At 71.3% G+C, this 56,173-nt stretch carries 53 protein-coding genes (1 of these 53 cut by a window edge); 22 read left to right on the forward strand and 31 right to left on the reverse strand.

Annotation, left to right across the window (positions count from 1 at the left end; genetic code table 11):
• Positions 1-572 precede the first annotated feature (572 nt).
• Positions 573-1,529, forward strand: a complete 957-nt coding sequence (gene dapD, locus ACE3O1_RS01415) for a 2,3,4,5-tetrahydropyridine-2,6-dicarboxylate N-succinyltransferase (protein ID WP_374311678.1) — start codon at positions 573-575, stop codon at positions 1,527-1,529.
• A gap of 39 nt (positions 1,530-1,568) precedes the next feature.
• On the opposite strand, the gene ddaH is transcribed toward dapD, so the two are convergent.
• The 15 genes from ddaH to ACE3O1_RS01490 form a co-directional block, all read right to left on the reverse strand.
• Complete coding sequence (gene ddaH, locus ACE3O1_RS01420) at positions 1,569-2,330, reverse strand: dimethylargininase (RefSeq protein WP_374311680.1); 762 nt, start codon at positions 2,328-2,330, stop codon at positions 1,569-1,571.
• Between the two features lie 4 nt (positions 2,331-2,334).
• Positions 2,335-3,630, reverse strand: coding sequence for a citrate synthase (locus ACE3O1_RS01425; protein ID WP_374311682.1), 1,296 nt, complete (start codon positions 3,628-3,630; stop codon positions 2,335-2,337).
• Between the two features lie 185 nt (positions 3,631-3,815).
• Positions 3,816-4,925: a succinyldiaminopimelate transaminase gene (gene dapC / locus ACE3O1_RS01430; RefSeq protein ID WP_374311684.1), complete on the reverse strand. Its 1,110-nt coding sequence runs from the start codon at positions 4,923-4,925 to the stop codon at positions 3,816-3,818.
• 25 nt (positions 4,926-4,950) lie between these two features.
• Complete coding sequence (gene fdxA / locus ACE3O1_RS01435) at positions 4,951-5,271, reverse strand: ferredoxin (RefSeq protein WP_374311686.1); 321 nt, start codon at positions 5,269-5,271, stop codon at positions 4,951-4,953.
• Positions 5,268-6,668, reverse strand: coding sequence for an FAD-dependent oxidoreductase (locus ACE3O1_RS01440; RefSeq protein WP_374311688.1), 1,401 nt, complete (start codon positions 6,666-6,668; stop codon positions 5,268-5,270). The genes fdxA and ACE3O1_RS01440 overlap by 4 nt, the downstream gene beginning before the upstream one ends.
• The gene (gene cobA, locus ACE3O1_RS01445; protein WP_374311690.1) at positions 6,665-7,498 is read right to left on the reverse strand and encodes a uroporphyrinogen-III C-methyltransferase; all 834 of its coding nucleotides are present in this window, start codon (positions 7,496-7,498) and stop codon (positions 6,665-6,667) included. Before cobA ends, ACE3O1_RS01440 begins: the two co-directional genes overlap by 4 nt.
• Positions 7,495-8,412 carry an ABC transporter permease gene (locus tag ACE3O1_RS01450; protein ID WP_374311692.1) on the reverse strand — a complete coding sequence of 306 codons (918 nt, stop codon included), beginning with the start codon at positions 8,410-8,412 and terminating at the stop codon, positions 7,495-7,497. Before ACE3O1_RS01450 ends, cobA begins: the two co-directional genes overlap by 4 nt.
• A complete protein-coding gene (locus ACE3O1_RS01455; protein ID WP_374311798.1) occupies positions 8,402-9,127 on the reverse strand; it encodes an ABC transporter ATP-binding protein in 726 nt (241 codons plus the stop codon). The genes ACE3O1_RS01450 and ACE3O1_RS01455 overlap by 11 nt, the downstream gene beginning before the upstream one ends.
• A 134-nt stretch (positions 9,128-9,261) precedes the next feature.
• Entirely contained in the window at positions 9,262-10,329 is a 1,068-nt protein-coding gene (locus ACE3O1_RS01460) for an ABC transporter substrate-binding protein (protein ID WP_374311694.1), read from the reverse strand.
• Positions 10,330-10,376: 47 nt separating this feature from the next.
• Positions 10,377-11,693 carry a sulfate adenylyltransferase subunit 1 gene (locus ACE3O1_RS01465; protein ID WP_374311696.1) on the reverse strand — a complete coding sequence of 439 codons (1,317 nt, stop codon included), beginning with the start codon at positions 11,691-11,693 and terminating at the stop codon, positions 10,377-10,379.
• Positions 11,693-12,616, reverse strand: a complete 924-nt coding sequence (gene cysD / locus ACE3O1_RS01470; RefSeq protein ID WP_374311698.1) for a sulfate adenylyltransferase subunit CysD — start codon at positions 12,614-12,616, stop codon at positions 11,693-11,695. The genes ACE3O1_RS01465 and cysD overlap by 1 nt, the downstream gene beginning before the upstream one ends.
• A complete protein-coding gene (locus tag ACE3O1_RS01475) occupies positions 12,613-13,356 on the reverse strand; it encodes a phosphoadenylyl-sulfate reductase (RefSeq protein ID WP_374311700.1) in 744 nt (247 codons plus the stop codon). The genes cysD and ACE3O1_RS01475 overlap by 4 nt, the downstream gene beginning before the upstream one ends.
• The gene (locus ACE3O1_RS01480) at positions 13,353-15,089 is read right to left on the reverse strand and encodes a nitrite/sulfite reductase (protein WP_374311702.1); all 1,737 of its coding nucleotides are present in this window, start codon (positions 15,087-15,089) and stop codon (positions 13,353-13,355) included. Before ACE3O1_RS01480 ends, ACE3O1_RS01475 begins: the two co-directional genes overlap by 4 nt.
• A 186-nt stretch (positions 15,090-15,275) precedes the next feature.
• A complete protein-coding gene (locus ACE3O1_RS01485) occupies positions 15,276-15,971 on the reverse strand; it encodes a sirohydrochlorin chelatase (protein ID WP_374311705.1) in 696 nt (231 codons plus the stop codon).
• A gap of 160 nt (positions 15,972-16,131) precedes the next feature.
• Complete coding sequence (locus ACE3O1_RS01490; protein WP_374311707.1) at positions 16,132-16,974, reverse strand: MarR family winged helix-turn-helix transcriptional regulator; 843 nt, start codon at positions 16,972-16,974, stop codon at positions 16,132-16,134.
• Positions 16,975-17,082: 108 nt separating this feature from the next.
• Between ACE3O1_RS01490 and ACE3O1_RS01495 the strand changes: the two genes are divergently transcribed.
• On the forward strand, positions 17,083-17,631 hold the full coding sequence (locus ACE3O1_RS01495) for a MarR family winged helix-turn-helix transcriptional regulator (protein ID WP_374311709.1): 549 nt from the start codon (positions 17,083-17,085) through the stop codon (positions 17,629-17,631).
• A gap of 21 nt (positions 17,632-17,652) precedes the next feature.
• On the opposite strand, the gene ACE3O1_RS01500 is transcribed toward ACE3O1_RS01495, so the two are convergent.
• Positions 17,653-19,125 (reverse strand): MFS transporter, encoded by a 1,473-nt coding sequence (locus ACE3O1_RS01500; RefSeq protein WP_374311711.1) that lies wholly within the window; start codon positions 19,123-19,125, stop codon positions 17,653-17,655.
• 490 nt (positions 19,126-19,615) lie between these two features.
• Between ACE3O1_RS01500 and dnaK the strand changes: the two genes are divergently transcribed.
• From dnaK to ACE3O1_RS01520, 4 genes are read left to right on the forward strand one after another with little or no spacing between them, the layout of a single operon-like run.
• Positions 19,616-21,481, forward strand: coding sequence for a molecular chaperone DnaK (gene dnaK / locus ACE3O1_RS01505; protein WP_374311713.1), 1,866 nt, complete (start codon positions 19,616-19,618; stop codon positions 21,479-21,481).
• Between the two features lie 2 nt (positions 21,482-21,483).
• Positions 21,484-22,089, forward strand: a complete 606-nt coding sequence (locus ACE3O1_RS01510) for a nucleotide exchange factor GrpE (protein ID WP_374311715.1) — start codon at positions 21,484-21,486, stop codon at positions 22,087-22,089.
• A gap of 17 nt (positions 22,090-22,106) precedes the next feature.
• Complete coding sequence (locus ACE3O1_RS01515) at positions 22,107-23,102, forward strand: DnaJ C-terminal domain-containing protein (protein WP_374311717.1); 996 nt, start codon at positions 22,107-22,109, stop codon at positions 23,100-23,102.
• Positions 23,103-23,116: 14 nt separating this feature from the next.
• Entirely contained in the window at positions 23,117-23,593 is a 477-nt protein-coding gene (locus tag ACE3O1_RS01520) for a heat shock protein transcriptional repressor HspR (RefSeq protein ID WP_374311720.1), read from the forward strand.
• A gap of 24 nt (positions 23,594-23,617) precedes the next feature.
• On the opposite strand, the gene ACE3O1_RS01525 is transcribed toward ACE3O1_RS01520, so the two are convergent.
• Positions 23,618-25,228, reverse strand: coding sequence for an amidohydrolase (locus ACE3O1_RS01525; RefSeq protein WP_374311722.1), 1,611 nt, complete (start codon positions 25,226-25,228; stop codon positions 23,618-23,620).
• Positions 25,225-26,496 carry an MFS transporter gene (locus tag ACE3O1_RS01530; protein ID WP_374311724.1) on the reverse strand — a complete coding sequence of 424 codons (1,272 nt, stop codon included), beginning with the start codon at positions 26,494-26,496 and terminating at the stop codon, positions 25,225-25,227. The genes ACE3O1_RS01525 and ACE3O1_RS01530 overlap by 4 nt, the downstream gene beginning before the upstream one ends.
• 163 nt (positions 26,497-26,659) lie before the next feature.
• On the opposite strand from ACE3O1_RS01530, the gene ACE3O1_RS01535 reads away from it, so the two are divergent.
• Positions 26,660-27,274 (forward strand): TetR/AcrR family transcriptional regulator, encoded by a 615-nt coding sequence (locus ACE3O1_RS01535; protein WP_374311726.1) that lies wholly within the window; start codon positions 26,660-26,662, stop codon positions 27,272-27,274.
• 6 nt (positions 27,275-27,280) lie between these two features.
• On the opposite strand, the gene ACE3O1_RS01540 is transcribed toward ACE3O1_RS01535, so the two are convergent.
• The gene (locus ACE3O1_RS01540; RefSeq protein ID WP_374311728.1) at positions 27,281-28,678 is read right to left on the reverse strand and encodes a DUF2252 domain-containing protein; all 1,398 of its coding nucleotides are present in this window, start codon (positions 28,676-28,678) and stop codon (positions 27,281-27,283) included.
• A gap of 91 nt (positions 28,679-28,769) precedes the next feature.
• On the opposite strand from ACE3O1_RS01540, the gene ACE3O1_RS01545 reads away from it, so the two are divergent.
• The 3 genes from ACE3O1_RS01545 to ACE3O1_RS01555 are packed head-to-tail and all read left to right on the forward strand — an operon-like array spanning position 28,770 to position 31,691.
• On the forward strand, positions 28,770-29,864 hold the full coding sequence (locus ACE3O1_RS01545; RefSeq protein ID WP_374311730.1) for an AI-2E family transporter: 1,095 nt from the start codon (positions 28,770-28,772) through the stop codon (positions 29,862-29,864).
• A 1-nt stretch (position 29,865) separates the two neighbouring features.
• Entirely contained in the window at positions 29,866-30,936 is a 1,071-nt protein-coding gene (locus tag ACE3O1_RS01550; RefSeq protein ID WP_374311731.1) for a hypothetical protein, read from the forward strand.
• Positions 30,937-30,971: 35 nt separating this feature from the next.
• The gene (locus tag ACE3O1_RS01555) at positions 30,972-31,691 is read left to right on the forward strand and encodes a potassium channel family protein (RefSeq protein ID WP_374311732.1); all 720 of its coding nucleotides are present in this window, start codon (positions 30,972-30,974) and stop codon (positions 31,689-31,691) included.
• A gap of 59 nt (positions 31,692-31,750) precedes the next feature.
• Here the strand turns inward: ACE3O1_RS01555 and ACE3O1_RS01560 are convergent, their stop codons facing one another.
• The 4 genes from ACE3O1_RS01560 to ACE3O1_RS01575 form a co-directional block, all read right to left on the reverse strand.
• Complete coding sequence (locus ACE3O1_RS01560; protein WP_374311733.1) at positions 31,751-32,095, reverse strand: SHOCT domain-containing protein; 345 nt, start codon at positions 32,093-32,095, stop codon at positions 31,751-31,753.
• Positions 32,096-32,105: 10 nt separating this feature from the next.
• Positions 32,106-32,525 carry a DUF6325 family protein gene (locus ACE3O1_RS01565; RefSeq protein WP_374311735.1) on the reverse strand — a complete coding sequence of 140 codons (420 nt, stop codon included), beginning with the start codon at positions 32,523-32,525 and terminating at the stop codon, positions 32,106-32,108.
• A gap of 24 nt (positions 32,526-32,549) precedes the next feature.
• Complete coding sequence (locus ACE3O1_RS01570; protein ID WP_374311737.1) at positions 32,550-32,930, reverse strand: SHOCT domain-containing protein; 381 nt, start codon at positions 32,928-32,930, stop codon at positions 32,550-32,552.
• Between the two features lie 97 nt (positions 32,931-33,027).
• A complete protein-coding gene (locus tag ACE3O1_RS01575; protein ID WP_374311739.1) occupies positions 33,028-33,252 on the reverse strand; it encodes a hypothetical protein in 225 nt (74 codons plus the stop codon).
• A gap of 178 nt (positions 33,253-33,430) precedes the next feature.
• Here ACE3O1_RS01575 and ACE3O1_RS01580 point away from each other — a divergent pair, with 178 nt between their 5' ends.
• Together ACE3O1_RS01580 and ACE3O1_RS01585 are read left to right on the forward strand one after the other, a co-directional pair.
• Positions 33,431-35,983: a LuxR C-terminal-related transcriptional regulator gene (locus ACE3O1_RS01580; protein WP_374311740.1), complete on the forward strand. Its 2,553-nt coding sequence runs from the start codon at positions 33,431-33,433 to the stop codon at positions 35,981-35,983.
• 34 nt (positions 35,984-36,017) lie between these two features.
• The gene (locus ACE3O1_RS01585) at positions 36,018-37,181 is read left to right on the forward strand and encodes an AI-2E family transporter (protein ID WP_374311742.1); all 1,164 of its coding nucleotides are present in this window, start codon (positions 36,018-36,020) and stop codon (positions 37,179-37,181) included.
• Positions 37,182-37,228: 47 nt separating this feature from the next.
• On the opposite strand, the gene cls is transcribed toward ACE3O1_RS01585, so the two are convergent.
• The 3 genes from cls to ACE3O1_RS01600 form a co-directional block, all read right to left on the reverse strand.
• Entirely contained in the window at positions 37,229-38,704 is a 1,476-nt protein-coding gene (gene cls / locus ACE3O1_RS01590; RefSeq protein ID WP_374311744.1) for a cardiolipin synthase, read from the reverse strand.
• Between the two features lie 12 nt (positions 38,705-38,716).
• Positions 38,717-38,929 (reverse strand): hypothetical protein, encoded by a 213-nt coding sequence (locus ACE3O1_RS01595; RefSeq protein ID WP_374311746.1) that lies wholly within the window; start codon positions 38,927-38,929, stop codon positions 38,717-38,719.
• 131 nt (positions 38,930-39,060) lie between these two features.
• Positions 39,061-39,666 carry a hypothetical protein gene (locus ACE3O1_RS01600; RefSeq protein WP_374311748.1) on the reverse strand — a complete coding sequence of 202 codons (606 nt, stop codon included), beginning with the start codon at positions 39,664-39,666 and terminating at the stop codon, positions 39,061-39,063.
• Positions 39,667-39,772: 106 nt separating this feature from the next.
• On the opposite strand from ACE3O1_RS01600, the gene ACE3O1_RS01605 reads away from it, so the two are divergent.
• The 6 genes from ACE3O1_RS01605 (at position 39,773) to ACE3O1_RS01630 (ending at position 48,335) form a co-directional block, all read left to right on the forward strand.
• The gene (locus tag ACE3O1_RS01605; protein ID WP_374311750.1) at positions 39,773-40,999 is read left to right on the forward strand and encodes a glycosyltransferase; all 1,227 of its coding nucleotides are present in this window, start codon (positions 39,773-39,775) and stop codon (positions 40,997-40,999) included.
• 6 nt (positions 41,000-41,005) lie between these two features.
• Positions 41,006-42,226: a glycosyltransferase gene (locus ACE3O1_RS01610; protein WP_374311752.1), complete on the forward strand. Its 1,221-nt coding sequence runs from the start codon at positions 41,006-41,008 to the stop codon at positions 42,224-42,226.
• A gap of 298 nt (positions 42,227-42,524) precedes the next feature.
• Complete coding sequence (locus tag ACE3O1_RS01615) at positions 42,525-43,547, forward strand: GlxA family transcriptional regulator (protein ID WP_374311754.1); 1,023 nt, start codon at positions 42,525-42,527, stop codon at positions 43,545-43,547.
• A 75-nt stretch (positions 43,548-43,622) separates the two neighbouring features.
• Positions 43,623-45,296: a SulP family inorganic anion transporter gene (locus tag ACE3O1_RS01620; protein WP_374311756.1), complete on the forward strand. Its 1,674-nt coding sequence runs from the start codon at positions 43,623-43,625 to the stop codon at positions 45,294-45,296.
• Positions 45,297-45,345: 49 nt separating this feature from the next.
• Positions 45,346-47,502 carry an ATP-dependent Clp protease ATP-binding subunit gene (locus ACE3O1_RS01625; protein ID WP_374311758.1) on the forward strand — a complete coding sequence of 719 codons (2,157 nt, stop codon included), beginning with the start codon at positions 45,346-45,348 and terminating at the stop codon, positions 47,500-47,502.
• A complete protein-coding gene (locus ACE3O1_RS01630) occupies positions 47,499-48,335 on the forward strand; it encodes a UbiA family prenyltransferase (RefSeq protein WP_374311760.1) in 837 nt (278 codons plus the stop codon). Before ACE3O1_RS01625 ends, ACE3O1_RS01630 begins: the two co-directional genes overlap by 4 nt.
• 19 nt (positions 48,336-48,354) lie before the next feature.
• Here the strand turns inward: ACE3O1_RS01630 and ACE3O1_RS01635 are convergent, their stop codons facing one another.
• Genes ACE3O1_RS01635 through ACE3O1_RS01645 form a run of 3 tightly spaced genes read right to left on the reverse strand, consistent with a single transcriptional unit; the run spans position 48,355 to position 51,321 of the window.
• Positions 48,355-49,473 (reverse strand): FAD-dependent oxidoreductase, encoded by a 1,119-nt coding sequence (locus ACE3O1_RS01635; RefSeq protein WP_374311762.1) that lies wholly within the window; start codon positions 49,471-49,473, stop codon positions 48,355-48,357.
• Positions 49,466-50,158, reverse strand: a complete 693-nt coding sequence (locus ACE3O1_RS01640; protein ID WP_374311764.1) for a methyltransferase domain-containing protein — start codon at positions 50,156-50,158, stop codon at positions 49,466-49,468. The genes ACE3O1_RS01635 and ACE3O1_RS01640 overlap by 8 nt, the downstream gene beginning before the upstream one ends.
• Positions 50,155-51,321, reverse strand: coding sequence for a type III polyketide synthase (locus ACE3O1_RS01645; protein ID WP_374311766.1), 1,167 nt, complete (start codon positions 51,319-51,321; stop codon positions 50,155-50,157). Before ACE3O1_RS01645 ends, ACE3O1_RS01640 begins: the two co-directional genes overlap by 4 nt.
• 86 nt (positions 51,322-51,407) lie before the next feature.
• Here ACE3O1_RS01645 and ACE3O1_RS01650 point away from each other — a divergent pair, with 86 nt between their 5' ends.
• Positions 51,408-51,869, forward strand: a complete 462-nt coding sequence (locus ACE3O1_RS01650) for a hypothetical protein (protein WP_374311768.1) — start codon at positions 51,408-51,410, stop codon at positions 51,867-51,869.
• A gap of 7 nt (positions 51,870-51,876) precedes the next feature.
• Here the strand turns inward: ACE3O1_RS01650 and ACE3O1_RS01655 are convergent, their stop codons facing one another.
• Positions 51,877-53,292, reverse strand: coding sequence for an MFS transporter (locus tag ACE3O1_RS01655; protein ID WP_374311770.1), 1,416 nt, complete (start codon positions 53,290-53,292; stop codon positions 51,877-51,879).
• A gap of 57 nt (positions 53,293-53,349) precedes the next feature.
• On the opposite strand from ACE3O1_RS01655, the gene ACE3O1_RS01660 reads away from it, so the two are divergent.
• The 3 genes from ACE3O1_RS01660 to ACE3O1_RS01670 all read left to right on the forward strand — a co-directional run bounded on the left by ACE3O1_RS01660 (position 53,350) and on the right by ACE3O1_RS01670 (position 55,726).
• Positions 53,350-53,913 (forward strand): ArsR/SmtB family transcription factor, encoded by a 564-nt coding sequence (locus tag ACE3O1_RS01660; protein WP_374311772.1) that lies wholly within the window; start codon positions 53,350-53,352, stop codon positions 53,911-53,913.
• Between the two features lie 129 nt (positions 53,914-54,042).
• Positions 54,043-55,254 carry an acetyl-CoA C-acetyltransferase gene (locus ACE3O1_RS01665; RefSeq protein WP_374311774.1) on the forward strand — a complete coding sequence of 404 codons (1,212 nt, stop codon included), beginning with the start codon at positions 54,043-54,045 and terminating at the stop codon, positions 55,252-55,254.
• Positions 55,255-55,345: 91 nt separating this feature from the next.
• Entirely contained in the window at positions 55,346-55,726 is a 381-nt protein-coding gene (locus ACE3O1_RS01670; RefSeq protein ID WP_374311776.1) for a VOC family protein, read from the forward strand.
• A 90-nt stretch (positions 55,727-55,816) separates the two neighbouring features.
• On the opposite strand, the gene ACE3O1_RS01675 is transcribed toward ACE3O1_RS01670, so the two are convergent.
• Positions 55,817-56,173 carry the final stretch of an ABC transporter permease gene (locus ACE3O1_RS01675; protein ID WP_374311778.1) on the reverse strand. 753 nt of this gene lie beyond the right edge of the window, so only the last 357 of its 1,110 coding nucleotides appear in the window; its start codon lies beyond the right edge, outside the window; the stop codon is at positions 55,817-55,819.

The following is a 56,173-nucleotide window of genomic DNA, read 5'->3' on the forward strand; positions in this document are numbered from 1 at the left end:
GCCGACCCCCAAAAGGGATCGGTCTTTGATCCAAAGGAATCCCAACGATCAGAAAAACTGACCGACGAGGTTATTTGGCATTTGACAAGTGCACGCTGTTGAGTTCTCAAGGATCGGACGCACCCACCAACCAGCCTCACAGCCAGCCCAGCAGGGCAACTTCACAATCTTATCCGCCTCGGCTTCCGTGTCAAACCGACGCGCCGGGACCTGCGAGGGTCCGATGGCGACGGCGGATGGCCCGCGCTCCGAGGGGAAGACTCCCATTCTAGACCCGGAGGTCCACCACCTCAATGAGGTGGTCTGAAGGGGAGGTGGTCCGCCGCTTGAGGGGGGTAAGGCTCTGGGCCTCTCCGCTTCCCTGTGGGGCGAACAACAAGAACATTACGCGACATCGGCGCCACGGGCGAATCGGGCTTGCGCCCCGGGCGTGTCGCGTCGGGGACCGACGGGAGCGGCTCCGCAGAAGTCCTGATCGCCCGCGCATTGCTCCCCGAAACCTCCGGATTCCTGCGGCGGTCACCCTCTGCAACGCCTCGTCGAGGTCACGAGGACGGCGCTAGCGTGGAGACATGAGCGACGAACGATGGGCATGGGGCGTCGGCCTCGCGACGACCGCCGAAGACGGCACGGTGCTGGACACGTGGTATCCCTCCCCCGAAGCCGGCCGGCTTCCGCTGGGCTTCGACCCCGCCATGCCCCCGGATGAGCTCGACCGTCTCGCCGTCCCCGACGCGCGCCGTGCGGTGACCGTCGACGTCGTGACCGTCGAGATCGACGCCGACAGTCCTCCCACCTCGACGTCGGACGCGTACCTGCGGCTGCATGCGCTGTCACACCGGCTCTTCGCGCCGAACGAGGTCAACCTGGACGGGATCTTCGCGCACCTCCCGACGGTGGCCTGGACCAACGCCGGCCCCATGCACCCCGACACGCTCACGCGCCTGCGGCCGTTCCTCGTGCGCGAGGGCATCCAGGTGCAGAGTCTGGACAAGTTCCCACGCCTGCTCGACTACGTCTCGCCCCCCGGCGTGCGGATCGCCGACGCCTCGCGCGTCCGGCTGGGTGCGCACCTCTCCCCCGGCACGACGGTGATGCACGAGGGCTTCGTGAACTTCAACGCCGGCACCCTCGGCCAGAGCATGGTGGAGGGCCGCATCTCGCAGGGCGTGGTCGTCGGCGACGGCAGCGACATCGGCGGCGGCGCCTCCATCATGGGGACGCTGTCGGGCGGCGGCACGCACAAGGTGTCCGTGGGTGCTCGCACGCTCCTCGGCGCGAACGCCGGTATCGGCATCTCGCTGGGCGACGACTGCGTCGTCGAGGCGGGGCTCTACGTCACCGCAGGATCCAAGGTCGTGCTCGTCGACCGGCCGCCCCTCCCCGACGGCACGCCGGTGTCCGTCAAGGGAGCGGAGCTGTCCGGACGCGACGGCATCCTGTTCCGGCGCAACTCCATCACGGGGGCGATCGAAGCCGTCAGCCGCACCGGCGTGGGAGTGACGCTGAACGAGGCGCTGCACGCCTGAGCCCTCGGTCGCCCGCCACGGGCAGGTGGTGCGCGGCGCTCACCCTCTCACGCGGACCGACAGGCAGGTCACGCAGCCCTCGAGCTTCTCGAACTCGGTGACGGGTGTCGTCACCACCTCGAGCCCACGGGAGCGCAGGAGCGCCGCCGTCTCGGGCGCGTCGGCCGACATGAGCACCGTTCGCTCGTCGAGGACGACGACGGCCGTGCCGTGCTCTTCGGGGATCGCCAGGAAGTCGGGGAACGCCGCCGGATCGTCCACGAGCGGCGCGTAGCCGACGACCGTGCCGTCGGGGAGGGCCGTGACAGCGCTCTTGAGATGCAGGACCTTCGTCACGGGAACCGAGACGACGGTCCAGCCGCGGGGCTCGAGCAGCGATCGCAGCTGTGCGATCCCCTCCGCGTTCGTGCGCGACGACTCACCGACGTAGACGGTCGTCCCGATCTTGAGGACATCACCGCCGTCGAGAGTCCCCGGCTCCTCGATCCGTGCGGACGGGAGGCCGGATGCCGCGATCGACGCGGCCACGGAGGGCGCCTCACCGCGGCGGGAGGGGGCGCCGGCGCGGCACAGCACGGCGAGCTCGCCGAAGACCACGACCGCGTCCTCGACGAAGACGCCGTCCGGTTGATCGTCGGCCGCCTCGACCTCGATCACGTCCCAGCCGCGCGCCCGGAACAGGTCGACGTACGACTCCCACTGCGATCGCGCGAGCGCCGGATCGACGGCGACGCGGTCGAGATGCGTCAGCTCGCCGTCGGCGAGCGACGGCGAGGGGCGGCGGACCAGGAGCCGAGGCATCCGCTCAGATCCCGGGGTAGTTCCGCTCCCCCGCGCCGATGTACAGCTGCTGCGGGCGGCCGATCTTCGTCTGCGGGTCGCTCGCCGCCTCACGCCACTGGGCGAGCCAGCCCGGGAGCCGTCCGATCGCGAACAGCACCGTGAACATGCGCGTCGGGAAGCCCATCGCCTTGTAGATCACGCCGGTGTAGAAATCGACGTTCGGGTACAGGCGGCGCTCGCGGAAGTAGTCGTCCTTCAGCGCGATCTCCTCGAGCTGCTTCGCGAGGTCGAGGAGAGGATCGCTCACGCCGAGCGCCTCCAGCACCTCGTCGGCGGACTCCTTGACGAGCTTCGCGCGCGGGTCGTAGTTCTTGTAGACCCGGTGACCGAAGCCCATGAGCTTGACGCCGTCCTCCTTGTTCTTCACGCGCTCGACGAAGCGCTGCACGCTCTCGCCGGAGTCGCGGATGCGCGCGAGCATGTCGAGGACGGCCTCGTTGGCGCCGCCGTGCAGCGGGCCGTACAGGGCGTTGATGCCCGCCGAGATCGACGAGAACTGGTTGGCACCCGTGGAGCCGACGAGCCGCACGGTCGAGGTGGACGCGTTCTGCTCGTGGTCCTCGTGCAGGATCAGCAGACGCTCCAGCGCCCGCGACATGACGGGGTTGACCTCGTAGAGCTCCGACAGCACGCCGAAGTTGAGCTTGAGGAAGTTGTCGACGAAGCCCAGCGAGTTGTCGGGATACAGGAACGCCTGGCCGATGCTCTTCTTGTGCGCATAGGCCGCGATGACCGGGAGCTTCGCGAGCATCCGGATCGTGTTGAGCTCGACGTGCTCGGGATTGTTCGGGTCGGACTCGTTCTCGTAGTACGTCGAGAGCGCCGACACCGCGGACGAGAGCACGGACATCGGGTGCGCGGTGTGGGGAAGCGCCGAGAAGAAGCGCTTGAGGTCCTCGTGGAGGAGCGTGTGGTGACGGATGCGGTCATCGAAGGCCGCGAGCTCGTCGGCGGTGGGCAGCTCGCCGTAGATCAGCAGCCAGGCCACCTCGAGATAGGTGCTGTTCTTCGCGAGCTGCTCGATCGGGTAGCCGCGGTACCGCAGGATCCCCTCGTCGCCGTCGATGTAGGTGATCGCCGACTTCGTGGCCGCCGTGTTGACGAATCCGTAGTCCAGTGCGGTGTGCCCGGTCTGCCGGGTGAACGTCGACAGGTCGATGCTGGGAGTGCCGTCGGTGCCGCGCAGCACCGGGAAATCGGCCGTCGTGTCGCCGATCGAGAGGGTGGCCTTCTCCTGCTGGGTGCCTGCGTCGCTCACGGCGCCTCCTCGCGATTCCTGGTCGTGCCGGGGGGTGTCGTCCGCCTCGCGGACGCACAGGACGCGTTCACTGAGGACGGCAGCGGGGACGGGGATTGCCGCGCCGCCGCGTGCTTACAGCCTAGTGGGCTCGTACGCCTACTGCGGACACGGCCAAAGGGACGCGGCATCCGATGGAGGATTCCTCACGAACCGGCGCGGAGCCGCGCGGCCGCCGCGGCGACCCGCTCGTCGGGCGCGGTGAGCGACAGGCGCACGTGCTGCGGGAAGTGCGTTCCGTAGAAGTGACCGGGACCCGCGAGGATGCCGATCGCGGCGAGGCGGTCGAGGCTCTCCCACGCATCGCGGCCCTCGGTGGCCCACAGGTACAGGCCCGCCTCGCTGCCGTCGATGCGGAAGCCGGCAGCCTCGAGCGCGGGCTTGAGGATCTCACGGCGATGCCGGTAGAGCTCCCGCTGCGCCGCGACGTGCCCGTCGTCGCCGAGCGCGGCGACCATCGCGGCCTGGACGGGTGCGGGGAGCATGAGTCCGAGGTGCTTGCGCGCGGTCAGGAGTCTCGCGACGATCGCCGGGTCCCCCGCGAGGAACGCGGCACGGTACCCCGCGAGGTTGGACTGCTTGCTGAGCGAGTAGACCGACAGCACGCCGTCGAGGTCGGCGCCCGTGACCCGCGCGTCGAGCGCGGACGGGATCGGCTCGGCGTCCCAGGGCGCCTCCCAGCCGAGCTCCGCGTAGCACTCGTCCGAGGCGAGGACCGCGCCGAGCTCACGCGCGCGGGACACCGCACCGCGCAGAGCGTCGACGCCGAGAACCCGGCCGTCGGGGTTGCCGGGCGAGTTGACCCACGCCAGCCGGGTCGCCTCGGGCCACTCGGCGGGGTCGTCGGAGGCGACCGACGTGGCGCCGACGAGTCGCGCGCCTACCTCGTAGGTCGGGTAGGCGGCGCGTGGATGCACCACGACGTCGCCCGGACCCAGTCCGAGCAGGAGCGGCAGCAGCGCGACGAGCTCCTTCGACCCGACGGTGGGCAGCACATGATCGGGGGTGAGGCCGGTCACGCCGCGCCGACGGGCGTACCAGTCGACGATGGCCGCGCGCAGCGCCGCGGTCCCCATCGTCTGCGGGTACGCATGCGCGTCGGTCGCGGTGCGCAGCGCCGCGGCGACGACCTCGGGGGTCTCGTCGACGGGAGAGCCGATCGAGAGGTCGACGATGCCGCCGGCGTGCGCGCGGGCGCGCGCCGCATAGGGTGCGACGGCGTCCCAGGGGTAGTCCGCGAGGTCCGCGACGCCCATCAGCGCCCTCTCCCGGTGACGAGGATCACGGAGCCTGGGGCGGGAGCGCGGCGATGATCGGGTGGTCCTTGTGGATCACGCCGACCTTGGCTGCACCGCCGGGCGAGCCCACATCGTCGAAGAACTCGACGTTGGCCTTGTAGTAGTCCTGCCACTCGTCGGGCAGGTCGTCCTCGTAGTAGATGGCCTCGACGGGGCAGACCGGCTCGCAGGCGCCGCAGTCCACGCACTCGTCGGGGTGGATGTACAGCGATCGCTCGCCCTCGTAGATGCAGTCGACCGGGCACTCGTCGATGCAGGCGCGGTCCTTGACGTCCACGCACGGCAGCGCGATGATGTACGTCACGACCGGATCAGCGCTCCCGCCCGCGAGACCGAGACCTGCTCGTCGCGGGGGACGACCTTGACGCGCTCGCGCGTGTGCACGTGGTTCTCGCCGAGGGCCCGCTCGTGCGCGTCCAGTGCCAGCCAGCCGTCCCACGTCGTGTAGGCCACGTCGCGCTCGTCGAGGAGCGCGAGGACGTCACCGTCGACGGCGGGTGCTGCCAGCACGCCGGCCGCGGCATCCGCCACCAGGTGGGCGATGGTCTCCATCGCGTCGGACTTGGTATGACCGATGAGCCCCACGGGGCCGCGCTTGATCCAGCCCGTCGCATACAGGCCGCGGACCACGCGAGCATCCGTGTCGCCGGTGATCGCGGCATTCACGACCCGTCCCTCGATGTTCGAGATCACGCCCGCGCGCTCGTCGAAGGGCGCGTCGACGACGGGGGTGCCGTAGTAGCCGACGGCGCGATAGACCTGCTGCACGGCGATCTCGCGGAACTCACCCGTGCCGCGGACCGAGCCGTCGCCCACGGGCTCGGTGCGCTCGAAGCGCACACCTTCGACGCGCCCGTCGCCGAGCACCTCGACGGGCGAGTGGTAGAAGTGCAGGTGCAGACGACGCGTGGCGCCGCTCGACTCGCGCGTGCGCCACCCGTTGAGAATGCGCAGCATGACCTTCAGCTGGTTGTTCGGGGCGGCCGCGGGATCGGCGTCCGCGAAGTCCTCGTCGTGAACGACGATGTCGACGTTCGGGACCTCCCCGAGCTCGCGCAGCTCGATGGGGGTGAACTTGATGTCGCCGGGACCTCGGCGGCCGAACACGTGCACGTCCGTGACGGCCGAGGACTCGAGACCGGCGAGCACGTTGTCGGGGATCTCGGTCGGGCGCAGGTCGACGGCGTGCTTCGCGAGCACGCGTGCGACGTCGAGCGCCACGTTCCCGTTGCCGATGACGGCGACCTCCGCCGCGTCCAGCGGCCACTCGGTGGGCACGTCGGGGTGGCCGTCGTACCAGGCGACGAAGTCGGCCGCACCGTACGATCCGGGCAGATCGATGCCCGGGATGTCGAGCGCCGCGTCGCGGATGGCCCCGGTCGCGAGGATCACGGCGTCGTAGCGCTCCTGCAGCTCGTCCAGGGCGATGTCGCGCCCGATCTCGACGTTGCCGATGAAGCGGATGGTGCCGGCGGAGAGCATCTCGTGCAGCGAGGTGACGATCCCCTTGATGCGCGGGTGGTCGGGGGCGACGCCGTAGCGGATGAGGCCGTAGGGCGCCGGAAGCGACTCGAACAGGTCGATCGCGACCGATCCGCCGGCCTCGGCGACGGAGTTCGCGAGGATGTTGCCGGCGTAGATGCCGGCGGGGCCGGCGCCGACGATCGCGACGCGCAGGCGGGAGAGGGTCGAAGAGCTCACGAGAGGTGGGCCTTTCCGGTCGGGCTCGTGGCGGGGGCCGCGAGGGGATCGAAGGTCGAGGTGTCGAGTGTGGCGAGCGCGGCCGGCGCGTACGGGCTGAGGCGCACGACGTCGCCGACGACGACGACGGCGGGGGAGCGGATGCCGCGCGCGGCCGCCTGCTCCGCGATCGAGGCGAGCGTTCCCACGGTCACCCGCTGGCGCGGGCCGAAGCCGTCCTCGACGACCGCCACGGGGCAGTCGGCGCCGCGCTCGCCCCGGGCCAGGATGAGGGCCGAGTGGGCGAGGGTGCCGACGCCCATCAGCAGCACGACCGTGTGGTCGCGTCCGCCGCCGAGGTCGCGGATCTGGTCGTGCCCGGTCGCGTCGGTGAAGGCGGTCGCGACCCCGCGGTGCGTGAGGGGGATGCCGGCGATCGCCGGGACGGAGATCGCGCTGGTGATGCCCGCGACCACCTCCACCTCGACGCCCGCGTCCTGGCACGCGGCGAGCTCCTCGCCGCCGCGGCCGAACACGTACGGGTCGCCGCCCTTGAGCCGCACCACGTTCCTGCCGTCGCGGCCGAGCTGCACGAGCAGTGCGTTGATCGCGTCCTGCGGCACGGCGTGATGCCCGGGCAGCTTGCCGACGTCGATGATCTCGGCGCCGAGCTCGACGCCCTCCGCGGCGAGGCCGTCGAGCACCGCGCGGGCGCCCAGCCGGTCGGCCACGATGACGTCCGCCCGCTCGAGCGCGCGCAGGCCCCGGACGGTGAGGAGCCCGGGGTCGCCGGGACCGGCCCCCACGAGCCACACCTTGCCGCCGCCCTTCTGAGCGTTCCCGAGGGTCATCGCGCACCGCCCGTCACGAGGAGCCCGCGGCGGCGCAGCATCCGCCGTTCCAACGGGCCGAAGAACACGAGCTCGATCAGCACGCCGATGACGAGGATCACGATGATGGTCGCGAGCACGCCGGCGAGGTCGGCGAGGTCGCGCGACTGGTCGAGCATCGAGCCGAGGCCGAACCCGATGGTGCCGCCGGTGGCGATGATCTCCGCTGCCATGAGCGAGCGCCACGCGAAGGCCCAGCCCTGCTTCAGCCCGGCGAAGTAGCCGGGGAGCGCGGCCGGCAGGACGACGACGGTCGCCAGCTGCCAACGCGAGGCTCCGAGCACGGTGCCCACGCGGCGCAGCTGCGGGGGCACCTGGTCGATACCCGAGATGAGTCCGTTCACGATCGAAGGGATGGCGCCCATGAGGATCACGAAGTACGCGGTGGCGTCCGACAGCCCGAACCAGATGATCGCCGCCGGCACCCACGCCACCGAGGGCAGCACCTGCAGGCCGGAGATGAGCGGGCCGACCGCACGGCGGATGAGACGGACCTCCGCCAGGAGCAGGCCGATCGGCGTGCCCACCACGATCGCGATGAGGAAGCCCAGAATGCCCCGCTCGAGGCTGGTGGTGACGGCCTCCTGCAGGCGGCCGGACTCCCACGCGTCGGCGAGGGCGCCCCACACGTCCGCCGGGCTGGGGATGATGTCGGGACGCGGCTGGGCGATGACGACGTAGAGCTGCCACACGACGAGCAGCAGCACGAGGAAGACGATCGGCGGGATCACGCTGGAGGCGAAGGCCTTCCAGCGGGAGGGGCGGGCAGCCACGTCGGACTGCAGGCGATCGAGCCCCGCCTCGAGGCTGCGGAGGTCGTCGGAGTGCGCCTCGGCGGCGCCTGCTCCCTGCCGGAGTGCTGTTTCAGGCGGCATTGCGGCGGATCTCCTTCCGCAGCTGGTCGGTGATCTCCACGGAGAGGGCGGCGACCTCGGGCGATTCGATACGGCGACCGTGGGTCTTGGCGATCGTCCACTCCTGCACCACCCGGCCCGGCCGGCTGCCCATGAGCACCACGCGCTGGCCGAGGCGCGCGGCCTCGCGGACGTTGTGGGTGACGAAGACGATGGTGCGGCCGGTCGCCCGCCACACGCGCTCGAGCTCCTCGTGGAGCAGGTCGCGCGTGATGGCGTCGAGCGCGGCGAACGGCTCGTCCATGAGCAGGACGGGACGGTCCTGCGCGAGTGCGCGAGCGAGTGCCACGCGCTGCCGCATGCCGCCCGAGAGCTCGTGCGGGCGCTTCTCGGCGGCATCCGTCAGGTTCACGGCATCCAGCAGCGACAGCGCCTTCTCGCGGCGCTCGCGGCGGGGGACGCCGCGGAGGCGCAGCGCCAGCTCGACGTTGCGGCGCGCGGTGAGCCAGGGCATGAGCGCCGACTCCTGGAACATGACCGCCGAGCCGGCTGCCGGCGTCGAGATGCGGCCCGACGTGGGACGGTCGAGGCCGGCGATGAGGTTGAGCAGCGTCGACTTGCCGCAGCCGGAGGCCCCGAGCAGGCACACGAACTCGCCCGGGGCGATGTCGAGTGCGACGTCGTCGAGCACGAGCGGCCCGTCGCCGAACCGCTTGGAGACCCCGTCGATGCGCACGGCGGGCTCCGGGGCGGGCGGCGGTGCGAGGACCGGCGCGACGCCGTCGAAGCTCGGCCCGAGGGGGATGCCGCGACCCGGCGCCGCGTCGCCCGAAGGCGACACGACACCGGACGCGCGGCGGGGAACTGATGTCACGGCGAGTCCTCACCCAGGCCGGCTGCCGAGACGGGCTCGGTTCCGGATGCCTCGAGCAGGCCGTTCAGGAGGCGCAGGTCGAACAGGCCGTCGATCGAGCCCTCCTTCTGTGTGCCGGCCTCGAGGCCGTTGGCGACGAGCGTCTCGAACGTGTCGGCGTGAGGGTCGGCCGAGAAGGTCACGTGCTCGAGCGCACGCTCGATCACGGCGTCGGAGAGCGGCTTGCCGGTCTCGGCCTCGATGGCCGCGTTGATCACGCCGGGCGCCTCGCCGGGGTTGTCGGCGATCCACTGCACGGCGGCGACGTGGCCCTCGAGCAGCTGCTCGACCACGTCGGGGTGCTCCTCGAGGAACTCCGCGCGCACGAGCAGCACCGTGGTCGGGAACTCGCCCTCTGGCCACAGCTCCGCCTCGTCGACCAGCACCTCGGCGCCCTCGTCGATCACGAGGCGGGACACCCACGGCTCCGGGAGCCACGCGCCGTCGAGGTCGCCCTGCTGGAAGAGCGTCAGGGTCTGCGCGTTCTCGGTCGGTGTGACCGAGACGTCGCCGCCGCCGGACACGTCGGTCTGGTATCCCTGGTCGGCGAGCCAGACGCGCAGCGCGACATCCTGCGTGTTGCCCAGCTGCGGCGAGGCGAGTGTCGTGCCCGCGAGGTCTTCGGGGCTGTCGATCCCGTCCGCCACGACGAGTGCCGCGCCTCCGGTCGCCGCGCCGGCCACGATGCGCGCCGACGCGCCACCCGACTGGATGAAGGTGTTGATCGACGGGTTGGGCCCGATGTAGGTCGCATCGATGGCGCCGGCGGTCAGCGCCTCGATCGCGCCCGGGCCGGCGTTGAAGACCGACGTGGTCACGTCGATGTCGCCCAGGGCGTCCTCGAACAGCCCCTCCTCGAGCCCGACGAGAGCGGGCGCGTGCGTGACGTTGGCGAAGTAGCCGAGCCGCAGCTCGGTGACCTCTTCGGCCTCGGGGGTGCTCCCGGCGGCGGAGGCGCAGCCGGCCATCATCGCTGCCACGAGTCCCAGGGTTGTGATCGCGGTCGCGGTGCGGATGTTGTTCACGGTGTCGCCTCCTTCAGGCCGGTGTTGCTTCGATGAGTGGGTGCGCGTCAGTCGCGCGCGATGCCGGCGGCGAGGGTGGCGCCGTCGGACGGATGGATGACGAGGAACGAACCGCCGTGGCGGCTCTGCTGGTAGGCCTCGATGGGCAGATCGGACGCGAGGCGCAGGCGCACCCGGCCGATGTCGTTGGTCTGCAGCGTCTGTGCGGGCCCGTGGGTGAGCGTGTCGAGGTCGTAGCGCGACTCGATCTGCGCGACGATCGCCTGCACCGTGGTCGTGCCGTGCTTCACCAGCACACGCACGCCGGGGGTGAGCGGCCGCGCGTCGAGCTGGAAGAGCTCGGCCTCGACCTCCCGGCGGGGGGCCGGGAGGGTGCCGGCGGCCACCACGAGGGCGCCGCGTGCGGCGTCGATGTCGCGGTCGAACTCGAGCGACACCGACAGGGGCGCGACGGCCTCATCGACGGGGGTACCCGCCGAGCGGATGCCGGTCACGGTCGCCGCGATGCCCGCGGGGAAGATCTCGACCCTGTCCCCGACGCGGACGGAGCCCGACGAGATGCGTCCGGCGACGGCGCGGTAGTCGCGCAGGCGCTCGACCTCGGCCGGGTCGGCGGCGACCTCGGGAGCCAGGCCGCCCTGCGGCCGCAGCACCAGCTGCACCGGCAGGCGAAGCGGCTCGAGCTCGCGGTCGGCCTCATCGGCGACGGGGAGCGTCTCCAGCAGCTCGAGCAGGGCGGGGCCGTTGTACCACGGGGTGCGCGCGGACCGGTCGACGATGTTGTCGCCCTCGAGCGCCGACACGGGCAGCACGTGGAGATCGAGGATGCCGAGCTCGGCCGCGACCGCCCGGGCCTGGTCGGCGACGGCGGTGAAGGCATCCGCCGAGAATCCGATCAGGTCGATCTTGTTCACCGCGACGATGACGTGCGGCACGCGCAGCAGCGCGACGACGGCGAGGTGACGCCGGGTCTGCTCGAGCACGCCCTTGCGCCCGTCGACGAGCACGACGACGGCGTCGGCGGTCGTCGCGCCCGTGACCATGTTGCGCGTGTACTGCACGTGCCCCGGGCAGTCCGCGAGCACGAACGAGCGCGTGCCGGTCGAGAAGTAGCGGTAGGCGACGTCGATCGTGATGCCCTGCTCGCGCTCGGCGCGCAGGCCGTCGGTCAGCAGCGCGAAGTCGACCTCGCCGTGGGCGAACCCGCGCTCGGCGGAGGTGCGCTGCACCTGCTCGAGCTGGTCGGCGAGGATCGCCTTGGAGTCGTGGAGGAGCCGGCCAACGAGGGTGGACTTCCCGTCGTCGACCGATCCCGCGGTGGCGAAGCGGAACAGGGTCCCGGTCGAGGTGAGCGTCGCGGTCATCAGAAGTACCCGTCCTTCTTGCGGTCTTCCATGGCCGCCTCGCTGAGGCGGTCGTCGGCGCGGGTCGCGCCGCGCTCGGTGAGGGTGGAGCGGGCCACCTCGGACACGATCGCGGCGAGGTCTGCGGCATCCGATTCCACCGCCCCGGTGCAGCTCATGTCGCCGACGGTGCGGTAGCGCACCGTGCGGAGCTCGACGGTCTCGTCCGCGCGCGGCGGCGAGAACTCGCCGACCGGGCGCCACATGCCGTCCCGGGCATAGACCTCGCGCTCGTGCGCGAAGTACAGCGGCGGGAGGGGGATGCCCTCACGCTCGATGTAGCGCCAGACGTCGAGCTCTGTCCAGTTCGAGATCGGGAACGCGCGCACGTGCTGACCCGGGGTGTGGCGGCCGTTGTACAGGCTCCAGAGCTCCGGGCGCTGGTTGCGCGGGTCCCACTGCCCGAACTCGTCCCGCAGCGAGATGATGCGCTCCTTGGCGCGCGCCTTGTCCTCGTCGCGTCGGGCGCCGCCGAAGACGGCGTCGTGGCGACCGGCGGCGATCGCGTCGAGGAGGGGGAGCGTCTGCAGCGGGTTGCGGGTGCCGTCCGCGCGCTCGGCCAGCCGACCGTCGTCGATGTAGTCCTGCACGCGCGCCACTTCGAGACGGATGCCGAGTCGCTCGACGGTCTCGTCGCGGAAGGCCAGCACCTCGGGGAAGTTGTGGCCGGTGTCCACGTGCAGCACCGGGAACGGCACCCTGCCCGGCGCGAAGGCCTTCGTGGCCAGGTGAAGCACGACGACGGAGTCCTTGCCGCCCGAGAACAGCAGCACCGGCCGCTCGAACTCGGCCACCACCTCGCGGATCACGTGGATGGCCTCGGCCTCGAGCAGGTCGAGCGTCGAGAGGGCGGCGGCGCGCGGAGTCGCGATCGTGTCGGTCATACGTGGAGCCCGCATTCGGTCTTCGAGGTCCCGGCCCAGCGGCCGGACCGGGGGTCTTCGCCGGCGGCGACCGGCTTCGTGCACGGCGCGCAGCCGATCGAGGGGTAGCCGAAGCCGACGAGCAGGTTCACCGGCGCCTTGTGCGCGGCGGCGTAGGAGAGCACGTCGTCGAAGCTCCACGCCGCCACGGGGTTGACCTTGACCAGCCCGTTGCGCTCGTCCCAGGTCACCAGCGGTGTGCCCGTGCGCGTCGGCGCCTCGTCGCGACGCACGCCCGTGAACCACACCTCGTACCCGTCGAGCGCCTCGTGGAGGGGCGCGACCTTTCGGCGCGCGCAGCACAGCGCGGGGTCTCGGTCGTGCAGCTTCGCGCCGAACTCCGCGTCCTGCTCGGCCACGGTCTGGTCGGGGGTGATGTCGACGATCCGCACGTCGAGCGCGCGCTGCACCTCGTCGCGCGTGGCGTACGTCTCGGTGAAGTGATACCCGGTGTCGAGGAACAGCACGTCCACGCCGGGAAGCTGCTCGGCCACGAGGTGCGGAAGAGCCGCATCCGCCATCGAGCAGGCGACCGCCGCCGCCGTCATCGAGAAGTTGCGGGCGACCCACGCCACCACCTCGGCGGCGGATGCCTCGTGGTCGGTGAGGCTGCCGAGTTCGCGGTTCCCCGCCTCGGCGAGGGCGGCGAGCTCCTCGCGGGTGCGTTTGACGGGCACGCGCGCCGGCGCCGAGACGGTCATTGCAGCGCCTCCTCGTCGGCCCGGTGCGCCCATTGCGCGAAGGTCTCGTCGGCAGCGGCATCCCGCTCCGCCAGGAACCTCTTGACCACGCGCTCGGTGTAGTCGGCGATGCCGTCGGCGGCGACCTTGAGGCCGCGGACGGTGCGCCCGAGTCCCGGATTTTCGCGGTCGGCGTTGGCGAGCCCGCCGCCGAGGTGCACCTGGTAGCCCGGCACCTGCTCGCCGTCGATCGTGACGAGCTGGCCCTTGAGGCCGATGTCGGCCGTCTGGATCCGTGCGCACGAGTTGGGGCAGCCGTTGACGTGCAGCGAGATCGGATGCGGCAGGTCGAACTGAGCGAGGCGCTCCTCCAGATCGAGCACGGCCGCCGTGGCATAGGCCTTTGTCTCGACGATCGCGAGCTTGCAGAACTCGATGCCGGTGCAGGCGATCGTGCCGCGGCGGATGAGGCTCGGGCGAGCCGACAGGCCGAGCTCGTCGAGGCCGGCGATGAGCGACTCGACGCGGTCCTCGTCGATGTCGAGGATCACGAGCTTCTGGTGAGGCGTCGTGCGCAGGCGCGTGGAGCCGTGCGCCTCGATGAGGTCGGCGAGCTTCGCGAGTGTCGGTCCGGAGACGCGGCCGACGATCGGGGTGACCCCGAGGTAGAAGCGGCCGTCCTTCTGGCGGTGCACGCCGACGTGGTCGCCCTGCGTGAGCGGCTTCGGCGCGGCGGGCCCGTCGGGGAGGGCGTAGCCGAGGTACTCGTCCTGCAGCACCTGGCGGAACTTCTCGGTGCCCCACTCCGCCAGCAGGAACTTCAGGCGGGCCTTGTTGCGCAGGCGGCGGTAGCCGTAGTCACGGAAGATCTGCGCGACGCCGTGCCAGGCATCCGCCACCTGCTCCGGCGCGACGAAGACGCCCAGGCGCTCCGCCAGGCGGGGAGCGGTGGAGAGTCCGCCGCCGACCCAGAGGTCGTAGCCGACTCCCCGCTCGGGGTGGTCCACGGCGACGAAGGCGACGTCGTTGATCTCGTGCACCACGTCCTGGCTCGGGTGCCCGGTGATCGCGGACTTGAACTTGCGGGGCAGATTGGCGAGGGATTCGTCTCCGATGAACCGCGACGTGATCTCGTCGATCTGCGGCGTCGGGTCGATGAGCTCGTCGGCGGCGATGCCGGCGACCGGCGAGCCGAGGACCACGCGCGGAACGTCGCCGCACGCCTCGGTCGTGCCGAGTCCGACCGCCTCGAGACGGCGCCAGATCTCGGGCATCGCCTCGACCTCGATCCAGTGCAGCTGGATGTTCTGGCGATCGGTGAGGTCGGCGGTGTCACGGCCGAACTCGGTGGAGATGCCGGCGATGACCCGCAGCTGCTCGGTCGTGAGCTGGCCGCCGTCGATGCGCACGCGCAGCATGAAGTAGCGGTCCTCGAGCTCGTGCGGCTCGAGCGTCGCGGTGCGGCCGCCGTCGATGCCGGGCTTGCGCTGCGTGTAGAGCCCCCACCACCGGAATCGCCCGTGCAGGTCGGTCGGATCGATCGAGTCGAACCCGCCGGCCGCGTAGACGTTCTCGATGCGCTCGCGCACGGCGAGGCCGCCGTCCTGCTGCTTCCACTCCTCGTTGCCGTTGAGCGGCGCGGTGCCGTCGATCTTCCACTGCCCGTTGGGCTTGGACGACGGCCGCGGGGGGCGTGCGGCCGCACGCGCATTGTGCGGCGCCGCTGGGCGCGGGTCGGTGTCGCTGATGGTCACGGTGGCCTCCGGGGTGTCCCCGGGCGTCCCCGGGGGCGGACTCTATCGAGCCCCTGCCGCGAGATTAGAAGCGGCGCGGGGCTCGGCCTATCCGAGCGTCAACGGACGTCACCGTGCGTAATCCGGCGTCACACACCTTGCACCCGAGCTTTTCGGACCCGATGCACCAACCGGTGAACCGGGGTGTCAGGAAAGCGCGTGGCGATAGCGGTCGACGACGATGTCGACGAGGGATGCCGGGGGCGGGTCGTCGTCGAGGAGGGGGCGCGCGACGGGGGAGCCGTCGGCCAGACGCACGGCGAGATCGTGGAAGTAGCCCGGCGCGAGCAGGTAGTTCGCGACGATCACGCGCGCCGGGGCGTGGGTCCGCGCGGTCGACACGGCCGCACCGACCCGCGGGTCGGCGGCCGCGAGGAAGCCGACTGCGACATCGCGTCCCAGCCGATCGCCGAGCATCTCGCCGATCCGGCGGCAGTCGTCGTTCGCGCGGTCGTCGCTCGAGCCCGCGACCGCCAGCACGACGGCGTCGTCCGGCGCAACGTCGAGCGGCGCGAGGCGGGCGAGGAGGGCGTCGACGAGCCGCGCGTCCGGGCCGAGCGCGGCTGCGATGGTCACGCCGTCACGGCCGGCGGTCTGCTGTTTCAGGTCCACCCGCACGTGGTACCCGGCCGACAGCAGCAGCGGCACGATCACGACCGGCTGCCCGGCGGGGAGGGCGTCGAGGGACGCCGCGACATCCGGCTGCTGCACGTCGACATGACCGAGCCGCACCGTGACGTCGGGCAGGCGCTCGGCGACGGCCGCGACGAGCGCGGCCACGGCCGCCTGTCCCTCGGGCGAGGCGGTGCCGTGGGAGATCGCGAGAAGCGCGGGGGTGGTCATCGGGTCCATTCTGCTCCGCCCGTGTGACGCCCGTGTGACGAAGACGGCGCCACCCCGGAGGGGCGGCGCCGTGAATCGCAGGGGAGATCTCGTCGCTCGGGCGCGGTCACGGGCGCGGGGAGTGGTATTTCTCCCCGCGCCTCGACGCAGCGTCGCGCCGTCAGGCGGCCGGGTCTGCAGCGGGGGCGCCGGGGACCGTCTGGCCTGCGCCGAAGCCGGCCGCGAAACCGCGCTCGTACGCGCGCTGCGCTTTGCGGGCGGCGTGGCCGTGCCGGTGCTCGCCGTGGCCGTGCTCGCCGTGGCCGTGCTCGCCGTGGCCGTGCTCGTGCCCGGCGTGGCCGTGGTGGCCGTGCCGGTGCTCGTGCCCGGCGTGGCCGTGCATCGCGGGACCGTGGTGGCCGCGGCATCCGTCGTCAGCGCCCCACGCGTCGGCGAACCCCGGGTGTCCCGGCGCGAAGCCGTGGTGGCGGTTCGGGCCGAAACCGAAGCGGATCTCGGGGCGGAACGGCCACGGGCCGCCGAAGCGCCCCGGTCCGAAGCCGCGCCCGCGGGGGAACGGCTGGGTCTCGTCCCAGCCGAGGTCTCGGGCGATGGCCTCGAGCGAGGCGAGCATCGTCGCGTAGTCCTCGGGGCTGACGGCGCCGGCGACGCGCGAGCGGATGCCGCTCACGGCCTCGCCGAGACGCTCCTTCGCCTCGCGCCCGGCATCGGTCAGCGCCCACGTGCCGTCGCCCTGCTCCTCGGCCCAGCCGAGCTGCTCGAGCCGGCGCAGGCGCTTGCCTCCCTTGCGGGCGAGGCGCTCGCTGAGGCCCGGGGCCCCGACCTCGCCGGACAGGGCGTTCAGCAGCATCCAGTCCCGGCGGGTGACGCTCTCGCCCTCGAAGGCGGCGGCGAACTCGCGTGAGATGAGCCCGTCGACGAGGCGGAGCCAGTAGCCCAGCGGACGCTGTGCGGCGGGCTGCTCGACGGGAGCCGTCGTGTCATCGGTGATGTCGTCGTTCATGAGAAGTCCTTTCGTGCGGCCGGAGCCGCTGATTACATGTCGAAATGCATGTATATGTACTGTGACATGCTCTCGCGATGTATGTCAAGTCGCATGTAAGTTGGAAGGATGCCGCAGCAGCCCGCCGATCCCGCCGACGCCATCGCCGCCGCGCTCGCCCGCCTGCGCGGCAGGCGTCTGCCCCGGCCGCCGTGGGAGGGCGGGCCGGACTCGCACGACCACGGCCCGATGCACCACGGACGGCGTGGCCAGCCGTGGGGGATGGGGGGCCCGCATCACGGTCACGGGCCGGGGCCGTGGGGTGGCCCGCCGCGTTTCGGAGGTCCCGCGCGCCTGCGGCTGCTCGAGGCGCTGGCGGCAGCGTCGCATCCGCTCTCCGTCGGCGAGATCGCCGACGCGGTCGGGGTCGATCAGCCGCGCGCGTCGCGTCTCGTGCAGCAGGCCTTCCAGCTCGACCTCGTGCGTCGCGAGGCCGATCCCGAGGATGCTCGCCGCACCCGGGTCGCGCTGACGGATGCCGGGGCCGCCCTCGTTCGAGGGTTCCGCGGGGAGCGCCGCGAGGCGGTCGACACGGCGCTCGCGGAATTCAGCGACGCCGAGCGCTCCGACCTCGCCCGCTTGCTGACCAAGCTCGCCGACGCGTGGCCGGGAGCCTGACTTCCCCAGTCGCGCGGCGCCTCAGGCCTGCGCGTGGCGCGGGGGCGCCTTCACGAACAGCAGCAGCACGAAGCCGATCGCCAGGATGACGGCGATGCCGAGGATGCCGTAGAGCGTCTGATTGCCGGCGATCGCGATGAACAGGCCCCACAGCAGCGGCGCCATCCAGCTCGCCGCCCGTCCCGTCGTCGCATAGAGACCGAAGATCTCGCCCTCCTGGCCGACCGGCGTCACCCGTGCGAGGAAGGAGCGCGAGGCCGCTTGGGCGGGACCGACGAGTGCGGCCAGCACGAGCCCCGCTGCCCAGAACAGGCCCTTGCCGGCGCCGGCGCCGATGAAGACGGCGAGGCAGCACGCGATGATGCCGCCGATCGCGAAGAGGATCACCGCCTTGGGTCCGAAGCGATCGTCCAGGCGGCCGGCGAGGATCGTCGAGACGCCGGCGACGAGGTTGAGGGCGACGCCGAAGATCACGAGATCTGTGAAGCCGAACCCGAACACGCGGGCGGCGATCACGGTCCCGAACGTGAACACTGCCGCGAGGCCGTCCCGATAGACGGCCGATGCCAGCAGGAACCACAGCGTCGGACGGTGCTCGCGCCAGAGCCGCCCGACCGACCGGATGAGCTCGACATAGCCGGCGAAGAAGCCGACGCGTTTGGCGTCGGGTGATGGCGGCGGCTCGGGCACGTTGCGGAAGATCGGGATGGAGAACAGGATCGTCCAGACGGTCGCCCCGGCGGCGATGAGCTGGAATGTGATCGCCTGCGTGCCGTCGAGCACGCCGCCGAGGATGAGTCCGACGACGATCACCAGCGCGACGATTCCGCCGATGTAGCCGAAGCCCCACCCCAGGCCGGAGACCCGGCCGACGGTCTTCGGCGTCGACACCGAGACGAGAAGCGCGTTGTAGTTCGCCCCGGCGATCTCGCCCACGACGCTGCCGAACGCGATCATGGCGACGCCGAACCAGAACAGCGACGGCGTGCCGGGGATGAAGGCCATGGCGAGCTGGCACAGGATCAGCAGCCCCGTGAAGATGCCGAGCATCAGCTTGCGGCGCCCGGTCGCGTCGGCGCGTTGACCGAGAACGGGTGCGAGCAGCGCGATCAGGATGCCGGCGACCATGATGCCCCAGCCGAGATTCGCGTCGAGCCCGCCGAGGGCGCGGCAGAACTCCGTCAGCGCGTTCGCGGAGGTGTCGCAGTCGATCTCCTCGCCGTCCACGATGCCGGTGGCGGCGACGGCCGGGGCGAGGAAGAAGGACGAGACGAGGAAGCTCGGCACCCACACGAAGGTGAGGAGCACGGAGTTGAACGGCTGCGTCGCCCAGTCCCACAGCGCCCACGAGAACACCCGCTTGCGGGGGACCGGCTTCTCGGAGCCGGCCTCCTGGAACACATCGGCGAACGGCCGGATCGCCCCCGTGTTTGCCGCCGCCGGCGGCGCCGGCGTGCGGAAGATCGGCTGCTCGGGGGAAGACTCGGGTCCCATGCTCGTCACGGTAGGCCCCTTCGATGAACGGCGGGTGGCGCCGGCGGGTGCGTCGCCACATCACGACGCAAGGCCCACGCTAGTGCCCGCCGCGCCGCGGCCGTGCGGATTGACGGGCACCGATCCTGACCTCTCGGCCTGGCGCCCCTCCGCTTTTCGTATGTGAGTTCGCGTTCACATACCCATGTGGCCGGAACCACCGTGCGGCTGCAGGTGTGACCCCGAACTCACATGGGGCTGTGTGACCCCGAACTCACATAGCCCCATGTGACCCGGAACTCACATGGCGCCATGTGACCGCGAACTCACATACGTAAACGAGACGGTCTCATTCCCGCCCTCTCGAGCGGGGGCGCGAAACTTGAGCCGTCTCATATCAAGTTCATTTGACAGGCTGAGACGGCGTGAGTAGCCTTGAGTCATCGCGGCTCAACTCCTCGAGTGGATGCCGCCCCCAGACTTCCCATCACCACACGAAAGAGAGACAAACATGGCACGTGCTGTCGGAATCGATCTCGGTACGACCAACTCGGTCGTCAGCGTCCTCGAAGGCGGCGAGCCCAAGGTCATCGCCAACGCCGAGGGCTTCCGCACGACCCCCTCGGTCGTCGCATTCACCAAGGACGGCGAGGTGCTCGTCGGCGAGACCGCCAAGCGACAGGCCGTCACGAACGTCGACCGCACCGTCTCGTCCGTCAAGCGCCACATGGGCACCGACTGGACGTTCGACGTCGACGGCAAGAAGTGGACGCCCCAGGAGATCTCGGCCCGCATCCTGCAGAAGCTGAAGCGCGACGCCGAGCAGTACCTCGGCGACACGGTGACGGATGCCGTCATCACCGTCCCGGCCTACTTCAACGACGCCGAGCGTCAGGCCACGAAGGAGGCCGGCGAGATCGCGGGCCTCAACGTGCTGCGCATCATCAACGAGCCCACCGCCGCGGCCCTGGCCTACGGCCTCGACAAGGGCAAGGAGGACGAGCTCATCCTCGTCTTCGACCTCGGTGGCGGAACCTTCGACGTCTCGCTGCTCGAAGTGGGCAAGGACGACGACTTCTCCACCATCCAGGTGCGATCGACCGCGGGTGACAACCGCCTCGGCGGCGACGACTGGGACCAGCGCCTCGTCGACTACTTCATCAAGCAGTTCAAGGACACCACCGGCGTCGACGTCTCGGGCGACAAGATCGCGCTGCAGCGCCTCAAGGAGGCAGCCGAGCAGGCGAAGAAGGAGCTCTCGTCGTCGACCTCGACGAGCGTGAACCTGCCCTACCTGTCGCTCACCGACTCGGGCCCCGTCTCGCTCTCCGAGACGATCACCCGCGCCAAGTTCGAGGACCTCACGAAGGACCTGCTCGACCGCACCAAGAAGCCGTTCGAGGACGTCATCCGCGAGGCTGGCATCAAGGTCGCCGACATCGACCACGTCGTGCTCGTCGGCGGTTCGACCCGCATGCCCGCCGTGAGCGAGCTCGTGCAGCGCGAGGCCGGCAAGGAGCCCAACAAGGGCGTGAACCCGGATGAGGTCGTCGCCGTCGGCGCCGCCCTGCAGGCCGGTGTCCTCAAGGGCGAGCGCAAGGACGTGCTGCTCATCGACGTCACCCCCCTGAGCCTCGGCATCGAGACCAAGGGCGGCATCATGACGAAGCTCATCGAGCGCAACACCGCCATCCCGACCAAGCGGAGCGAGACCTTCACGACCGCCGACGACAACCAGCCGTCGGTCGCGATCCAGGTCTTCCAGGGCGAGCGCGAGTTCACCCGCGACAACAAGCCGCTGGGCACCTTCGAGCTCACCGGCATCGCCCCGGCACCGCGCGGCATCCCGCAGATCGAGGTCACGTTCGACATCGACGCGAACGGCATCGTCCACGTGTCGGCGAAGGACAAGGGCACCGGCAAGGAGCAGTCGATGACGATCACCGGCGGCTCGTCGCTGCCCAAGGACGACATCGAGCGCATGGTGCGCGAGGCTGAGGAGCACGCCGCCGAGGACAAGAAGCGCCGCGAAGCCGCCGAGGTGCGCAACCAGGCCGAGACGCTGTCCTACTCGATCGAGAAGCTCATCAAGGAGAACGACGACAAGCTGCCCGAGGACGTCAAGACCGAGGTTCAGGCCGACGTCGACGCCCTCAAGACGGCGCTGGCCGGCGACGACGACGAGGCCGTGAAGACCGCGTTCGACAAGCTCAACCAGAGCCAGGGCAAGCTCGGCGAGGCGATCTACGCCTCCAACCAGGCCTCCCAGCAGGCCGACGCGCCGTCGGATCAGCCCGCCGGCGACCAGGCCCCGACCGACTCCGACGAGGACGTGGTCGACGCCGAGGTCGTGGACGACGAGGACGAGAAGAAGTAACCATGGCCGACAAGGACTTCGAAGAGCCGCAGGGCGACGAGGTCCGTCCGGACGAGGAGGGGTCGGAGGCGAAGGCCTCCGACCCCGACCCGCAGGACGGACAGGGCGAGAACGACGAGCTCACGGTCGACGACATCCTCGGCGCGACCCAGAACGCGGATGCCGCGGCCGAGGACGCCGTGATCGCCGACCTCGAGTCGCAGCTGCTGAACGACCTCAAGCGCCTGCAGGCCGAATACGCCAACTACCGCCGGCGCACCGAGGAGCAGCGCGAGGTCGAGATCGAGCGTGCCAAGGGCGCGGTGGCCAAGGGCCTCCTCCCCGTGCTCGACGACCTCGATCGCGCCGACAAGCACGGCGACCTCGAGGAGGGCACGCCCTTCGCTGCCGTCGCCGTCAAGCTGCGCGGCGTCGCCGAGCGCATCGGCCTCAGCACCTACGGCGCTGCCGGCGAGGTGTTCGACCCGCAGCAGCACGAGGCGATCTTCCAGGCCCCGACCCCCGGCGTCGAGACCCCGACGATCCTCGAGGTCGTCGAGACCGGCTACCGCCTCGGCTCGGTGGAGCTCCGACCGGCGAAGGTCGTCGTCGCCGTGCCGGCCGAGTAGATCCGGGAGGCGCATCCATGGCCAGTCAGGACTGGTTCGACAAGGACTTCTACGCGATCCTCGGCGTCTCCAAGGACGTCTCCGACGCCGACCTGAAGAAGACCTATCGCAAGCTGGCGCGGAAGTACCACCCCGACTCCAATCAGGGTGACGCCGCCGCGGAGGCGAAGTTCAAGGAGATCAGCGAGGCGTACTCCGTGCTCTCCGACGCCGAGCAGCGCAAGGAGTACGACCAGATCCGGGCGATGGGCTCCGGCGCGAGGTTCACCGCGGCCGGGCAGGGCGGCAACGGCGGCTTCGAAGACGTCTTCAGCATGTTCAACCAGGGCCGCGGCGGGGGCACCCGCTACCAGTCGGACGACTTCGACGACATCTTCTCGATGTTCAACCAGCAGCAGGGCGGGTTCGGCACGGGACGCTTCGGCCAGGCCTCCGGTGGCTACCGCGGCTACGGCGGCCCCACACGCGGCGCCGACGTCACCGCGCGCACGACGATCGATTTCATCACCGCGACCAAGGGCGAGACCATCACGCTGCAGGGCGAGGACGGCCGTCCGTTCAAGGTGAAGATCCCCGCGGGTGTCTCCGACGGCCAGAAGATCCGGCTGCGCGGGCGCGGCCGCCCGTCCCCGGACGGCGGCGAGGCGGGCGACATCGTCGTGCAGGTCACGGTGCGGCCGCATCCGGTGTTCACCCGCGACGGGCTGAATCTGCGCGTCACCGTGCCGGTGACCTTCACCGAGGCCGCCCTGGGTGCCACGATCGAGGTCCCGACGCTCGGCGGCGACCCCGTGAAGCTGCGGGTCGCGCCCGGCACGCCGTCGGGTCGCGTGCTGCGCGTGAAGGGCCGCGGAGTCGAGAACGCCAAGGGCACCGGCGATCTGCTCGCCGAGGTGCAGGTGGCGGTGCCGGCGCACCTCGACGACGCCGCCCGCGAGGCGCTCGAGCGGTACCACGAGCTCGAACCCAAGGAGAACCCGCGCGCCGACCTCATGTCGAGGGCGCGGGGCTAGAGGATGTGACCGGCATGGGCGAGCAGCACGACATCGACGACGACGCGCCGATCTTCGCGATCGCCGTCGCCGCCGAGCTCTCGGGCATGCACCCGCAGACGCTGCGCCAGTACGACCGGCTCGGCCTGGTCGTCCCCGCGCGGACGCCGGGCGGCTCGCGTCGCTACTCCCTGCGCCACGTCGCGCAGCTGCGCGAGGTCGCCCGCATGTCGGCCGAGGGCATCGGCCTCCCGGCGATCGTGCGCATCCTCGAGCTCGAGGACCGCGTGCGCGAGCTCCACGGCCGCGTGCGCGACCTCGAGGAGCGCGTGCGCGTCGAGCTCGAGCGACGCCCCGGCGCGCGCGTCTTCGCCGCCGGCGCGACCGGGGCCGTCGTGACCCTGCGCAGCGGGACCCGCGTGCGACGGGCGACCGAGCTCGTCGTCTGGCGACCCCGGCACCAGCTCGAGGAGAGCGCCGGCGACGGCGCCGACGAGCCGCGCGACGCGTGAGCGCCCGAGCCTGACCGGCGCGGGTCAGGCGTCCGCGTCGTACTCCGTCCGTCCTGCGACGACCGTGCGCACGACGCGGGCCGTGAGGAGCACCTCGGGCCCGTCGGCGAACGGGTCGGCGTCGATCACCGCGAAGTCCGCGGCGAGCCCCGGCTCGAGGCGGCCGCGTACCTCCCCGTCGCCGACGGACGCCGCGGCATCCCGCGTCGCGTGGCCGATCGCATCCTCGAGGGGAAGCGCGAACTGCGGATGCCGCGGCGCGAACGACGGGTCGAGCGCCGACTTGCGGGTCGCCGCGATGTACATGTTCGGGAGCGCCTCGAACGGGGCGGTCGGGGCATCCGTCGAGAAGGCCAGCAGCGCGCCTGCCGCGACGTACTCCGGCCACGCGAACGCGCGGTCCACCCGCTCGTCGCCGAGCATCGCCGCCCAGTTGTCGAAGATCGCGGGATCGGCGTGGACGGGCTGCATCGACGCCGTCACGCCGAGGCGGGCCATGCGCTCGGCGGTGCCCGGTGCCGCGTACTCGAGGTGCTCGATGCGATGCCGGCGGGGCAGGTCGCCGTTGACCGCGGCGGCGTGCTCGACGGCGTCGAGGGCGATGTCGCTCGCGAGATCCCCGATGGCGTGCAGGGCGACCTGCAGTCCCGCCGCGTCGGCGGCGGCGACGACGGGCGCGATCCGCTCGGGCGACCAGATCGGGTCGGCGTTCGATCCGTCGGAGTACGGATGCCGCATCCCGGCCGTGCAGGCGTCGATCACGCCGTCGACCACGAGCTTGATCCCCACCACTCGAAGCCACGGCGAATCCACCTCGCGGGCCAGTTCGGCTGCACGCGCGACCTGCGCGATATTGGCCTCGTCGTCGCCGGCGTTGTCGACGAACCAGTGCGCTGCGACGCGCAGCGGGAGCCGTCCGCCTCGGCGCTCCGTGGCCCGCCGCAGCGCCGCGAGGCCGAGGTCGTCGAACGCCATGTCGACCGCGCCCGTGACGCCGCTCGCGGCGTAGGCGCGCAGCATCCGCTCGACCGCCTCATCGCGATCGGCATCGCTCGTCTGCTCGGCGAGGAAGGTCCAGACATGCAGCTGCGCGGCGGTCTCGTAGAGCATGCCGTCCGGCTCGCCGTGGGCATCGCGGCCGATGCGCCCGCCGTGGGGGTCGGGGGTGTCGCGCGTGATCCCCATCTCGGTGAGGGCGGCCGTGTTGACCCATACCGAGTGATAGTCGTTCGCGTCGAGGTACACCGGGACGTCGGGCACCGCCGCGTCGAGCATCGCGGCGGTCGGGGCGCCTCCCGGCACCGAGTCGAAGAGCCAGCCGCGACCGAGCACGCGCCCGCCGATGCGCGGGGCGGAGCGCAGCCGGGCCTGGATCTCGTCCACCGTGCGGGCGTCGGTGAGCCCGACGCGTCCGAGTGCCTCGCCCATCATCACGAGGTGCGTGTGCGCGTCGGTGAATCCGGGCACCACGAGCCGCCCCCCGAGGTCCACGACCTCCGCGTGATCTCCCGCGGCCGCGCGGGCGCCGGCGGCGTCACCGACGAAGCCGAGACGGTCGCCCTCGACCACGAACGCCTCGGCCCAGCGATCGTCGCCGGCCGTGAAGACGCGGCCACCGGTGTAGAGCGTGGTCATGCGCTCACCGCCTCGGGGCTCTCGACGGCGGGCCGGGTCGTCGCATCCCGCTCCGCCCGCGTCGAGATCGCCGCCACGGCGAACGCCGGCACCGCGAGCACGAAGCTCGCCACGCCCAGGGCGATCGCGAATCCCTCGAAGCCGAGCAGATCGACGAGCGCCGCGCCGATCACCGGGGTCAGCGCCGAGCCGACGAGGTAGACCGCGAGGAGCGGGCCCGACCAGCGGCCGTCCGCGTCGAGGGCGGCCGAGGTCGAGACGAAGTACATGAAGGCGATCGCATAGATCGTGTTCCAGACGATGAAGACCACGATGAAGGTCGTCGGGTCGGTGACGAAGCCGAGGGCGATCTTGAGCGCTCCGCCGAGCACCAGGAGCACCGCCAGCGGCACGGCGCGGCCGAGGCGGTTGCCCACGGCCATGAGCAGCAGTGAGCCGACCAGGCCGCCGGCGGTCGCCCCGCTCAGCGCGAGCCCGAGGCCCTCCGGCGTGAGGGCGGCCTGCTCGGCGCCCATGACGCCGGCCATCGCCCACAGCGAGTCCTCGCTGACCGCCCACAGCGCGAAGGTCACGAGCAGCACGAAGCCCGCGACCGTCACGACGCGAGAGGCGGGGCGCGGCGCGCGCACCGTGCCGAGGGTCGCGGTCGACGGGACCTCGACGGGCATCGCCTCGGGGACGGCGGCGCCCGCCTGCGGATCGGCCACCGGCGCGGCGGGCAGCCAGCCGACGGCGACCAGCCCGATCAGGCTGAAGAGAGCGAGCGCTCCGAAGACGTCGAGGGGAGCGAGGCCGAGGAGCGGGATGACCGCCAGCACGATCGTGATGACGCCGCGGTTGGCGAGCCCGTTGAACCCGGCCACCCGGTCGGGGTTGCGGAACGCTGCCAGCGCCGCGCCCGCCGAGGACACGGCGCCGCCGGCGCCGATGCCACCCACGATGAGTCCCGCGATCACGATGCCGGGCGAGGGGACCAGCGCGGCGGCGAGGAAGCCGAGGAGGGATGCGGCGAGGCCGATCCGGGCGACCGTGCGGCGGTGCGCTCCGGCGCACAGCGGTGCGGTGGCGAGCCCGGTGACGGCGGTCGCGAGCAGGGTCGCGGTCACGATCCAGCTCGCGGTGAGCACGTCGACGGCGAACCCGGTCTGCAAGGCGGTGATCATGTACGGCGAGAGGTTCACGCCGAGGTAGCCGGCGATGCCGATGGCGAAGGTCGCGGCCGCGGTGGGGAAGCGCAGCGGCAGGCGCACGGTGGAGTCGGTGGTCATGGGTGTCTTCCTGTCGTCTCGTGCACGACGATGTGCGGGGAACCGGCGGCGCGGCCGGATAAACGAACGGTATTCGTTTATTGTTGCATCCATGTGTCGGTGCGCGAAAGCCCCGATTTCGCGCCGGCGCGTCTCGTAGGCTGGCGAAGGACGGAAGGACCGGATGCCTCGCCCCAAGGTCAACCTGCTGTCGGTGGATCTGATCGCCGACGCTGCGATCGAGCTCGCGGACTCGGGCGAGCGCTTCGGGGTGAACGCGCTCGCACGGCGGCTCGGGGTGACCCCCTCGTCCCTCTACAACCACGTCGACGGGCGCGCCGCGATCATCGAGCTCATGCGCGAGCGCCTCGGATCGCGCTATTTCCCGGAGCGCGTCACGGGGGAGTGGGACCACGTGGTGCGCGTGATCGTGGGGAACCTGCGCACGCTCTACGCGGACCACCCGCTCATCGTCCCGCTGCTCGTGGGGAAGACGATCACGGCGCCGGTCGTGATCGACAACTACGACCGCCTGGCCACCGCGCTCGCCGAGGCGGGCTTTCCCGACGAGGAGGTCCTGGCGATCGTCGCGATCGTCGATGCGTTCGCGATCGGGTTCGGGTTCGACGTCGCCTCTCCCGACGAGATCTGGCGCCCGGAGACGCCCACCCGCACTCTGGGGCGGCTCGTCGCGGAGGCGGAGCGCGGCCGGGAGCGCAGCGATCGCGCGTTCGAGATCGGCCTCGAGATGCTCATCGACTCGCTGCGCCGCCAGCTGGAGCGGACGCAGGCAGGCTGAGAAGCGTCAGGCCGCGTCCACACCGCGGTGCTGACGGAACAGCTGCCAGTCGGCGCGCGACAGATCGGCGTACGCGTAGGACCACTCGAGGATCGCCTCGCCGGCGACGCGGCCGCCGCCCACATAACCCGCCACGATCGACGCGGTGGGCGATTGGCCGTGTGCGCGCGCGAGCGTCGTGGCGCACGCGGAGGCGTACCACCCGAACGCGGCGTCCTCGAGCGTGTCGACCTCGAACCCGCCCTTCTTGTCGTGGAACTGCCGCACGTAGAACGAGCGCTCCGGGCCCTCGACCGACGGTCCGGTGAGGTGCCCCAGGAAGGGGTCGGACACGGCCTGCAGGATCCGCTGCATCGCCACGACGCGACCGCCGTCGCCCTCCCGCTCGATGAACCGGGCCACCGCCTCCGGCTGCTCCACGCCGCCGTACTCGATGAGCACGCTCTGACCGGCCTCCTTGGCCTGCAGGATGAGGGCGTTGTGGTCGCCGTCGGCGAGGGAGATGAGGTAGCACCGGGTGCCGACGCTGCCGACGCCCACCACCCGGCGCGCGATGTCGGTGACGTGATACTTCTGCAGCAGCACGCGGATGTCGACATTCGCCGAGAGCTGGTACTCGAGGACGAACTCGCCGATCCGCTGCTCGATGCGCGGGTCCACGTGGGTCATGGTCGGCGGCTGCTCGACGAAGACCAGCCGGCCGGAGTCGTCGACGCTCGTGAGCTTGCGCACCGCGCGCGCGGCCGTGCGCTTCTCGGCGTCCTTGACCGCCTTGTGCAGCGCCTCCTCCGACTCGGGGTCGAGAGCCTCCGAGGCCGCATCGGCGTCGAAGTGGTCGTAATAGCGCTTCAGCGGGCTGCGCTTCGACCCGTTCATCAGGGCGCGCGCGTAGGTGCGGACGGCGCCGAGCGCGGCATCCCTCACCACCCCCTCGTCGCGACCGGTCGACTGTCCGGCGATCACGATGCTGGTGACCAGCCGCTTCACGTCCCACTCCCAGGGCGCCCACGCCGACTCGTCGAAGTCGTTGAGGTCGAACACGAGCGTGCGCTGCGGCGAGGCGAACAGCCCGAAGTTCGACACGTGCGCGTCGCCGCACGACCCCACCGTGATGCCGCTGCTCGGCGACCGGGAAAGGTCGGCGGCCATCAGCGCCGCCGTCCCGCGGTAGAACGCGAAGGCGCTCTCGGCCATGCGCTGCGTGCGGATCGGCACCAGCTCGGGCACCCGGACAGAGTCCTGGCGGTCGAGGATCCCCATGGGGTCGCGCGCGCCGTCGGGCAGGATGGCGAGCTGCTCCCGCGGCACCGCCTCCCGGGCGGCGCGGCCCTCGTCGAGATGGTCCTGGAGGCTGGGGGGCGGCGACCACGACTGCGCGAGCGGGCGGACCTCTGACGTTGCCATGGGCCCAGTGTGGCACCGCCCGGCGGCGCGCGGGAGGTGACTTCGCAGGTGAAATCCCGTCCGCGCGGCAGAGCGTCGATAGCCTGGCCGCGTGACCCGAGCCGCCCCGCCGCCCGCCGCCCCGGCGCTGAGCCCGAGCCTGCGGACGCTGCTGACGCTCGCGGCGGCCGTGATCGTGCTGGCCGGCGTGTACTTCGCGCGAGAGCTGGTCGGCCCTCTCGTGCTCGCGATCGTCCTCGTGGTGATCTGCGAGCCGGTGCGGCGTCCGCTCGAGCGTCGCGGCTGGCCGGCGTGGACCGGCACGACGGCCGTCATCGCCCTGACGTATCTCATCCTGCTCACGATGGGCGCGCTGCTGTGGCTCGCCGGCACCCAGTTCGCGCGGCTCGTCGGCGACTTCGCCGATCAGCTTCAGGACAGCGTGCAGGGCCTGCTGTCGTGGCTCACGTCGGTCGGGCTCGACGAGGAGGCGGCGGATGCCACGGCCTCAGTCCTCGATCCGCAGACTCTCCTCGGACTGGCGTCGAGCCTCGGCGGCACGATCGTGGGCGTCGCGACGGCCCTGTTCTTCGTCTTCGCCTACATCATCTTCATGGCCGCGGATGCCGCGCGATACCGCGACGCCGGTCGCGTGTTCGGAGCCTCGAAGAAGCCTGCGCTCACCCGCATCCGCCGGCTCAACACCGGCGTGCGCCGCTACTACGTGGTCAACGCGACCTTCGGCGCGATCGTCGCCGTCATCGACGGATTCGCGCTGCTCTGGCTCGGCGTGCCCGCTCCGCTGGTGTGGGCGATCCTCGCGTTCGTCACCAACTTCGTCCCCAACATCGGCTTCGTCCTCGGTCTGATCCCGCCCGCCGTGCTCGCGTTCGTCGTCGGGGGCTGGCCGATGCTGCTGGCGGTGATCGCGATCTACTGCGTCGTCAACGTCGTGCTGCAGGTCCTCGTGCAGCCGAAGTTCGTGAGCGACGCCGTCGATCTGAGCCTCACGCTGAGCTTCTTCTCGGTGATCTTCTGGACCTTCGTGATCGGGCCGCTCGGCGCGATCCTGTCGATCCCGCTCACCCTGTTCGTGCGCACCCTCGTCCTCGAGGGGGACCCGGACAGCCACTGGCTGCGCTGGCTGTCCGGCGATCGCACCGCCGTGCCCCCGACCGACCCCTCCCCCTCGCCACCCAGGAGATGACATGACCCGCACCGCCCCCGCTGCGCCGCGCTCGCGCCGCGAGCGCGCTCTCGACCGCATCTCGGAGGGAGGGAGCGAGCGCTCCCTCGAGACGCTCTCGCTCGGGATCGCCGCGGGTGCCTTCGTGCTCGTCGCACTCGTCGCGCTGATCGCGTTCGGATTCCAGGCCGCGCCGATCTCCGGCCCCGGTTCGGTCGGGCAGTTCTCGGCCATCGCGTCGGCGGTCGTCGCCTTCGTGGCCGTCCTGGGCGGACGCTACCTGCTGCACGAGCGCGGTCCGCACGGCGGGCTGCACCTGCTCGACCACCTCGACATCATCGCGCTGGGGATCGCCCACGCCGTGATCGCCCTGCTCGGATGGACGCTCATGGCCGTCATCCTGGAGCAGGCCTTCATCGGCGCTGAGGTCTTCGCGCTGCCGGTCCTCATCCTCGCCGGCGCCACCGCCGGGATGACCGCCTACCTCGCCTTCTACTCCGCGACGCACATGGACCTTCAGCTGCTCGCCCTCGTGCTGGCGGTCTTCCTCGTGCTGGGCGTGCTGTCGAGCATGCTCACGGCGAGCGACCCGACATGGTGGAAGGACAACCTCAGCGCCCTCGGGATGACCACGAACGTGTCGGCGCTCGCGTTCAACCTGACCCTCATCGTCGCCGGGTTCCTCGTCACCACGCTCGCGCGCTACGCGACGCGCGGCATCCCCACCGACAACCCCGTCGGCATCGGCCGCGTGCGGGTGTGCCTCGTCGTCGTCGGTGTCTTCCTCGCGCTTGTGGGCCTCTTCCCCGTGAACCTCTTCTTCGCCCTCCACACCGGCGTCGCGTCGGGGATGGTCGTCGCGTACGGGGTGCTCGTCATCGGGCTGCCGCGCTGGATCACCGGGATGCCGCGGGCGTTCGTCCTGCTGGGGTGGCTGTTCCTCGCCGTCACGCTGGTGCTCGCCGTCCTCTTCTTCATCGGGTACTACACCCTCACGGCGGTCGAGCTGGTGGCGGGCATCCTCGTGTTCACGTGGATCATCCTCTTCATCCGCAACGCCGCCGCGCTGGAGCAGGACGCCCGGAGCGCCTGACCCGCGCGCCGCCGACGCTGCGGGATGATGCGCGTGTGGATGAGAAGACGTGGCATCGGCGTACCCAGGTGCCGCTCATGGTGGCGTCGCTGCTGTACCTCGTCGCCTACTCCTGGCGGGTGATCGGGGATCTGACCGGACCAGCGCACGCGGTCATGACGGTCGTCCTTCTGGCCACCTGGGCGGTGTTCATCATCGACTACCTCGTGCGCCTCTCCCTCGCGCGCAATCGCACGAACTGGTTCCGCACGCACCTCGGCACCCTCGCGATCGCGCTGATCCCGGTGTTCCGGCTCGTGCTCCTGCTGCGGGTGCTGACGCGCGTGCCAGGACTGCGGCCCTCCGCAGGAACCCAGCTGCGCACGCAGATCATGGTGTACGGCATCGGCGCCGGCGTGCTGCTCATCTACATCGCGTCGCTGGCCGTCCTCGAGGTGGAGCGCCAAGCCCCCGACGGCAACATCGAGACGTTCTTCGAGGCGGTGTGGTGGGCGTGCGTCACGATCACCACGACCGGCTACGGGGACTACTACCCCGTGACCGCTCCCGGCCGGCTGATCGGGACGGCTGTGATGTTCAGCGGCGTCGCGCTGGCGGGCATCATCACCGCGGCGCTGGCGTCGTGGATCCTCGAGAGGGCGGCGCGCAACAACAACGACGACGCCGAACCGGCGACGCGCGGCCAGATGCGCCAGCTGCTGGCGAAGGTCGACGCGCTCGGCGGGCACCGACCCGACGGCGACGGCCGGAACTGACACCGCACACGGGAGAGGGCCGCACCCGATCGGATGCGGCCCTCCTCCGTGACGCGAGGTCAGGACAGGAGCTTGGCCTTGGCGGCCGCGAACTCCTCGTCCGACAGGATGCCCTGCGAGTGCAGGGTGGCCAGCTGCTGGAGCTTGGTCATCATGTCGTCGCCGGCCGGAGCCGCAGCCGGCGCCGGAGCGGCGGCCTGCGCGTTGGCCACGGCCTGAGCCGCGGCGGCATCCATCGCAGCCTGCTGCTGCTGGGCGGCGTACGCCTCTTCCTGGTACTGCTCGTTCGCCTTGTTCTGCTGGTGGCGGGCGACACTGCCGGAGACCGCCGTCGCGGTGCCCGCGACCACGGCCGTGCGTGCCGCCATTCCGATGAGGCCGGGACGGCCTGCTCTGCGCATCATGTCTGACTCCTTACTCGACGTTCTCGGCGAGGAACGCGTTGACGATCGGGGCGGGGATGCCCTCGCGGGCGATCACCACGCCGCCGGCGTCGTACAGGGCGCCGGCGAAGGCCTTGGCCCACAGCAGCTCCACCACGAGGATCGCGGCCGACGTGCCCGGCGGAATCTCGGCGGCGAGCGCCTCGATGTCCTCGAGGCCGGCGAGACCTGCGAGGTCCAGCGCCGGAACGCCGGCGTCGTCGGTGGTGTCGGAGAGCTCGACGACCGTCAGCTCCCCCTCGGGGGACCGGGTCGCGTAGACCAGGTCCAGGACGTTCACAGTGCCGGCGGCGACGAGGTCGTCGATCGCCTGGAGCACACCGGGGCCGGGCTTGTCACCGTCGAACGCGATCGCGTAGAACTCGATCGGGCCGTAGTCGAATGTCGTCATGAGGTCATTCTCCTCGTGCGGGCCTCAGCCCGCGAGTGCCTTCGCCTTGAGGGCGTCGAACTCGGCCTGCGAGATCGCGCCGGAGTCCAGGAGTGACTTCGCCTTGGCGATGTCGTCCGTTGCGCTCGAGCCTCCCGCAGTGGCGCGGATGTAGGCATCCTGCTGCTCGCGAAGCTCCTGCGCCTGCGCGATCGAGCGCTTCGTCATCCCCTGTCCGCGGGCGATGAGGTAGATCAGCGCCGTCAGGAACGGCACGAAGACCAGGAAGATGATCCAGACAGCCTTCCACCACCCGCTGAGCGTGTGGTCGCGGAAGAGGTCGCCCAGGATCGAGAAGAGCACCATCAGGTACGCCACGAACACGAAGACCCAGAAGAACCAGAGGACCAGGTTCCAGAGATCCATTTGCACAGCCAATCGTCTACGGGCGAGCCCAGCGCTCGCCACACTCCGAAAGCTACGAGCCCAGGCAGGGCAGGACGTCACCCGCGCCGGGTGAGAATCAGGGAGCGTCGCGTGCCGGCACCGGATTGACCGAGACGACCTCGATGTGCAGCTCGTCCAGCATGTCCAGGAGGCCGAGCAGCCGGGCCTGATCGGGGATGGTGCCGACCACGCGTGTGCACGCGTCCGGCGTCACCTCGACCGTGAAGCCGGGGAGCGCCGCGACGAGGTCCGGACCGAGCGTGCCCCGCACGACGATCTCCACCACCTGTGATCCGCTCATCGGGGCCTCCTGGCGAGGACGGACGCTCCGCATCACGCGCCGTCGTGATGCGTTGTCATTGTGCGGTCTGGCGAGTCGCGCCGACGTCACCCCTGTGGGATGATTCCCCCGGAGCGCAGGCACCCACTCGCCAGGGAGGCAGCTCGTGACGGAACCACGTCGAATCCCGGCCCACGCGGTGGACCGGCCCGCGCTGCGGCGGCAGCTGGACGCGGGAGTGGCAGCACCCCTGTCGCTGATCGTCGCGCCCGCGGGCGCGGGAAAGACCGTTCTGCTCTCGCAGTGGGCTCAGTCGCGTCCGGACATCGCCGTGGCGTGGTTCGACATCTCCACCGCCGACACGGCGCCCGCCGCGTTCGCCCACCGCCTGGTCTGCGGCGTCCGGGCGGTCGTGCCCGAGTTGAGCGTGCCGGCGGCGCCGGTCGAGGCATCCGAAGATCGACTCGGGGATGCGTTCCTCGAGGACTTCACCGGCGCGCTCGCCGACGCGGGCGAGATCGTGCTCGTCTTCGACGACCTCGACCGGCTCACGGGCACCGCGATCCTCGCCGACCTGTGGCGCATGGTCGACCTGCTGCCCCCGAACGCGCACGCGGTGTTCTCGTCGCGCGTCGACCTCCAGCTCGGCTGGAGCCGTCACCGCCTGCAGCACGGTCTCATCGAGATCCGCCAGCGTCAGCTCGCGTTCGACGACGAGACGACCGCCCGGGTGCTCGTGCGGATCGCCGGCAAGGCCGTCTCCGACGACGCGGTCGCCGCCGTGGCCGCTCGCACCGAGGGCTGGGCCGTCGGGGTGCAGATGACCGCACTGAGCATGCGCTTCTCCGACGATCCCGAGCGGGTCGTGGGCGAGCTGGCCGAGACCGACCGGCTCATCGTGGACTACCTCAGCGAAGAGGTGCTCGATGCGATCGAGCGCGAGCGGCGCGACGCCCTGATGCGGATCGCGGTCGTCGACGAGGTGAGCGCAGGCCTCGTCGAAGCGCTCGCGGGCGTGGACGGCGCGCGTTTCCTCGCCGAGCTCGAGCGGGACTCGATGTTCATCGTCCCGGTCCCCGGCCGCACGGGGTGGTTCCGCTTCCACCGGCTCTTCCGCGACCTGCTGCGCTACCGGCTCCGCGCGATGGACGGAAGTGCCGAGCCGCGTCTGCAGGAGGTCGCGGCCGACTGGTACCTCGCCCAGGGAGCTGCCGAGACCGCCGTCGAGTACCTGCTCCGCGCGCGCCGCTGGGATCGCGTCATCGAGCGTGTGCTCGCAAGCGGCCGGGACGTGTTCGAAGACGTCCGCACCGCCACGGTGTCGGGCTGGCTGCGCCGGGTGCCGGTGGAGGTTCGCTCGCAGAACCTCGACGCCGAGATGCTGTTCGCGATCGCCGAGGGGATGACGGGGCGCGGGCTGGTCGCCGTCGAGGCCCTGCGCGGACTCGTCTCATCGGACCGCCTCACCACCGGACAGCGCCAGGTCGCCCTTGCCTACCTCGCGGCGGGCGTGCAGTTCCACCCCCACGCCGAGCTGTTCATCGACGCCGCCCGCGAGGCCGTCGCCGTCCTGGACGCGCATCCCGATGCGCCGCTGCCCGACCTGCTCGGGCTCACTTCGCGGCCGCTCCTGCGGTATCTCGCACAGGGATCCCTCGGCCGCGCACACCTGTTCCTCGGAGAGCTCGCTCCCGCACGCCGCGCACTGGAGGAGGTGATCGAGACCGCCGGGTTCATCTACGCGCCGTATCGCGTGCACCTCCTCGGATCGCTCGCGCTCGTCAACGCCCTCGACGGGTTCCTCCTTGCGGCGGCGGAGCAGTCCGACGAGGCGCTCGCGGCCGCGCGAGAGTTCGGCCTCCTCGCCCACCCTGCCCCGGCCGACGCCTACCTCGCGCGCGCGGTGGTCGCCATCCAGCGCGGCGAGCCGGACGTCGGTGCGCTCGCGCTGGCCGAGGGGAGCATCCGGGCGGCGGCGAATCAGCGCACGCAACTCATGTGGGTCGCCCACGGCGCCGGCCTGCGCATCGACCCGGCCGATCCGCAGCTCGCCGCGGCCGAGCCGCCCGGCCCGCCGCCGCCCCTCGTCCGTCAGGGCTTCACCGCGGTGGCGATGCGCCGCGCCCGCCTCCAGGGCACCCCGACCGCGCCGCCCGCGCCCGCGACGGAGTGGTCACCCCTCGCCTTCGAGGAGATCGCGGGCCTCCTCGCCGACGGTCAGTCGGCCCTGGCTCACGGACGCCTCGCGCAGCTCCGGCTGGAGCACGACGCGGACGCGCCGCTGCCCGCGGTCGAGTTCGAGCTGCTGCAGGCGTGGTCGCGGTCACTCGAAGGCCGCCGTCCCCAGGCGCGCGAGCGGCTCGCCGCGGCTGTCGTGCTGGCCGAGCCGCAGTGGCTCATCGATCCGTTCATCCGCAGCGGCCCGGTGATCGCCGAGCTGCTCGAGGAGCTGATCCCCTCGAAGGGCGAGTTCGTGCGAACGATCCTCGCGCGGGCGCGCACGGCGGCCGGGACGGGACGCCGCGCGCTCGCCGAGGAGCTGACCCCGCGCGAGCTCGAGCTGCTCGCCTTCCTGCCCAGCCGCCTGACCATCGCCGACATCGCCGCGCGGTGCTTCGTCTCCACGAACACCGTCAAGACGCACCTCGGCCACATCTATCGGAAGCTGGGCGTCTCGGGGCGCGATGCCGCGATCGAGCGCGCCGTCGAGCTGGGCCTGATCGATGCGCGGGAGATCGCCCGCGTGGGATGACGACGGCGCCCGCGCGCACCGCCATGATGTGCGCATGGATGCCACTCCCCCCGGCGCGCCCGACACCGCGCACGAGCAGCACGTGAGCGAAGACCCCGCGCTCTTCGACGTCATGGCGCCGCCCGAGCGGCCCAAGCGATTCGCCGGCGTGCTGGCCGCGCTCGACCGCCCGCTCGTGCTCGGATTCGTCACCACGCTCGGCGTGCTCGGCGCGCTCGTCCTCGGAGGTGCCCTGGGGCAGATCTCGACGATCCTGGTCTACATCGTGCTGGCGATGTTCCTCGCCGTGGGGCTCGACCCGATCGTGCGCATGCTCGAGCGCCGCCGCGTCAAGCGGGCCGGCGCGATCGCGATCGTGTTCGGCGCGTTCGCCCTCCTGTTCGCCGCCTTCCTCATCTGGGTGCTCCCCCCGGTCATCGCGCAGATCGGTGAGTTCATCGCGGCGATCCCGACCGCGATCGCGGGTGTCCCCGAGACCGAGTGGTTCCAGGCGCTCGACGGCGACACGCAGATCGCGCTCCTCGCCGCGCTGGACGAGCTGGCCGGCTGGGTCTCGAGCCCGGCGACCCTCGGCGCGATCGGCGGCGGCATCCTCGCCTTCGGCGTCGCGTTCGTCAGCGGCATCTCGGCGTCGTTCATCGTGGTCGCGCTGACCCTCTACTTCCTGTCGTCGCTCTCCTCGATGAAGAAGGCGTTCTACGCGCTGGCACCGGCGCGCAACCGCGCCCGGCTCGAGGATCTCACCGAGCGGATCACCGCGTCGGTGGGCGGTGCGCTCATCGGCTCGGTGACGCTGTCGTCGTTCAACGCCGCCACCGTCTTCCTGCTGCATCTCCTCATCGACCTGCCGTTTCCGGCGCTGATGGCGGTCATCGCGTTCGTGATCACCCTCATCCCGCTGTTCGGCTCGGTGATCTTCCTGGTCATCGGCACGGGCGTTGCGCTCTTCTCGAGCCCGACGCAGGCGCTCATCTTCCTCATCGCCTACCTCGTCTACATCCAGCTCGAGTCCTACGTCATCAGCCCGCGCGTGATGAACAAGGCCATCTCCATCCCGGCCGCGCTCGTGCTGATCGGCGCCATGGTCGGCGGTGCCCTGATGGGCGTCATCGGCGTGCTGGTCGCGCTGCCGGTGATGGCGTCGATCCTGCTCATCATCCGCGAGGTCGTCGTGCCGAAGCAGGACCTCAAGGTCTAGCCTCGGTCGCCCCGGAGTCTCGGGTCCTCCGACCGAGCCCGCCGGGTTCAGTTCAGGGCGGAGGTGAGGCGGGCGATCCCGTCGAGGAACGTGGCCTTGCCGGGCTGGTTGTTCCACTCCTCGAGGGTGAGCTCGCGGCCGGCGTCACGGTAGGCCTGCTCCACCTCGCGCATGTCGGAGACGAACGACTTTCCGCGGACGAGCAGCGAGACCTCCATGTTCAGGCTGAACGAGCGGATGTCCATGTTGCTCGATCCGATGACGGCGATGTCGTCGTCGATGGAGAAGTGCTTCGAGTGCAGGATGAACGGCGCGGGGTAGAGGAAGATCCGGACGCCCGCCTCGAGCAGTGCCGAATAGTAGGACCGCTGCGCGTGGTAGACGAGCCCCTGGTCGCCGATCTCCGACACGAACAGCTGCACCTCGAGGCCGCGCTGGCAGGCGGTGGTGATCGCGTAGACCATCGCCTCGTCCGGCACGAAGTACGGGCTCGTCAGGATGACCTTCTCGGTCGCGCCGTAGATGAGCGACAGGAACAGCCGCAGGTTGTTCTCCGTCGGGTAGCCGGGGCCGCTGGGGACGACCTGGCACAGCAGCGCGTCGGGAGAGGTCGAGCGCTCCAGCGCCGGCGCGGCGACGTGCTCGGTGGCGGTGAGGTCCTCGCCCGTCTCGATGAGCCAGTCCGACATGAACACGACGTTGACGGCGGCGACCACGGGACCGGTGAGTCGCGTCATGAGCTCCTGCCACTTGAGCCCGCGCTTGATGTTCTTGGGCGAGTCGTAGCTGCGGTCGATGAGGTTCTGCGACCCCATGAACCCGATGCGCCCGTCGACGACGACGATCTTGCGGTGGTTGCGCAGGTCGGGGCGCTGGTACTTGCCCTTGAACGGCATGACCGGCAGCATCCACGCCCACTTCACGCCGATGCGGTCGAGCTCGGCGAGCGTCGCCTTCGAATTGCCGAGGCGCCGCGTCGCGACGTAGTCGGCGAGGAGCCGCACCGTGACACCGCGCGCGACGGCGCGCTCCATCGCGGCGAAGAATCCGCGGGTGGTGTCGTCCCAGGCGACGATGAAGAACTCGACGTGCACGAAGTGCTGGGCGGTGTCGATGGCCTCGGCCATCGCGTCGATCGAGCCCTGGTAGTCGGGGTAGAGGGATGCCTCGTTCCCCTCGGTCGCGGGCAGCGCCGTCAGGGCCTCGTTCTGCTGGACGACGCGCTGGAACCAGCGCGGCCAGTCGTCGTGCATCCTGCGCAGCTGGCCGCTGTCGACGCCGCTTCGGATCATCCCGTCGATGCGCGCCTGCTCGGCGCGCCGCTTCGCGGGGAGCCGGAAGCTGCCGATGAGCAGGAACAGCAGGATGCCGATGAACGGGAGCAGGAGGATCAGCAGCAGCCACGCCATCGCCGCCGTGGGCTTGCGCCCGCGCGGGATGACGATCAGGGCGATGATGTCGATGACGACGACCACGATGAGGACGATCGGCCAGACGGGTCCTGCATCCAGCATGCTCAGCATTCCGGTCCTCTTTCAGGCGGGGGTGACGCGGTTGACGGAGACGACCTCGATGTCGAGGTCGTCCAGGACGCCGAGCAGGCCGCGCAGTTCGGAACGGTCCTCGAGCATGCCGGTGATGCTCGTGGTGCCGTCGTCCCGAGTCGAGACCTCGTAGCGATCGAGGGCGCTGACGAGCGTCGGCCCGAGGTGACCGGTGATCACGACTTCGACGAGGTGCGGGGACACGGCATCCTTCCTTGGCCACGGGGGAATGGACTCTGCCAGCGTGGGGCAGAGGGCCCCGCGGTGCCGTCACCCGCGGGGGATGATTCCGTTCAGCGGCCGTTCATCCGGCCACGCCGGGCGGCGGCGAACCGTCAGTTCGGGCCGCCGCCGGGTTCGATGCGCAGCACGCCGGGCGCCTCGCCCACCTCGAGGTCGTCGACCACACGCACCGTCCGGGCGAGGTCGTCGACCGAGCCGATGACGGTGCCGAAGCGCTCCCGGTCGGAGCACACCGCGGTCACCGTGACGAAATGGGTTCCGGTGTCCCACGTGTACGTCGCGAAGGGCGGCGTCCGCGGGTCCGCCGGGAGCGCCATCTCGAGCTTCTCGCCCATCCCCAGGTGGGGGCTGCGGAAGCTCCCGGTGTCGTCGTACTCCATCGGCATCATGGCGCGCGCGGCCCGGACCTGCGCCGTGGCCTCCTGCACCTGCGCCATCACGACGAGGAGCTCGGCATCCGCCTTCCACACCCACACCAGGACACGTCCTGCCGCGCGGCGCATCAGGAACGGCGCCGCCTGGCTCATCGCCCACGCCGCGACTCCGCTCCCGGGCTTCCCGGTCGACCCCATCGCGGTGTTGGCCTGCGACAGCAGCATCCGGATGGCCGCCTTGCGGTGGCGGCGACCGGTGAAGCCGAGGGACTCGGTCACCGGCACCCAGAGCGTGGTGTCGGCATCCGCCTGAAGTCGGGGCATGCCCTCCAGCGTACGGGGCCGTCGAAGGGCGCTCGGGTACAGTGGAGGCGGCGCGAACACCATCTCTCCGCCGCGCCCCCGCCGCACAGACAGGCCCCCGAACCCCGTGACCGAGTCCGCGACGCCCGACGACCATTCCGCCGATCCGCCGCCTTCCGCGCCGAAGCCGCCCCTCAAGATCCTCATCGGCGCCGACACGTTCCTGCCGCACGTCAACGGCGCCGCCCGCTTCGCCGAGCGTCTCGCGGCTGGCCTCGTGGCCCGCGGCCATGAGGTGCACGTGATGGCCCCGAGCGCGACGCACCGCCAGCACGGCCGCTTCACCGAGGTCATCGAGGGCCAGCCGATGACGATGCACCGCATTGCGTCCTGGCGCTGGTACCCGCACGACTGGCTCACGTTCGTGCTCCCGTTCCGCTCGAAGTACTACTCGCGTCGCGTGCTCGACGAGGTGAAGCCCGACGTCGTGCACATCCAGTCGCACATCGTGATCGGCCGCGGCCTGTCGCGCATCGCCAAGCAGCGCGGCATCCCGGTCATCGCCACGAATCACGTGATGGCGGAGAACGTCCTCGACTTCACCGTCCTCCCCGCGTCGTGGACGCGCTACGCGATCAAGCTCGCGTGGGAGGATGCCGAGCGCACCTTCCGGCTCACGCGCGCGGTGACCACTCCGACCCGCAAGGCGGCCGAGTTCCTCGAGCGCACGATCGACATCCACAACGTGATCCCGGTGAGCTGCGGGATCGAGGCATCCCACTACACCGCCGACCTCACGCCCCGCGACGCCCACCGCCTCGTCTTCGTCGGCCGCCTCACCACCGAGAAGCAGATCGACGTCGTGCTGCGCGCCGTCGCACGCCTCGACCCGGCCCTGGACGTGCGGTTCGACATCGTCGGCAAGGGCGACCAGCGCCGCAACCTCGAGGAGCTCACGGTCGATCTGGGCCTCACCGACCGCGTGCACTTCCACGGCCACACCACCGACGAGGAGCTGCGGGCGCTCCTGACGAACGCCTCGCTGTTCGTCATCGCCTCGGTCGCCGAGCTGCAGTCGATCGCGACGATGGAGGCGATGGCCTCGGGCCTGCCGATCGTCGCCGCCGACGCGGTCGCCCTCCCGCATCTCGTGCACGACGGCGAGAACGGCTACCTGTTCGAGCCCGGGAACGTGGACGACCTGGTCGCGAAGCTCACGACCGTCCTCACGCAGACCCCCGAGGAGCGCCTGCGCATGCAGCGGGCGTCGCTCGAGGGCGTGAAGGTCCACGACATGCAGCGCACGCTCGACACGTTCGAGGCGCTCTACCGCGACGAACCGCTGCCGGAGTAGCGCACCGTGCACGTCGTGATGTTCGGCGACCAGCACGTCGAGACGCTCGGCGGGGCGCAGGTGTCGATGCGGCTGCAGCGCCGGTTCCTCGAGAAGGCCGGGCACACCGTCACCGTCGTCGCGCCGCGCGTGCACGGTCCGCGGGGGCAGGCGATCGCTCCGGATGCCGCGTACCTCGACATCCCCTCGATCCCGATCACCCCCGACCGCGAGTACTCGATGTCGTGGCCCGGGCGTCGCACCGACCGATGGGTGGATGCCGCGCTCGCGGCGCGCCCGCCCGTCGACGTCGTCCACGTGCAGGCCGACTTCTGGGGAGCCTTCATCGGCCACCGATTCGCCGCCCGTCACCGCCTGCCGGTGGTGCACACGATGCACAATCGCGTGGACGTCGGGATCGCGGCGACGACGCCCTTCCCCAAGACGGTGCTGCGGGTGCTGAACGACTGGCAGTCGTGGGCGCTGGGGCCGCACGGGACGCGGCGCGACGGCTGGGCGTATCTGCGCGGGCTGGCGGCGAAGTCCGACGCCGTCACCGCACCATCGTCGCACTTCGCGCGGCGGCTCGAGGAGCACGGGGTCGTCCCGCGCGACGCGGTGCCGCACGTCGACGTGGTGTGGAACGGCATCGACGACGACGTCCTCGACTCCGCGCTGGCTGCGGCCACCGGGTCGCGGGTGCCCGGCCCGCCGCGATTCGTCTGGCTGGGGCGCATGAGCCCCGAGAAGCGCCTGCTGCCGTTCCTCGAGGCGCTCGCCGCGTCGGGGGTGCGCGCCGACGTCGAGGTGATCGGCGGCGGGGGGCAGCGGCGCGCGGCCGAGCGACTCGTCGCCAGGCTGCGGCCCGAGGCCTCCGTCGTGTTCGCGGGTCGCATGCCCTATGCCCGCACGCTCGCGCGCATCGCGGCCGCCGACGCCGTCGTGCAGACGTCGATCGGGTTCGAGACCCAGGGCATGACGATCTTCGAGGCGGCCTCGCTCGGCACGCCCTCGGTCATCAGCGACCGCGACCTCGCCGCCGAACTCGGCGCCGGCTACTGGCCGGTCGGATCGGATGCGGCGGCGGCGGCGACGACCGCCGCGCTCGCAGAAGCCTTGCGAGTCGCGGCGGCCGACATCGATGCCGGATCTCCGGTCGAGGTGGACCCGAGCATCCGTGAGCGCTTCCGGCAGTCGTCGCGCACCGCGGCGATGATCGAGATCTACGAGCGGGTCATCGCGCGCTGACCGCGGGCCTGCTTCCGTTTGTGCGGGCGAATCGCCGTGCGCGCGGTCGGCCAGGCGTCCATTTGCCCGCACAAACGGAACAGGTCATCAGGGGAGGCGGGTCGGATCGGTGGGGAGACGGTGGTAGCCGTCGTTGCGGAGTGCCGTGATCGTCGAGGCGACCGCGACAGCGGACAGTGCTGCGAGAAGAATCACCATGAACATGGCAGAAACGCTACGCTTGCGTCATGACTGCCAACAGTGGCAGGATGGACACACAACGTAGTAATACTGCCACCGTGAGGAACAGGGGTACGACATGCACACCGTCGCCGTGATCGTGCAGGACGGGTTCGCGCCGTTCGAGTTCGGAGTCGCCTGCGAGGCTTTCGGCCTGGACCGCTCCGACGACGGCATCCCGAACTTCGACTTCCGCATCGTGACGCCCGATCCCGGCGTCGTGCAGTCCAAGATGGGGTTCTCCATCAACGTCGACAACGACCTCTCGTTCGCCTACGAGGCCGACCTGGTGGTGGTGTCGCCCACTCCGCGCCAGTACTGGGCGCGCAGCGCCTCCGACGTGCGCGTGCACGACGTGATCCGCAGCGCCGTCGCCCGCAACGCCTGGGTGCTGAGCGTGTGCAGCGGATCGTTCGTGGTCGCGGCATCCGGGGTCCTCGACGGCCGCAAGGCCACCACCCACTGGATGTACGCGGACAAGATGGCCGAGATGTACCCGCTCGTCGACGTCGACCCCGACGTCCTCTACGTGCAGGACGGCCGCATCATCACGAGCGCCGGCACCGCCGCGGGCCTCGACGCCTGCCTGCACCTGCTGCGTCAGGAGCTGGGCGCCGAGCTCACCAACAAGATCGCCCGCCGCATGGTCGTGCCGCCGCAGCGCGACGGCGGGCAGGCCCAGTTCATCGACCGGCCGCTTCCCGAGGTGGCGTCGCTGTCGCTGTCTCCGGTCACCGACTGGATGCTCGAGAACCTGCGTCTCGAGCTCACCGTCGACCAGCTCGCGGCGAAGGCGCACATGTCTCCGCGCACGTTCGCGCGGCGCTTCAAGGCGGACTACGGCGCGACGCCGGCCGCCTGGCTCGCGCGGCAGCGCATCATCCACGCGCAGCGCCTGCTCGAGAAGACCGACCTCGGGCTCGACCGCATCGCGTACGAGAGCGGCTTCGGCTCGGCCGCCGTGCTGCGCCAGAACTTCGCGCGCGTGCTCGACACCACGCCGACCGCGTATCGCGCGCGGTTCTGCTGCACCAGCGAGGCGCGCGAGGCTGCCGGCATCGAGCGCCGGTTCGAGGCATCCGTTCTCGAACCCGTCGCCTGACCCCGCCCCGTAAAGGCCGGCGGACCACCCGCGGGAGGGGACGTGCGGCGGCGCGGGCGTCGATAGGGTGACCGCGTGCGCATCGATCCGAGGCGGTGGTTCTCCCGCAAGACGCTGGGCAAGGATGCCGCCGCCGGCGTGGTGCTGGGCATCGAGGCGGTCCCCGACGGGCTGGCCGCGGGGCTCCTCGCCGGCGTGAACCCGCTGGCGGGCCTCTACGCCTACCTGTTCGGCATGGTCGGCGCCGCGCTCGCGACGAGCAGCGCGTTCATGGCAGTGCAGGCGACGAGCGCGATGGCGCTGGTGGTGTCGGATGCCGAGCTCGGCGGCTTCCCGGATCCCGATCGCGCCCTGTTCACGCTCGCGGTGCTGACGGGCGTGGTCATGGCCCTCGCCGGGCTCCTGCGCGGCGGCCGCCTCGTCAGCTTCGTGCCGACGGCGGTGATGACCGGATTCGTCACGGCGATCGGCGTGAACATCGTGCTCGGCCAGCTGTCGAACTTCACCGGGTATCAGGCGAACGGACCCAACCGCCTGCTGAAGACCGTCGACGTGTTCCTCCACATCGGCCAGTGGAGCGTCGCGTCGGTGGTCGTCGGGACCATCGCGATCCTCGTCATCGTGGTGCTGCTCCCCACGCGCGTCGGCAGCATGGGGCTCGTCATCGCCGTGGTCCTCGGCTCCGTCTGCGCCGTCGTGCTCAACCTGTGGGTGGCCGACCCCGTCGTGCTGCTGAAGGACATCGTCGACGTCCCGCGCGGCCTGCCGGCTCCGGTGCTCCCGAACGTCGCCGACGTGCCGGCGCTCATCATCCCGGCGCTGTCGCTCGCCTTCATCGGTCTCGTGCAGGGCGCGGCGGTGAGCGCCGGCATCCCGACCCGTGACGGCAAGCCCGCCGACGCCAACCGCGACTTCCTCGGTCAGGGCATCGGGAACGTGGTGTCGGGACTCTTCCAGGGGATGCCGGTCGGCGGCTCGATGTCGGGGTCTTCGCTCATCGTGCAGGCCGGCGCCCGGACGCGCCTCGCCTTGTTCATCGCCGGAGCGGTCATGGCGGTCGTGGTCTTCGTCGCCGCGGACGTGGTGGCGTACGTGGCCATGCCGGCGCTGGCGGGTCTGCTGATGGTCGTGGGGTGGCGTGCGATCAAGCCCAGCCGCGTGTACTCCGTGATCAAGTCGGGTCCGCTGCCGACGGCGATCATGGCGGTCACGTTCGGCCTCACCCTGCTCATCCCGCTGCAGTTCGCGGTGCTCGTGGGGGTCGGGCTCGGCGTGATCCTCTACGTCGCCGAGCAGTCCAATCGCGTGCGGGTGCGGCGCCTCGAGATCCGCCCGGACGGCCGCATCCGCGAGACCGATCCGCCCGCCGTCGTCCCGGGTGGCGACGTGCTCGTGCTGCAGCCGTACGGCAGCCTCTTCTTCGCCAGTGCGCCGGTGTTCCAGCGCCAGCTTCCCGAGGTCGGCGCGGAATCGGGCGGCTCGGTCGTGATCGTGCGCCTGCGCGGCACCGACCAGATCGGACTCTCGCTCGTCGACGTGCTGCGCCGGTTCGCGGGACAGCTGCGCGAGGCCGGCTCGTCGCTCAAGGTGGTCGCGACCGAGGACCGGGTGATCGCGCAGCTGGATGCCGGTGGCCTGACCGCCGACATCGGGCCCGAGAACGTCTACAAGGGAACCGAGTGGATCGGCGAGGCGCTGCGCCGGGCGTACGCCGATGCGCAGGGGGAGATTTCCGGGTCGATGCGGTAAACTTGAGTCAGGACGGCTCAACTTTGCCGCCACAGAATTCAGGAGAGACATGAACGCCACGCAGAACCCCGGGCAGGAGGACGCGCAGAGTGCCCTCGAGCAGTTCGGGATCAACCTCACCGACCGCGCCCGTCAGGGCAAGCTCGACCCGGTGATCGGGCGCGACAGCGAGATCCGACGCGTCAGCCAGGTGCTCACGCGTCGCACGAAGAACAACCCCGTGCTCATCGGCGAGCCCGGCGTCGGCAAGACCGCCGTCGTCGAGGGCCTCGCCCAGCGCATCGTCGCGGGCGACGTCGCCGAGTCGCTCAAGGACAAGGAACTGGTCACCCTCGACATCTCCGCCCTCGTCGCGGGCGCGATGTACCGCGGGCAGTTCGAGGAGCGCCTCAAGAGCGTCCTCAAGGAGATCACCGAGTCGGACGGCCGCATCATCACGTTCATCGACGAGCTGCACGTGCTCATGGGCGCCGGCGGCGGCGAGGGGTCGGTCGCGGCATCCAACATGCTCAAGCCCATGCTCGCGCGCGGAGAGCTGCGCCTCATCGGTGCGACGACGCTCAACGAGTACCGCGAATTCATCGAGAAGGATGCCGCGCTCGAGCGCCGCTTCCAGCAGGTCTACGTCGGCGAGCCCACGGTGGAGGACACCGTCGCGATCCTCCGCGGGCTCAAGGAGCGCTACGAGGCCCACCACAAGGTGGCCATCGCCGACGCGGCGCTCGTGGCCGCGGCATCCCTCAGTCATCGCTACATCCCGAGCCGGCAGCTCCCCGACAAGGCGATCGACCTGATCGACGAGGCAGCGTCGCGGCTGCGCATGGAGATCGACTCGGCGCCGCTCGAGATCGACGAGCTGCGGCGGCATGTGGACCGGCTCAAGCTCGAGGAGCTCGCCCTCAAGAAGGAGAAGGACGAGGCGTCGAAGGAGCGCCTGGCGGCGCTGCGCGAGACGCTCGCGGGCGAGCAGGCGCGCCTGACCGAACTGCAGGGTCGGTGGGAGCGCGAGCGCGCCTCGCTCAACCGGGTCGGCGACCTGAAGACCAAGCTCGACGCCGCCCGCATGGACGCCGAGCGGGCGCAGCGCGAGGGCAACCTCGAGAAGGCCTCGCGCCTGCTCTACGGCGAGATCCCCGCGCTGGAGCGTCAGCTGGTCGAGGCGGAGCGCGACGAGCCGGCCGGCGACCGCATGGTCAACGACCAGGTGACCGACGAGGACATCGCGGCGGTGATCGCGGCGTGGACCGGCATCCCCGTCGGGCGTCTGCTGCAGGGCGAGACCGAGAAGCTGCTGCACCTCGAGGCCGAGCTCGGCAAGCGCCTCATCGGGCAGAAGGAGGCCGTGAAGGCGGTGTCGGATGCCGTGCGCCGCTCGCGCGCGGGCATCAGCGACCCGAACCGGCCGACCGGCTCGTTCCTGTTCCTGGGCCCGACGGGCGTGGGCAAGACCGAGCTCGCCAAGGCCCTCGCCGAGTTCCTCTTCGACGACGAGCACGCCATGGTGCGCATCGACATGTCGGAGTACGGCGAGAAGCACACGGTGTCGCGCCTGGTCGGCGCCCCTCCCGGCTACATCGGCTACGAGCAGGGCGGCCAGCTGACCGAGGCCGTGCGCCGGCGGCCGTACTCCGTCGTGTTGCTCGACGAGGTCGAGAAGGCGCATCCCGAGGTGTTCGACGTGCTGCTGCAGGTGATGGACGACGGCCGCCTGACCGACGGCCAGGGCCGCACGGTCGATTTCAAGAACGTGATCCTGATCCTGACGTCGAACCTCGGCTCGCCGATCCTGATCGACCCGACGCTGTCGATCGAGCAGAAGCGCGAGCAGGTGCAGGGACTCGTGCGGCAGGCGTTCAAGCCCGAGTTCGTCAACCGGCTCGACGACATCGTGATCTTCCAGGCCCTGACACAGGACGACCTGGCGCAGATCGTCGAGCTCGCCGTGGACGCCCTCCAGCGCCGGCTCCGCGACCGCCGGCTCACGCTCGCCGTCACGCCGGAGGCGCGGACCTGGCTGGCAGAACGGGGTTACGACCCGGTGTTCGGCGCGCGGCCGCTGCGCCGCCTCATCCAGTCCGAGATCCAGGACCGCCTCGCGATGGCGATCCTCGGCGGCGGAGTGCACGACGGCGACGTGGTGCGGGTGGATGTCGCGGCCGACGGCTCCGGGCTGACGCTCGTGAGCGAGGGGCCCGCGCTCCCGTGATCCGGGCTCTGTGGGGGTCCACGCATCCGGGCCCCACGCTCGTGGTGAGCGCGCTCGCGCTCGCCCTCGGCATCGCGGTGGGCCTCGAGCCCTGGCGGCTCGCGCTGCTCACCCTCGCGGTGTTCGCCGGGCAGGTGTCGATCGGCATCTCCAACGATGCGATCGACGCGCCCCGCGACCGGGCAGTGGGCCGCGCCGACAAGCCGATCGCGCGCGGCGACGTGTCCGAGCGCGCGGCCTGGACGGCGGGGATCGGCGCGCTGATCGCCGCACTGGTGCTCTCGGCTCCGCTCGGGTTCGGGATGCTGGCGGCCCACGCGATCTTCCTCGCGTCGGCGTGGTCCTACAACGCGGGCCTCAAGTCCACGACCTTCTCGATCGTGCCCTTCCTGGTGAGCTTCGGCATCTTCCCGTCGCTCGCGACGCTCGCCGCGCCCGACCCCCGTGTGGCCGCGCCGTGGGGCTGGATCGCAGGCGCCGCCCTCGGGGCGGCCGTGCACCTGACCAACGTGCTGCCCGACCTCGAGGACGACCGGGCGACCGGCGTCCGCGGCCTCCCGCACCGCATCGGCGCCCGCGCGTCGGCCGTCGTCGCCGCGGCGGGCATCGTGCTCGGCGCGGTGGCGGTGCTGGTGGGGGCGTCGGGCGGTGACCTCGCCGCCGTCACGGTGCTCGGCTGGGTCTTCTTCGGCGCGGTCGTGGCGGTCGCCGTCGCGACGGCGGTGCTGGCGGTGGTGCGACCCCCGTCGCGGACGCTGTTCCGGCTCGTGATGCTCGCGGCGCTGCTGCTGGCCGCGCAGCTCGTCGCGACGGGTGGGGCGATCGCCTCCTAGCCGGCGCGCGCGGACGCGGTCACGCGTCGCGGTCGAAGCCCATCGAGTACGCGTGGGCGAGGAGCCGGGCGCCGGGCGGCATCAGCGCGAGCCGGAGCCCGGCGCGCCGCACCCCGTCGACGAGCGGCGGCAGCGCCCGCCCGAGCGACGTGTTCACGGTGGCCAGTCGCGCCGCCGTTCGCGCTGATGCGACGCGGCGCCGTTCCCAGTGCGCCAGCTCGGCGTCGGGGGCGACGCCGGTGCGCACCCACGCCGCGAGCAGCGGAGCGAGGGTCGCGGCATCCAGCAGTCCGAGGTTCATCCCCTGCCCGCCGATCGGGCTGACCTCGTGCGCGGTGTCGCCGATCACGAACAGCCGGTCGCGTCGCAGCGCGGGGGCGACGGCACGGCGCACCTCGAAGGCGGTCGCCTCGTCGACGCGGGCCGCCGCGCTGTCCTCGCCGCGCGCCCGCAGCGCCTCGCGCAGCCGCTCGGCGCGGGCGGCCGCCGGCGCGCCGTCGTCCCAGGCCACGTACCGTCGCCGCCCGCCCGGCAGCGGGAACGACTCCAGCACACCCCGCCCGTCGATGTCGATCACCGCCACGTCGTCGCCTTCCGGAGCGGCGACGTCCGCCATCAGATACCGGTCGGCGTAGCGCGTCACCCGCACGGCGCCCGGGCGGTAGACGAGGTCGCGCGCCCGCCAGCCGCCGGCCACGACCACGAGCGGGGCCGCCAGGTCATCGCCGTCGTCGAGCGACAGCCGGATGCCTCGTCCCTCGGGTCGCAGCGCGGTCACCGTCGCTCCGCGGCGCGGTGCGGGTGCCCCGTGCGCGAGCGCGGCCTCGGTCGCGTGCTGGGGGAGCGTCGCCACGAACGGGAAGCGCCGGTGCAGGCGATCGAACCGCACGGTCCCGAGCGCGCGTCCGCCCGAGCGGGCCTCGCCGCGCGACACCCGCACCGCTCCGGCGAGGAGCCGTTCGGTGATCCCCGACGCCTCGAGGGCGGCCAGCACGGGCGAGTGCACGCCGATAGCCCGGCTGCCCTCGCCCGGCCCGGCTCGACGCTCGAGCACGGCGACTTCGACGCCGCGGCGGGCGAGCTCGGCCGCGAGCAGGGTGCCGACCGGGCCGGCGCCGACCACGACGACGTCAGGCATCGCCGCTGCTCAGCGCGAGCACGCGGAACGGCCTGCCCGTCTCGACGCGCCACCGATCTCCGAGTGCGCTGCCGAGCTCATCGGGACGATAGCTGCGCCGGATCGAGCGCAGCCCGTCCGTCCGCAGGAATGTGCCGGGCGCGAACGGGGTGATGCCGATCGCGTAGAGGGAGTGGGCGGCGCGGCTGCGGAGGATGTCGGAGTGGATGACCGGCCCGGCGCTGAGGGCGAGGGAGTCCTCGGCGAAGGCTGCGAGCCCGGCGGGCGAGAGGTGGTGGAGCACGTGGTTCGAGATCACGACGTCGAACTGCTCGCCCGCCGCACGGAGGGCCGAGGCATCCGTCACCCGGAACTCGATGCCCGGCGATGTGCGCTCACGCGCGACCTCGAGCGATCGGGGGTCGGGGTCGGCGCCGATCCACGTCACGTCCAGCCCGTCGCGTCGGGCGACGGCCGCCAGCCGCACGACGAGGTCGCCGCCGCCCGACCCGAGGTCGAGCACGCGCGCCGGCCGGCCGAGCCGGCTCAGCGCGGGGCGGAGGTGACGGCGGTACGTGGCGCCCCACCCCGAGAAGAGCCGGTTGACCGTGCCGAAGCGGCGCAGCGTGGCGGCGAGGCGCTGCGGATCGCACGCCGGGTCGTCCATGAGCTCCTCGAGCTCGGCGTCGCGGACCGCCAGGCTCATGCGCCGACGACGGCCTCGACGGGGAGCGAATCGGCGCGCGCCCCGGCCACGCGACGCTTCACGAGCAGCGCCGATTCGACGGTGAGTCCCGGGCCGAACGCCAGCGCGCCCAGCCTCGCACCGTCGGCGAGGGCGTCGTCGTGGAGCAGGCGCCGGAGGATGAACAGGATCGTGGCGCTCGACATGTTGCCGTAGTCCCGCAGCACCTCGCGCGACGCGTCGAGCGCCGTCGGGTCGAGGTCGAGCCCGGTCTCCACGCGGTCGAGCACGCTGCGTCCGCCCGGATGCACCGCCCAGGCGTCGGGCATCGCCGCGTCGGCGAGGAACGCGTCCACCGCACCGCGGATCTCACGCCCGACGATGCGCGGAACCTCGGCCGACAGGATCATCTCGAACCCGTGGTCGCCGATCGTCCAGACCATGTCGGTCTCGCCCTCCGACGTGAGGGTGGTGGCGAAGCGGTCGAGCTCGAGCCCTCCCGCCCGCCCGACGGACGGGTCGGCCGTGACGATGGCGGCGCCCGCACCGTCGGCGAACACCGAGGCGGCGACGATCTGCTGCGGGTCGGCCGACGGCCGGATGTGGAGCGTGCACAGCTCGAGGCACACGACGAGCACGACGGCCGCCGGCTGTGCCGCGCAGATGCGGGCGGCGAGCCGCAGGCCCGGCATCGCCGCGGCGCACCCGATGAAGCCGAGGTGGTAGCGCTCCACCCCGGGGTCCAGCCCGAGATCGCGCACGAGGCGGTAATCCGGTCCCGGGGCGAAGAACCCGGTGCACGAGACGGTGACGACGTGCGTGACGGCGGATGCCTCGACCTCGGCGTCCGCGAGCGCCGCGCGGGCGGCGCGGGCGTTGAGGTCGGGCGCGGCGGCGATGTAGAGGTCGTTGCGCGCGCCGGTGGCGGGGCGCAGCATCCGTCCGTCGTCGTCGGCGAAGCGAGCACGGCCCTCGGGGATGACGTCGTCCGGAGAGAGGTCGTCGCCGAACTCCGCGAGCACCGTGTGGCGCCTCTCGATGGCGGAGGCGTCGAAGGCGGCGTGGATCAGCCGCTGGGTGAGCCGGTCCGCACCGGGCTGGCCGGCGAAGATCTCCCGGGCGCGCTCCTGCGGCACGCACGTCGACGGGACCGCCGTTCCGATGGACACGATGCGCGCGCTCATGCTCACACTTAAGCACGCCCGCGGGGTGTCGTGGGCGGCCTTGCGCCGATCGGGTGCTCATGCTCAGGGGCGCTACCGTCGATTGCATGCACATCGAGGGCACCGGCCGGTTCGTCTACTACGCCCAGTGGCCGGCCGCGGTGTTCCTGCCCGTGTTCTTCTTCATCGGCCGCGGCAACGTCGGCGCCGGCGTCGGCTGGCTCGGATTCTTCGGCCTCGTCTACGGCGTCATCGTCATCGCGGTGCTGCTGGTGCCGCCGGTGCTGACGCTCTTCGACCGCGAGGTCCGCCGCGCGCGGGCGACGCGACTCTGGTACGACATCGCCAGTGCCGTGCTGTGGCTCGGCCTGCTCGTGGCCGGGATGACCGTGCCCGACGCGGCCGACAGCGGCCCGCTCGACACCGTCTTCATGAACTGGTTCGGCATCTCGGCCGAGACGTCCGCCGCGCTGTTCGCGCTCGCCGCGGGCGTCACCGGCCTCGCCTACCTCGCGTCGGTCGTCACGGCGCTCCGGGGCGTCGCGGCCGCGCGCCGGGCGCAGGCCTGAGTCCCGGTCACGACTCCTCGGAGCCGGATGCCGCGGTCGTGTGCACGTCGGGAAGCTCGCGCATCGTCCAGAACGGCGCGAAGACCACGAATCCGGCCGACAGGAGCTGACCGATCGCGCCGATCCACATGGTGGGGACGACGCCGAGCCACGTGCCCAGCGCGCCGGCGAGCAGCGCGGCGATGGGCATGACGCCCCACACGACGAACCGCACCGAGGCGTTCATGCGGCCCAGCAGGCGCGGCGGCGTGATGCGCTGGCGGAACGTCACCTGCGTGATGTTGTAGACGAGGACCGTGAAGCTCACCACGAAGAACTGGCCGACGAGGAGCGGGAACGCGAACTCCGGGACGAGGGCCGCGACCGGCAGCAGCAGTCCGATCACGCTGAATCCCAGGGCGCTCACCGGGATGGCCCGGGCCTCGCCGATCCAGCGCACGATGTGCGGCGTCGCCATGGCGCCGAGCAGGCCGCCGATCGCTCCGAGCGAGAAGATCAGGCCGAGCGAGGCGGGCGAGAAGCCGAGCTCGCGCAGCAGGAAGATCGGGATCAGGGTGCCCGAGAGCGTGCTGAAGAAGTTCGAGACGCCGGTCGTGCCGACGATGCGGCGCAGGAGCTTCTCGGTGAAGACGAAGTGCAGGCCCTCCCAGATCTCGCGGAGGATCGGGCCACGGTCCTCGTGATCGCGGGCGGTCTCGTGGTCGCGCGTGAACATCAGCGCGATGGCCGAGACGACGTAGGTCCCGGCCGTGGCGAGAACCGCGAGCGGAGCGGTGATGACGCCGATCAGCCAGCCGCCGATGCCGGGGCCGGTGATGTTCGCGATCTCGTAGCTCGACTGCAGCTTGCCGTTGGCTTCGGCGATCTGCTTCGGCCGCACGAGGGACGGGACGATGCTCTGGTACGACACGTCGAAGAACACCGTCGCGACCCCGACGACCGCGACGATCGCGATGAGGTGCCAGATCTCCAGGACGTCCAGCATCCACAGCACCGGCACGAGGGCGAGGGCGGCGGCGCGCACGAGGTCTGCCGCGATCATGACGTGGCGCTTGCGCATGCGGTCGATCCACGCGCCCGCCGGGAGTCCGACGAGCAGGAAGGCGGCGACGTTCGCGGCGTTGAGCACGCCGACCTGGAACTCGCTCGCGTTCAGCAGCAGGACCGCGAGCACGGGGATCGCGAGCTCGGTGATCTGCGCGCCGAACTGGCTGAGCGTCTGGCCGCCCCACATCGTGAGGAAGTTGCGGTCGCGCCACAAGGAACCAGGGCGATCGGGCCCGGCGGCGGTGTCGGCGACGTCGGCGTCGGCCGCGGCATCCGCTCGCGCCGCGACGGAGGAGCCGGACGCCTCGGCCCGCGCCTCGGCGATGATGTCGTCGTCGACTCCGACCGCGTCGTCGGGAGGAGGTGATTGGGACATGCCAATCAGTCTCCGACACTGATTGAGAGATGTCAATCGGTCGGCTAGCCTGGAGCCGTGGACGACCGCATCGAGCTGACGCCCGGCAATCCCGAGGACGAAGCGCGACTGCGCGCCATCGGCTCCCCGCTTCGGCTGCGCGTGCTGCGGCTGTGCGCCTTCGAGTCGCGCACCAACAAGGAGCTCGCCGGACTCCTCGGGGTGAACCCGGGCACGATGCTGCACCACGTGCGCACGCTCGTGCAGACCGGCTTCCTCGCCGCAGAGCCGGCGCGCTCCGGAGCCCAGGGTGCGCGCGAGGTCCCGTACCGCGCGACGGGACTGTCGTGGCGGATGCCGCTGCCCGACCGCAGCCGCGTGCTCGTCGAGGTGTTCCTGCAGCAGATCGAGGGGGTCGACCCCGGCGACCTCGACACGACGTGGCTCGGTCTCAAGCTCAATGACGAGCACCGGGCGGAGTTCCAGGAGCGGCTCCACGCGCTCCTCGTCGAGTTCAAGGACCGGGGCGCGGATGCCGACGGCGAGGCCTACTCCGTCTTCACCGCATTCCACCCCGACCTCAACCCGCCGGGGCAGGGCGAGGATGCGACGGCTCGCCGCACTGTCGAGACCGACGCGTGAATCCTGCGGGAGGAACGTGAGCGAGCGCCGGCTGTGAAGGGTGCCGGGGGCGAAATCTCCCCACGCTTTGACGAGCTCCGCGGGTCACTCATCGGTGGGACGATGTGGGGAGCGATCGAAGGAGACGCCATGAGCGAGGCATTCGTCTACGACGCGGTGCGCACGCCGCGCGGGAAGGGCAAGCCGACCGGCTCGCTGCACTCGGTCGCGCCGCACGAGCTGGTCGTCGGCCTCGTCGACGCGCTGCGGGGCCGCAATCCCGGTCTTGATCCCGCCGGCATCGACGACGTCGTGCTGGGCTGCGTCACGCCGATCGGCGACCAGGGCTCCGACATCGCCAAGATCGCCGCGCTCGCCGCGGGACTCCCCGACACGGTGCCGGGCGTGCAGCTCAACCGGTTCTGCGGGTCGGGGCTGGAGGCGGTCAACCAGGCCGCCGCGCGTGTGCGCTCGGGGTGGGAGGACCTGTTCCTCGCCGGCGGGGTGGAGTCCATGAGCCGCGTGCCGATGGGCAGCGACGGCAGCCCCTTCTCCGACGAGAGGGCCGCCGCGGTGTCCCCCGACTCCGTGCCGCAGGGCGTGAGCGCCGACCTCATCGCGACGCTCGAGGGGTACACGCGTGAGGACGTCGACCGGTTCGCGGCCGAGTCCCACGCCCGCGCCGCCCGCGCGTGGGAGGAGGGACGCTTCGACCGATCCGTCGTGCCGGTGACGGATGCCGCGGGCTCGGTGCTCCTCGCCCGCGACGAGACCATCCGGCCCGGCACGAGCGTCGAGACGCTCGCCGCGCTGCCTCCCGCATTCGCCGAGCTCGGGCGGCGGGGATTCGACGAGATCGCGCGTCGGACGTATCCCGAGGCTCGCGAGATCGACCACGTGCACCACGCCGGGAACTCGTCGGGCATCGTGGACGGCGCCGCCCTCGTGCTCGTCGGCAGCGAGGCCGCCGGAGCGCGCCACGGGCTCACGCCGCGCGCGCGCATCCGATCCGCCGCGGTCGTGAGCACCGAGCCCACGATCATGCTCACGGGTCCCGGACCCGCCTCGCGCCTCGCCCTCGAGCGAGCAGGGCTCTCGATCCACGACATCGACCTGATCGAGATCAACGAGGCCTTCGCCTCGGTGGCACTGCGGCTCATGCGCGACCTCGACGACTTCCCGCACGAGCGCACGAACGTCAACGGCGGGGCGATCGCGATGGGCCACCCCCTGGGAGCCACCGGCGCGATGATCCTCGGCACCCTCGTGGACGAGCTCGAGCGCTCCGGCGGCCGCTATGGGCTGGCGACGCTGTGCATCGGCGGCGGGATGGGCGTGGCCACGGTCGTCGAGCGGCTCTGAGCTCCGGCATCCGTCCACCCCTGGACACGGCGGCCCGGAAGGCGGAGGCTGGGCGGGACCGGGAGCGACCGTCACGACCCCAGGAGAGAGCATGTTCACATCCGACCGCGCGTTCAGCAGCTTCGCCGTCAAGGACCTCGACGAGGCGAAGGCCTTCTACGGCGACAAACTGGGCATCCCCGTCCAGGAGATGGACATGGGTCTTCTCGAGCTCACACTCGGATCGGGGACGAGGGTGATGGTCTATCCCAAGCCCGACCACGAGCCGGCCGTGTACACGATCCTGAACTTCGCCGTCGACGACGTCGAGGCCGCCGTGGACGATCTCAACGCCCGGGGCATCGTCACGAAGATCTACGACGACGCCGACTTCCCGACGGACGACAAGGGCGTCTCGCGCGACATGGGCCCCGCGATCGCGTGGTTCCTCGACCCGTCGGGCAACGTGCTCGCGGTGCTCTCGACGAGCTGAGCCCGCGACCCCGTGCGGGTCGCCGAAGCACGGGATCCGCGCCGAGATCGGGGGCGTCGCCCCGGACCTCGACGCGAATCCCGTGACTCGTCAGCGCGCGAGCGCCTCGGACAGCTTGACGCGGCCGCCCATGCGCAGGAGCGAGTTCTCGTAGATGCGCGCGCCGACGGCGATCGCCGCGATGCAGGTCGCGATGAGGATCGCGAGCGAGAGCAGCGGCTCCCACCACTGCGCCTCGCCGAGGAAGAGGCGCATCGGCATGCCTACGGGCGCCGAGAACGGCACGTACGACATGACCGCCAGCACGACGGGGTTGTCGAAGAAGAAGATCACGAGGAAGTACGGCGCCATCACGAGCATCGTCAGCGGTGTCGTGGTCGAGCCGATGTCCTCCATGCGCGACACCATCGACGCCGCCGCGGCGAAGAGCGACGCCAGCAGGATGAA

The organism is Microbacterium sp. (genome assembly GCF_041909575.1).
Lineage (GTDB): Bacteria > Actinomycetota > Actinomycetes > Actinomycetales > Microbacteriaceae > Microbacterium.

What these genes read in the sequence shown, in the direction of transcription:
- dapD (WP_374311678.1), top strand. Translation starts at nt 573, where the DNA reads ATGAGCGACGAACGATGGGCATGGGGCGTCGGCCTCGCGACGACCGCC.
- ddaH (WP_374311680.1), bottom strand. Translation starts at nt 2,330, where the DNA reads ATGCCTCGGCTCCTGGTCCGCCGCCCCTCGCCGTCGCTCGCCGACGGC.
- dapC (WP_374311684.1), bottom strand. Translation starts at nt 4,925, where the DNA reads ATGGGCGTCGCGGACCTCGCGGACTACCCCTGGGACGCCGTCGCACCC.
- cobA (WP_374311690.1), bottom strand. Translation starts at nt 7,498, where the DNA reads ATGACCCTCGGGAACGCTCAGAAGGGCGGCGGCAAGGTGTGGCTCGTG.
- ACE3O1_RS01450 (WP_374311692.1), bottom strand. Translation starts at nt 8,412, where the DNA reads ATGCCGCCTGAAACAGCACTCCGGCAGGGAGCAGGCGCCGCCGAGGCG.
- ACE3O1_RS01465 (WP_374311696.1), bottom strand. Translation starts at nt 11,693, where the DNA reads ATGACCGCGACGCTCACCTCGACCGGGACCCTGTTCCGCTTCGCCACC.
- cysD (WP_374311698.1), bottom strand. Translation starts at nt 12,616, where the DNA reads ATGACCGACACGATCGCGACTCCGCGCGCCGCCGCCCTCTCGACGCTC.
- ACE3O1_RS01475 (WP_374311700.1), bottom strand. Translation starts at nt 13,356, where the DNA reads ATGACCGTCTCGGCGCCGGCGCGCGTGCCCGTCAAACGCACCCGCGAG.
- ACE3O1_RS01485 (WP_374311705.1), bottom strand. Translation starts at nt 15,971, where the DNA reads ATGACCACCCCCGCGCTTCTCGCGATCTCCCACGGCACCGCCTCGCCC.
- ACE3O1_RS01490 (WP_374311707.1), bottom strand. Translation starts at nt 16,974, where the DNA reads ATGAACGACGACATCACCGATGACACGACGGCTCCCGTCGAGCAGCCC.
- ACE3O1_RS01495 (WP_374311709.1), top strand. Translation starts at nt 17,083, where the DNA reads ATGCCGCAGCAGCCCGCCGATCCCGCCGACGCCATCGCCGCCGCGCTC.
- ACE3O1_RS01500 (WP_374311711.1), bottom strand. Translation starts at nt 19,125, where the DNA reads ATGGGACCCGAGTCTTCCCCCGAGCAGCCGATCTTCCGCACGCCGGCG.
- dnaK (WP_374311713.1), top strand. Translation starts at nt 19,616, where the DNA reads ATGGCACGTGCTGTCGGAATCGATCTCGGTACGACCAACTCGGTCGTC.
- ACE3O1_RS01510 (WP_374311715.1), top strand. Translation starts at nt 21,484, where the DNA reads ATGGCCGACAAGGACTTCGAAGAGCCGCAGGGCGACGAGGTCCGTCCG.
- ACE3O1_RS01515 (WP_374311717.1), top strand. Translation starts at nt 22,107, where the DNA reads ATGGCCAGTCAGGACTGGTTCGACAAGGACTTCTACGCGATCCTCGGC.
- ACE3O1_RS01520 (WP_374311720.1), top strand. Translation starts at nt 23,117, where the DNA reads ATGGGCGAGCAGCACGACATCGACGACGACGCGCCGATCTTCGCGATC.
- ACE3O1_RS01525 (WP_374311722.1), bottom strand. Translation starts at nt 25,228, where the DNA reads ATGACCACGCTCTACACCGGTGGCCGCGTCTTCACGGCCGGCGACGAT.
- ACE3O1_RS01530 (WP_374311724.1), bottom strand. Translation starts at nt 26,496, where the DNA reads ATGACCACCGACTCCACCGTGCGCCTGCCGCTGCGCTTCCCCACCGCG.
- ACE3O1_RS01535 (WP_374311726.1), top strand. Translation starts at nt 26,660, where the DNA reads ATGCCTCGCCCCAAGGTCAACCTGCTGTCGGTGGATCTGATCGCCGAC.
- ACE3O1_RS01540 (WP_374311728.1), bottom strand. Translation starts at nt 28,678, where the DNA reads ATGGCAACGTCAGAGGTCCGCCCGCTCGCGCAGTCGTGGTCGCCGCCC.
- ACE3O1_RS01550 (WP_374311731.1), top strand. Translation starts at nt 29,866, where the DNA reads ATGACCCGCACCGCCCCCGCTGCGCCGCGCTCGCGCCGCGAGCGCGCT.
- ACE3O1_RS01560 (WP_374311733.1), bottom strand. Translation starts at nt 32,095, where the DNA reads ATGATGCGCAGAGCAGGCCGTCCCGGCCTCATCGGAATGGCGGCACGC.
- ACE3O1_RS01565 (WP_374311735.1), bottom strand. Translation starts at nt 32,525, where the DNA reads ATGACGACATTCGACTACGGCCCGATCGAGTTCTACGCGATCGCGTTC.
- ACE3O1_RS01570 (WP_374311737.1), bottom strand. Translation starts at nt 32,930, where the DNA reads ATGGATCTCTGGAACCTGGTCCTCTGGTTCTTCTGGGTCTTCGTGTTC.
- ACE3O1_RS01575 (WP_374311739.1), bottom strand. Translation starts at nt 33,252, where the DNA reads ATGAGCGGATCACAGGTGGTGGAGATCGTCGTGCGGGGCACGCTCGGT.
- ACE3O1_RS01585 (WP_374311742.1), top strand. Translation starts at nt 36,018, where the DNA reads ATGGATGCCACTCCCCCCGGCGCGCCCGACACCGCGCACGAGCAGCAC.
- cls (WP_374311744.1), bottom strand. Translation starts at nt 38,704, where the DNA reads ATGCTGAGCATGCTGGATGCAGGACCCGTCTGGCCGATCGTCCTCATC.
- ACE3O1_RS01600 (WP_374311748.1), bottom strand. Translation starts at nt 39,666, where the DNA reads ATGCCCCGACTTCAGGCGGATGCCGACACCACGCTCTGGGTGCCGGTG.
- ACE3O1_RS01615 (WP_374311754.1), top strand. Translation starts at nt 42,525, where the DNA reads ATGCACACCGTCGCCGTGATCGTGCAGGACGGGTTCGCGCCGTTCGAG.
- ACE3O1_RS01625 (WP_374311758.1), top strand. Translation starts at nt 45,346, where the DNA reads ATGAACGCCACGCAGAACCCCGGGCAGGAGGACGCGCAGAGTGCCCTC.
- ACE3O1_RS01635 (WP_374311762.1), bottom strand. Translation starts at nt 49,473, where the DNA reads ATGCCTGACGTCGTCGTGGTCGGCGCCGGCCCGGTCGGCACCCTGCTC.
- ACE3O1_RS01640 (WP_374311764.1), bottom strand. Translation starts at nt 50,158, where the DNA reads ATGAGCCTGGCGGTCCGCGACGCCGAGCTCGAGGAGCTCATGGACGAC.
- ACE3O1_RS01645 (WP_374311766.1), bottom strand. Translation starts at nt 51,321, where the DNA reads ATGAGCGCGCGCATCGTGTCCATCGGAACGGCGGTCCCGTCGACGTGC.
- ACE3O1_RS01650 (WP_374311768.1), top strand. Translation starts at nt 51,408, where the DNA reads ATGCACATCGAGGGCACCGGCCGGTTCGTCTACTACGCCCAGTGGCCG.
- ACE3O1_RS01655 (WP_374311770.1), bottom strand. Translation starts at nt 53,292, where the DNA reads ATGTCCCAATCACCTCCTCCCGACGACGCGGTCGGAGTCGACGACGAC.
- ACE3O1_RS01665 (WP_374311774.1), top strand. Translation starts at nt 54,043, where the DNA reads ATGAGCGAGGCATTCGTCTACGACGCGGTGCGCACGCCGCGCGGGAAG.
- ACE3O1_RS01670 (WP_374311776.1), top strand. Translation starts at nt 55,346, where the DNA reads ATGTTCACATCCGACCGCGCGTTCAGCAGCTTCGCCGTCAAGGACCTC.